This window comes from Aliivibrio logei (assembly GCF_001691055.1).
GTDB lineage: Bacteria > Pseudomonadota > Gammaproteobacteria > Enterobacterales > Vibrionaceae > Aliivibrio > Aliivibrio salmonicida.
Map to the genome: position 1 here is coordinate 65726 of NZ_MAJU01000024.1, position 57671 is coordinate 123396.

52 protein-coding genes and 1 pseudogene (1 of these 53 cut by a window edge) are annotated in these 57671 nt (G+C 39.0%); 27 read left to right on the forward strand and 26 right to left on the reverse strand.

Annotated features, from left to right (window positions below; translation table 11 throughout):
• Nucleotides 1-1217, forward strand: the 3' portion of a protein-coding gene (locus A6E04_RS15960; RefSeq protein ID WP_065611860.1) for a YjbH domain-containing protein. The gene continues 991 nt to the left of window position 1, outside the view; 1217 of the gene's 2208 nt are visible here — the last part of the coding sequence; its start codon lies beyond the left edge, outside the window; its stop codon occupies nt 1215-1217.
• A 103-nt stretch (nt 1218-1320) separates the two neighbouring features.
• On the opposite strand, the gene A6E04_RS15965 is transcribed toward A6E04_RS15960, so the two are convergent.
• The 3 genes from A6E04_RS15965 to A6E04_RS15975 all read right to left on the reverse strand — a co-directional run bounded on the left by A6E04_RS15965 (nt 1321) and on the right by A6E04_RS15975 (nt 4636).
• Complete coding sequence (locus A6E04_RS15965) at nt 1321-2451, reverse strand: LPS O-antigen chain length determinant protein WzzB (RefSeq protein WP_065611861.1); 1131 nt, start codon at nt 2449-2451, stop codon at nt 1321-1323.
• 72 nt (nt 2452-2523) lie between these two features.
• Nucleotides 2524-3171, reverse strand: a complete 648-nt coding sequence (locus tag A6E04_RS15970) for a TetR/AcrR family transcriptional regulator (protein ID WP_065611862.1) — start codon at nt 3169-3171, stop codon at nt 2524-2526.
• A gap of 79 nt (nt 3172-3250) precedes the next feature.
• The gene (locus A6E04_RS15975; RefSeq protein WP_065611863.1) at nt 3251-4636 is read right to left on the reverse strand and encodes an MBL fold metallo-hydrolase RNA specificity domain-containing protein; all 1386 of its coding nucleotides are present in this window, start codon (nt 4634-4636) and stop codon (nt 3251-3253) included.
• Between the two features lie 523 nt (nt 4637-5159).
• On the opposite strand from A6E04_RS15975, the gene rfaD reads away from it, so the two are divergent.
• The 7 genes from rfaD to A6E04_RS16010 all read left to right on the forward strand — a co-directional run bounded on the left by rfaD (nt 5160) and on the right by A6E04_RS16010 (nt 12833).
• Nucleotides 5160-6101 carry an ADP-glyceromanno-heptose 6-epimerase gene (gene rfaD, locus A6E04_RS15980; protein WP_065611864.1) on the forward strand — a complete coding sequence of 314 codons (942 nt, stop codon included), beginning with the start codon at nt 5160-5162 and terminating at the stop codon, nt 6099-6101.
• A gap of 127 nt (nt 6102-6228) precedes the next feature.
• The gene (gene waaF / locus A6E04_RS15985; protein ID WP_065611865.1) at nt 6229-7257 is read left to right on the forward strand and encodes a lipopolysaccharide heptosyltransferase II; all 1029 of its coding nucleotides are present in this window, start codon (nt 6229-6231) and stop codon (nt 7255-7257) included.
• A gap of 10 nt (nt 7258-7267) precedes the next feature.
• Nucleotides 7268-8215, forward strand: coding sequence for a stealth family protein (locus A6E04_RS21410; RefSeq protein ID WP_065611866.1), 948 nt, complete (start codon nt 7268-7270; stop codon nt 8213-8215).
• A 47-nt stretch (nt 8216-8262) separates the two neighbouring features.
• The gene (locus A6E04_RS15995; RefSeq protein ID WP_175365440.1) at nt 8263-9384 is read left to right on the forward strand and encodes an O-antigen ligase family protein; all 1122 of its coding nucleotides are present in this window, start codon (nt 8263-8265) and stop codon (nt 9382-9384) included.
• Nucleotides 9381-10547 (forward strand): glycosyltransferase, encoded by a 1167-nt coding sequence (locus A6E04_RS16000; protein ID WP_065611868.1) that lies wholly within the window; start codon nt 9381-9383, stop codon nt 10545-10547. The genes A6E04_RS15995 and A6E04_RS16000 overlap by 4 nt, the downstream gene beginning before the upstream one ends.
• 3 nt (nt 10548-10550) lie before the next feature.
• Nucleotides 10551-11825, forward strand: a complete 1275-nt coding sequence (gene waaA / locus A6E04_RS16005; RefSeq protein ID WP_065611869.1) for a lipid IV(A) 3-deoxy-D-manno-octulosonic acid transferase — start codon at nt 10551-10553, stop codon at nt 11823-11825.
• On the forward strand, nt 11826-12833 hold the full coding sequence (locus A6E04_RS16010) for a capsular polysaccharide synthesis protein (RefSeq protein WP_065611870.1): 1008 nt from the start codon (nt 11826-11828) through the stop codon (nt 12831-12833). It abuts the gene before it with no gap.
• Here A6E04_RS16010 and A6E04_RS21585 read toward each other — a convergent pair.
• From A6E04_RS21585 to A6E04_RS16030, 4 genes are all read right to left on the reverse strand, one after another.
• The gene (locus A6E04_RS21585) at nt 12830-13534 is read right to left on the reverse strand and encodes a CatB-related O-acetyltransferase (RefSeq protein ID WP_065611871.1); all 705 of its coding nucleotides are present in this window, start codon (nt 13532-13534) and stop codon (nt 12830-12832) included. The two genes, A6E04_RS16010 and A6E04_RS21585, sit on opposite strands and share 4 nt — an antisense overlap.
• Before the next feature lie 19 nt (nt 13535-13553).
• The gene (locus A6E04_RS16020; RefSeq protein ID WP_017021746.1) at nt 13554-15404 is read right to left on the reverse strand and encodes a DUF3413 domain-containing protein; all 1851 of its coding nucleotides are present in this window, start codon (nt 15402-15404) and stop codon (nt 13554-13556) included.
• A 94-nt stretch (nt 15405-15498) separates the two neighbouring features.
• Nucleotides 15499-16455, reverse strand: a complete 957-nt coding sequence (locus A6E04_RS16025; protein ID WP_217491216.1) for a capsular polysaccharide synthesis protein — start codon at nt 16453-16455, stop codon at nt 15499-15501.
• 144 nt (nt 16456-16599) lie between these two features.
• Nucleotides 16600-17283, reverse strand: coding sequence for a 3-deoxy-D-manno-octulosonic acid kinase (locus A6E04_RS16030; RefSeq protein WP_065611872.1), 684 nt, complete (start codon nt 17281-17283; stop codon nt 16600-16602).
• Nucleotides 17284-17636: 353 nt separating this feature from the next.
• On the opposite strand from A6E04_RS16030, the gene A6E04_RS16035 reads away from it, so the two are divergent.
• The 4 genes from A6E04_RS16035 to coaD are packed head-to-tail and all read left to right on the forward strand — an operon-like array spanning nt 17637 to nt 21038.
• A complete protein-coding gene (locus A6E04_RS16035) occupies nt 17637-18680 on the forward strand; it encodes a glycosyltransferase family 9 protein (RefSeq protein ID WP_026025433.1) in 1044 nt (347 codons plus the stop codon).
• A gap of 35 nt (nt 18681-18715) precedes the next feature.
• Nucleotides 18716-19498, forward strand: coding sequence for a glycosyltransferase family 2 protein (locus tag A6E04_RS16040; RefSeq protein WP_017021750.1), 783 nt, complete (start codon nt 18716-18718; stop codon nt 19496-19498).
• 5 nt (nt 19499-19503) lie between these two features.
• A complete protein-coding gene (locus A6E04_RS16045) occupies nt 19504-20556 on the forward strand; it encodes a glycosyltransferase family 4 protein (RefSeq protein ID WP_065611873.1) in 1053 nt (350 codons plus the stop codon).
• Nucleotides 20553-21038: a pantetheine-phosphate adenylyltransferase gene (coaD, locus tag A6E04_RS16050; protein ID WP_065611874.1), complete on the forward strand. Its 486-nt coding sequence runs from the start codon at nt 20553-20555 to the stop codon at nt 21036-21038. The genes A6E04_RS16045 and coaD overlap by 4 nt, the downstream gene beginning before the upstream one ends.
• Nucleotides 21039-21117: 79 nt before the next feature.
• Here coaD and A6E04_RS16055 read toward each other — a convergent pair whose 3' ends face one another.
• The 6 genes from A6E04_RS16055 to radC form a co-directional block, all read right to left on the reverse strand.
• Entirely contained in the window at nt 21118-23097 is a 1980-nt protein-coding gene (locus A6E04_RS16055; RefSeq protein ID WP_065611875.1) for an LTA synthase family protein, read from the reverse strand.
• 31 nt (nt 23098-23128) lie between these two features.
• Nucleotides 23129-23953, reverse strand: a complete 825-nt coding sequence (mutM, locus tag A6E04_RS16060; protein WP_065611876.1) for a bifunctional DNA-formamidopyrimidine glycosylase/DNA-(apurinic or apyrimidinic site) lyase — start codon at nt 23951-23953, stop codon at nt 23129-23131.
• An 8-nt stretch (nt 23954-23961) separates the two neighbouring features.
• Nucleotides 23962-24423 carry a hypothetical protein gene (locus A6E04_RS16065; protein ID WP_065611877.1) on the reverse strand — a complete coding sequence of 154 codons (462 nt, stop codon included), beginning with the start codon at nt 24421-24423 and terminating at the stop codon, nt 23962-23964.
• Between the two features lie 246 nt (nt 24424-24669).
• A complete protein-coding gene (gene rpmG / locus A6E04_RS16070) occupies nt 24670-24837 on the reverse strand; it encodes a 50S ribosomal protein L33 (protein ID WP_012549068.1) in 168 nt (55 codons plus the stop codon).
• 13 nt (nt 24838-24850) lie between these two features.
• Nucleotides 24851-25087: a 50S ribosomal protein L28 gene (rpmB, locus tag A6E04_RS16075; protein WP_012549069.1), complete on the reverse strand. Its 237-nt coding sequence runs from the start codon at nt 25085-25087 to the stop codon at nt 24851-24853.
• A gap of 184 nt (nt 25088-25271) precedes the next feature.
• On the reverse strand, nt 25272-25946 hold the full coding sequence (gene radC / locus A6E04_RS16080; protein WP_017021756.1) for a RadC family protein: 675 nt from the start codon (nt 25944-25946) through the stop codon (nt 25272-25274).
• 229 nt (nt 25947-26175) lie between these two features.
• Between radC and coaBC the strand changes: the two genes are divergently transcribed.
• The 5 genes from coaBC (at nt 26176) to A6E04_RS16105 (ending at nt 32014) form a co-directional block, all read left to right on the forward strand.
• Nucleotides 26176-27396: a bifunctional phosphopantothenoylcysteine decarboxylase/phosphopantothenate--cysteine ligase CoaBC gene (gene coaBC / locus A6E04_RS16085; RefSeq protein WP_065611878.1), complete on the forward strand. Its 1221-nt coding sequence runs from the start codon at nt 26176-26178 to the stop codon at nt 27394-27396.
• A 78-nt stretch (nt 27397-27474) separates the two neighbouring features.
• The gene (gene slmA, locus A6E04_RS16090; protein ID WP_017021758.1) at nt 27475-28065 is read left to right on the forward strand and encodes a nucleoid occlusion factor SlmA; all 591 of its coding nucleotides are present in this window, start codon (nt 27475-27477) and stop codon (nt 28063-28065) included.
• Between the two features lie 25 nt (nt 28066-28090).
• Nucleotides 28091-29029, forward strand: coding sequence for an LpxL/LpxP family Kdo(2)-lipid IV(A) lauroyl/palmitoleoyl acyltransferase (gene lpxL / locus A6E04_RS16095; RefSeq protein WP_065611879.1), 939 nt, complete (start codon nt 28091-28093; stop codon nt 29027-29029).
• 17 nt (nt 29030-29046) lie between these two features.
• Nucleotides 29047-29514, forward strand: coding sequence for a transcription elongation factor GreB (greB, locus tag A6E04_RS16100; RefSeq protein WP_017021760.1), 468 nt, complete (start codon nt 29047-29049; stop codon nt 29512-29514).
• A gap of 145 nt (nt 29515-29659) precedes the next feature.
• Nucleotides 29660-32014: a Tex family protein gene (locus A6E04_RS16105; RefSeq protein WP_065611880.1), complete on the forward strand. Its 2355-nt coding sequence runs from the start codon at nt 29660-29662 to the stop codon at nt 32012-32014.
• 239 nt (nt 32015-32253) lie between these two features.
• Here A6E04_RS16105 and A6E04_RS16110 read toward each other — a convergent pair whose 3' ends face one another.
• Both A6E04_RS16110 and bioH read right to left on the reverse strand, forming a co-directional pair.
• Nucleotides 32254-32733 (reverse strand): hypothetical protein, encoded by a 480-nt coding sequence (locus A6E04_RS16110; protein ID WP_017021762.1) that lies wholly within the window; start codon nt 32731-32733, stop codon nt 32254-32256.
• Between the two features lie 16 nt (nt 32734-32749).
• Nucleotides 32750-33517: a pimeloyl-ACP methyl ester esterase BioH gene (gene bioH / locus A6E04_RS16115; RefSeq protein ID WP_065611881.1), complete on the reverse strand. Its 768-nt coding sequence runs from the start codon at nt 33515-33517 to the stop codon at nt 32750-32752.
• 67 nt (nt 33518-33584) lie between these two features.
• Here bioH and A6E04_RS16120 point away from each other — a divergent pair, with 67 nt between their 5' ends.
• Nucleotides 33585-34277 (forward strand): ComF family protein, encoded by a 693-nt coding sequence (locus A6E04_RS16120; RefSeq protein ID WP_065611882.1) that lies wholly within the window; start codon nt 33585-33587, stop codon nt 34275-34277.
• 253 nt (nt 34278-34530) lie between these two features.
• Nucleotides 34531-35922, forward strand: a complete 1392-nt coding sequence (locus tag A6E04_RS16125; protein WP_065611883.1) for a uracil-xanthine permease family protein — start codon at nt 34531-34533, stop codon at nt 35920-35922.
• Nucleotides 35923-36699: 777 nt separating this feature from the next.
• On the opposite strand, the gene envZ is transcribed toward A6E04_RS16125, so the two are convergent.
• Nucleotides 36700-38007, reverse strand: a complete 1308-nt coding sequence (gene envZ / locus A6E04_RS16130; RefSeq protein WP_083199058.1) for a two-component system sensor histidine kinase EnvZ — start codon at nt 38005-38007, stop codon at nt 36700-36702.
• Nucleotides 38008-38144: 137 nt separating this feature from the next.
• A complete protein-coding gene (gene ompR, locus A6E04_RS16135) occupies nt 38145-38864 on the reverse strand; it encodes an osmolarity response regulator transcription factor OmpR (protein ID WP_017022156.1) in 720 nt (239 codons plus the stop codon).
• Between the two features lie 211 nt (nt 38865-39075).
• Here ompR and A6E04_RS16140 point away from each other — a divergent pair, with 211 nt between their 5' ends.
• Nucleotides 39076-39813 carry a ParA family protein gene (locus A6E04_RS16140; protein ID WP_065611885.1) on the forward strand — a complete coding sequence of 246 codons (738 nt, stop codon included), beginning with the start codon at nt 39076-39078 and terminating at the stop codon, nt 39811-39813.
• A gap of 29 nt (nt 39814-39842) precedes the next feature.
• Here A6E04_RS16140 and pyrE read toward each other — a convergent pair whose 3' ends face one another.
• Nucleotides 39843-40484 carry an orotate phosphoribosyltransferase gene (gene pyrE, locus A6E04_RS16145; protein WP_017022158.1) on the reverse strand — a complete coding sequence of 214 codons (642 nt, stop codon included), beginning with the start codon at nt 40482-40484 and terminating at the stop codon, nt 39843-39845.
• 427 nt (nt 40485-40911) lie between these two features.
• Complete coding sequence (gene rph, locus A6E04_RS16150) at nt 40912-41628, reverse strand: ribonuclease PH (protein ID WP_017022159.1); 717 nt, start codon at nt 41626-41628, stop codon at nt 40912-40914.
• 171 nt (nt 41629-41799) lie between these two features.
• On the opposite strand from rph, the gene A6E04_RS16155 reads away from it, so the two are divergent.
• A complete protein-coding gene (locus tag A6E04_RS16155) occupies nt 41800-42663 on the forward strand; it encodes a YicC/YloC family endoribonuclease (protein WP_065611886.1) in 864 nt (287 codons plus the stop codon).
• 80 nt (nt 42664-42743) lie between these two features.
• On the opposite strand, the pseudogene A6E04_RS16160 reads toward A6E04_RS16155, so the two are convergent.
• A pseudogene (locus A6E04_RS16160) lies at nt 42744-43016 on the reverse strand (EamA family transporter); the annotation flags it as partial.
• Between the two features lie 240 nt (nt 43017-43256).
• Between A6E04_RS16160 and A6E04_RS16165 the strand changes: the two are divergent.
• Entirely contained in the window at nt 43257-43979 is a 723-nt protein-coding gene (locus A6E04_RS16165) for a hypothetical protein (protein WP_065611888.1), read from the forward strand.
• 27 nt (nt 43980-44006) lie between these two features.
• Here A6E04_RS16165 and A6E04_RS16170 read toward each other — a convergent pair whose 3' ends face one another.
• Nucleotides 44007-45185 (reverse strand): PP_RS20740 family protein, encoded by a 1179-nt coding sequence (locus A6E04_RS16170; protein ID WP_065611889.1) that lies wholly within the window; start codon nt 45183-45185, stop codon nt 44007-44009.
• 3 nt (nt 45186-45188) lie between these two features.
• Nucleotides 45189-47699: an ATP-binding protein gene (locus tag A6E04_RS16175; protein ID WP_244886288.1), complete on the reverse strand. Its 2511-nt coding sequence runs from the start codon at nt 47697-47699 to the stop codon at nt 45189-45191.
• Nucleotides 47700-48108: 409 nt separating this feature from the next.
• Here A6E04_RS16175 and A6E04_RS16180 point away from each other — a divergent pair, with 409 nt between their 5' ends.
• Nucleotides 48109-49686, forward strand: a complete 1578-nt coding sequence (locus tag A6E04_RS16180; protein WP_065611890.1) for a DNA cytosine methyltransferase — start codon at nt 48109-48111, stop codon at nt 49684-49686.
• Between the two features lie 76 nt (nt 49687-49762).
• On the opposite strand, the gene A6E04_RS16185 is transcribed toward A6E04_RS16180, so the two are convergent.
• On the reverse strand, nt 49763-50188 hold the full coding sequence (locus A6E04_RS16185) for a phosphate-starvation-inducible protein PsiE (protein WP_065611891.1): 426 nt from the start codon (nt 50186-50188) through the stop codon (nt 49763-49765).
• A gap of 241 nt (nt 50189-50429) precedes the next feature.
• On the opposite strand from A6E04_RS16185, the gene gmk reads away from it, so the two are divergent.
• The 4 genes from gmk to trmH all read left to right on the forward strand — a co-directional run bounded on the left by gmk (nt 50430) and on the right by trmH (nt 54566).
• Nucleotides 50430-51053, forward strand: coding sequence for a guanylate kinase (gmk, locus tag A6E04_RS16190; protein WP_065611892.1), 624 nt, complete (start codon nt 50430-50432; stop codon nt 51051-51053).
• 113 nt (nt 51054-51166) lie between these two features.
• Complete coding sequence (rpoZ, locus tag A6E04_RS16195) at nt 51167-51439, forward strand: DNA-directed RNA polymerase subunit omega (RefSeq protein WP_017022162.1); 273 nt, start codon at nt 51167-51169, stop codon at nt 51437-51439.
• 66 nt (nt 51440-51505) lie between these two features.
• On the forward strand, nt 51506-53635 hold the full coding sequence (gene spoT, locus A6E04_RS16200) for a bifunctional GTP diphosphokinase/guanosine-3',5'-bis pyrophosphate 3'-pyrophosphohydrolase (protein WP_017022163.1): 2130 nt from the start codon (nt 51506-51508) through the stop codon (nt 53633-53635).
• A 244-nt stretch (nt 53636-53879) separates the two neighbouring features.
• Nucleotides 53880-54566, forward strand: a complete 687-nt coding sequence (trmH, locus tag A6E04_RS16205; RefSeq protein WP_065611893.1) for a tRNA (guanosine(18)-2'-O)-methyltransferase TrmH — start codon at nt 53880-53882, stop codon at nt 54564-54566.
• A 491-nt stretch (nt 54567-55057) separates the two neighbouring features.
• On the opposite strand, the gene A6E04_RS16210 is transcribed toward trmH, so the two are convergent.
• The 3 genes from A6E04_RS16210 to A6E04_RS16220 form a co-directional block, all read right to left on the reverse strand.
• Complete coding sequence (locus A6E04_RS16210; RefSeq protein WP_017022165.1) at nt 55058-55957, reverse strand: bifunctional GNAT family N-acetyltransferase/hotdog fold thioesterase; 900 nt, start codon at nt 55955-55957, stop codon at nt 55058-55060.
• Between the two features lie 269 nt (nt 55958-56226).
• A complete protein-coding gene (dtd, locus tag A6E04_RS16215) occupies nt 56227-56661 on the reverse strand; it encodes a D-aminoacyl-tRNA deacylase (protein ID WP_065611894.1) in 435 nt (144 codons plus the stop codon).
• The gene (locus A6E04_RS16220; protein ID WP_065611943.1) at nt 56633-57583 is read right to left on the reverse strand and encodes a virulence factor BrkB family protein; all 951 of its coding nucleotides are present in this window, start codon (nt 57581-57583) and stop codon (nt 56633-56635) included. Before A6E04_RS16220 ends, dtd begins: the two co-directional genes overlap by 29 nt.
• Nucleotides 57584-57671: the final 88 nt, after the last annotated feature.

The following is a 57671-nucleotide window of genomic DNA, read 5'->3' on the forward strand; positions in this document are numbered from 1 at the left end:
GCTATGAAGAGAGTCAAATTTACGCAGACGATGATTCGGTCACCGTTATTGCGACACAAACAAAATACCGCGACACCAATGAAGCCCATGAGCGTGCGGCCACTATTTTAGCCAATAACGTTCCCACAACAATTTCAACCTATCGCATTATTGAAGCTAACCAATCGATGCCATTGTCTGAAACAACCATTGATGCGGCACAATATAAAAAAGTGGTCAATAATACGTACTTTCATGCGGATATTACGGATGCAACTCACGTTGATGACGTCACTTATTTGGCATCAGAAGACGAGCTAAAAAGTGATAATCTTGAGCGTTGGGATTATTCTATTTCTCCTACCCTAGCGCAATCTATTGGGAATGCCGAAGATTTTTATTTATATGCTCTTGGTGTCAATACTGATGCATCAATATGGCTAACAGATAATATTCAATTTTCTGGTGGATTGTATTTTAACTTAATCGACAACTACGATAAGTTTAATTACATTACTCCCCCTGATGGCACCGGTAATTCGGTTGCTCGAGTTCGAACCCTGTTTAGAGCGTATGTGCATGACAACCCTGTGCGTTTAAATACGTTGCAATTAACTTGGTTTGAAGAGTACGGTTCCGGATTATACAGCCAAGCGTATGCTGGTTATTTAGAAAGTATGTTTGGTGGCATTGGCTCAGAAGTAATGTACCGCCCATTAAACAGTTATTGGGCTATAGGTGTTGATGCTACGTACATTAAACAGCGTTCACCAGACAGTTGGTTTGGGTTTTACGAACAAGATTTCCAATCTGGTGGTACTGATGGCAATGATTACTATGTCATATCCAGCGGTATGACCGGATTTGTGACAGGCTATTACACCCCTCAATGGTCGTTCTTGAAAAACACATTACTTAAAGTCGGTGTGGGCCAATTCTTAGCGGGCGATAAGGGGACGCGAATTGATTTTTCTAAACAGTTTGATTCGGGTGTTATCGCAGGCGCTTACGCAAGTTTTACCGATTTATCAGCAGAAGAGTTTGGCGAAGGTAGCTACACCAAAGGGTTTTATCTCTCGATACCTTTTGACATCATGACGGTGAAACCAAGTAAAAACCGAGCTGGCTTTAATTGGCAACCACTCACTCGTGATGGCGGGCAGATGTTGAATAAACAGCATGAATTGTATGAATTGACGGATGAAAGATCCCCTTGGTTTACTCGAAAGGGATTATAAAACGAAAATTTATTAATAAGTAATCAGACTAGAATTAATAAAAAAGCGAGCCGATTTAGTCATCATGCTCGCTTTTTCAATAAACTATATAGGATGGGGATTTTTACGACTCTAGTTCATCTTCTTTTCTGAATGCGAATCTAACCAATACAATAGCAACACCGAGCATTCCCCCCAATAACGTTCCTAATACCGCGATTAATGCACGTTTTGGTTTATCTCGGGTAAAAGGTTGCTCCACATTTTCTAAATAACGAAAGGTTTGAAATTGAATATTTCGGTCAATTTTCATCGATTTTAACATATCAAGTTTTGCATCAATCTGTTGTAATCTTGGTTCAATCACACTTAAATTCGTTACTGATTTAAGGGCTTTAATCTTTGCACTTAACGCCTGAGAACCCAAACCAATCGCAAATAACTCATTATTTCCCATATTTTGAATCGGTTTATTCACTTGTGCTGCTTTCGCAATCTCTAATCCATACTGTGAACGCTCAATCTCAACCGTTAAACGATTTTTTGCCTGTGTTTCTAGGATTGTTTTTTGTTGACGTAATTCGTTTCGCTTACCATTAACAATCGCTTGAAGGTTATTTAACGCATCATTAAACACAACCGCTTTTACTGAAGTAATGTATTCATTGAGTAACGTATAACTGCTTTCTTTCGTGGTTGCCTGTAAGCTAATACTGTATGGAGACACATCTGATTTTTGATCAATAACAACCGCACTTATCTTTTGGAACCATTCTGAATATAATTGTCGCGTTGCTTCCTTCTTATCTGTATCTGTATCTGTATCAAGTTGTGCTTTAAACGATTGAAACTCCTCACTACCATCTAAAAATTTCTTTTTGTTATTCGACGAATTATAGGCACTAATAAAGTTATGAAATAATATTTCATTGTCTACTAATGAATCTAATTCTTCGCTTACCAATACAGTTCCATCCTCTTGATAGATATCAAAAATGGGTTGATACTGCTTTACTTGCTCTTGATATTCAGCAAAATCATGGACTTGAGGGATCATCACCTTTGCTTTAGATGACCACCATTCTTGAGCCGTTAACGCATAAAGCACCGCACCAATAGCAAATATCAATGTACATACTACAATCGTGATCTTACCTTTCCAAAGTGCAATAAAAAGTTCTTTAAGATCAATCTCATCGTTTTGAAATGATGGAGATTGAGGGTAATGAGGTACTTGTGTTGATGGGTTATTCATTTATATTCCTAAAAAATAATAATACTTTTGTTACTTATTCTTACTTTTAAATGAGTTAATCAAACAGAGAATCTACTTCATTCGCTCTTTATAATGCTTTTCTAATTCTAAAATCTGTTGACGACCTAGTTCTGTTGCAATCGGTCTAACCACATTCAGCATTTGAATCATACCTTGATAAATAACCGTTTCTGTAATTTTTACGTCAGATGACATCACCGTCTGATAATTAATCCAACAAGATGACACTAAGTGTAATGTTTTGGTCAATGCGGCAAGTTCATCATCATCTAAATCAATTAACTGAGCATGACGAAAGTTATTCATTATGCCAATCAGGTTATCGTTCAAATCTTGTTGAGCTTGAAGGTATTTTAGCTGCAAACTTTGATCTCTGCCTAATATATCCGGTAAATTCGCATAAAAGAATCGATAACTCCACATCAACACAAAAATAGAATCTAAATAGTTGAGCATAACTTGCAGACTCGGTGTCTGTGATTGCTCATCTAAATGAATCGGTTGAAAACGAGTTTTTAACTCTTGCGCGTAATTATTAAAAATAGAATGGATGATCTCTTCTTTATTGCGGAAATGATAATATAAATTACCTGGGCTGATTTCGAGGTGCGCCGCAATATGGTTCGTCGTCACATTACGTTCACCATCTTGATTAAAGAGTTCTAAGGCACCATAAATAATTCGGTCTTTTGTTTTCATGACTTTTCAGCGCCTTTTGAGGTTGACATCAATACTGTTACTTACTGAAGTATAGCGGAAATATTGACGACGCTGAACTCTAATCCTGCATAATCTTGAGCTTTCTCTCTAATTCATCACGTGCGTCTTTCTCTCCATGAACGATATGAATCTCCTTTCTCCCTTCTTTTATTCCCTCGACGAATCGAATCAAATCGACTTGATCTGCATGGGCGGAATACCCTGACATGGTATGAATCTGTGCATTTATCTCAATCTCCTTGTTGTCTATCCATACCGCTTTATGTTTATTTTGAATATCTCGACCTAACGTTCCATGCGCTTGGTAACCAGCCAGAATAATATCGGTTCTTTTATCTGGGAGTAAGGCTTCTAAGTAATTCATCACCCGTCCGCCATTACACATTCCACTGGCAGCGACAATAATGCACGGTTCTGCCGTTGTTTTTAATCGATTCACCAAGCCCATGTGTTCTTTATGACTATCGATGGTAATGCATTGTTCAAAATTTAAGGGATGTCGTTGATTAACGATTTTGTTTTTCGCCTCTCTACTCCACAATTTTTTGAACCGTCGATATTGTTTGGTGACTTTATTCGCGAGAGGAGAATCGAGGATGACAGGGATTTTAGTGTCGATTTTTTGATGGTGAATTAAGTGTTCAATATCAAACAATAACTCTTGAGTTCTTCCCACAGAAAAAGCAGGAATAATAATCGCCCCACCATCTTCGAGTGATCGTTCTATAATTTCTTGTAATCTCGATGCTCTGGTTTCTACACTGTCATGCCTTTTATTACCATAAGTACTTTCTATCACTAAGATATCTGCGCGTTTCGGAGGAATAGGATCGGGCAATAATGGGGTATTTGAAGGGCCTAAATCTCCTGAAAATACGATAATCTCATTATTCGGTAATTTAATCTCAACATAAGCAGAACCAAGAATGTGACCTGCGGGTTGGAAGCGTACATAAAGAGAAGAGCAAGAACTTAGTGGGATTCGATGCCATTGGTTGTATGGGATGGGTTTTATTTGTTTTCTTATTAAGCCTAACACTCTTTCTCTTTGGCCTTTGTTTAATCCAAGTTGCAGTTTTAAGCCATCATCTAACATTAATGGAACCAGCTCTGCGGTTGCAGGGGTGCAATAAATTGGTTGTTTAAATCCTTTGGCCAGTAACCAAGGTAATCGACCAATATGATCAATGTGGGTGTGAGTAAGAATTAATGCTTTTAGGTGTGATATTGAGAACTCTATATCTAACTTTCTTTCGTTACCGTTTTTATCTTTCGCGTCTTTTCCTTGAAATAATCCGCAGTCGATTAATATGCCGTGGTTGTTGCTGTTGTTATTAATACTGAGTTCGTGGCAAGAGCCTGTGACGCCTAATTTTCCGCCATGATGTTTTAATTTCACGTCTAGGTTTATGGTTTGCGTGGAGTTTTTTTGGGGTTTTGGCATTGGCAGTCCTTTTGGGTTTTAGATCTTAGGATTCAAGTAGCTTGGCTTTCTGGTTTCAGGGATGATCGTTGTAATAAAAGCGATAAAGAATGTTCTCCCCCTTTAACGCCGTATGTATGAAAGTGATTAAATCAATACAAGGGGGAGTTAGAGGGGGTTATAGCTTTTATTTCTAAATATTCCATCAACAATAGAAGAAAAAAATAACATTCAATTAAAGAGCGAAAGCAATTGCGAGTATATTCAAAGTTATTCATTAACAACCCCTCCTAACCTCTCCTTCTATCAACATCACCAATCCCAATAATTTATCTATCAAGGGGAGGAACGATTCTTTGCTACTATAACTTCAGTGATCATCTCTTAACCCTACAAGGGAGCCTGCAATCGTTCTGAATTCCGCTCTTTCCGCTTTACCCTGAAACCTGAAAGCGAAGCGACCTGAAAACCCTTCTCCCACGTAGCGCCTGATTTTGTTCTCTGCTACAATTCAACCAATTATATTAAATCTAGTGGTATCAAAATGATCATTGTAACTGGCGGCGCTGGCATGATTGGCAGCAATATTGTTAAATCATTAAATGACAAGGGCTTCAACGATATTCTAGTGGTTGATAACCTAAAAGATGGTAAAAAATTCAAGAACCTAGTTGATCTTGATATCACGGATTACATGGATAAAGAAGATTTCATTACCCAAATTATGGCGGGTGATGATTTTGGCTCTATTGATGCGATTTTCCACGAAGGCGCTTGCTCTGCAACGACGGAATGGGATGGTAAATACATCATGATGAACAACTATGAGTACTCTAAAGAAGTGCTTCATTTTTGTATCGAACGTGAGATCCCATTCTTGTACGCTTCTTCTGCTGCTACCTACGGCGATACCGATACCTTCATTGAAGAACGTGAGTACGAAGGCGCATTAAACGTCTACGGTTATTCAAAACAACAATTTGATAATTACGTTCGTCGCTTATGGACAGATGCTGAAGCGCATGGTGAAACCGTGTCTCAAATTACGGGTTTCCGCTACTTCAATGTGTATGGTCCTCGCGAACAACATAAAGGCTCAATGGCTTCTGTTGCTTTCCATTTAAACAACCAAATGAATGCTGGCGATAACCCTAAATTGTTTGAAGGCAGTGACCAATTTAAACGTGACTTTGTTTACGTCGGTGATGTTGCCGCAGTGAACCTTTGGTTCTTAGAAAATGGCGTATCTGGTATTTATAACTGTGGTACTGGCCGAGCTGAACCTTTCCAAGCGGTGGCGGATGCGGTGATCAAGCATCACAACAAAGGTGCTGTAGAAAGCATACCTTTTCCTGACCATTTAAAAGGCGCTTATCAAGAATTCACCCAAGCCGATTTAACAAAATTGCGCGCTGCCGGTTGTGATGTTGAATTTAAGTCAGTCGCCGATGGCGTTGCTGAATATATGGCAATTATTAATAAATAACACAGATTTCAGATTATGTGACTTGCTGAATTAAGAGCGATTTGTGAACCGCTATTTTTCACTATATACATCTCTACATTCTTTTAATAGCTTGTGACTAATCTGAACTTTTAATCATTGGTATGACATGAAGATTTTAATTATTGGCCCTTCTTGGGTTGGTGATATGGTGATGTCTCAATCACTGTATATCACGTTAAAGCAGCAACACCCTGAAGCGATTATTGATGTTATGGCTCCAGCTTGGTGTAAGCCAATCCTAGAGCGTATGCCAGAAGTGAATCAAGCAATCGAGATGCCTCTAGGTCATGGCGATATTGATTTACTTGGCCGTCGCCGGATCGGCAAAAAGCTCAAAGCCAATAATTATACTCACGCTTATATTTGTCCTAATTCCGCTAAATCGGCCTTAATTCCTTGGTTTGCTGACATACCTACACGCGTAGGTTGGAAAGGCGAAATGCGTTATGGCTTATTAAACGATTTACGTCCGAATAAAAAATCATTTCAATACATGGTTGAGCGTTATGTTGCCTTAGCACACCCAAAATCTGAAATGATTAACTCTGAATCACTTGGGGGGTTAGATAACTTACCTCATCCTAAGCTTTCCATTGATGCAGATGTTCAACAAACGACATTGAACAAGTTTTCTTTATCCGTAACAAAACCAGTACTTGGTTTGTGCCCTGGTGCTGAATTTGGTCCAGCGAAACAATGGCCAGTTGAGCATTATGCCGCTGTTGCTAATGAAATGATTAATCAAGGTTATCAAGTTTGGTTATTTGGCTCAGCAAAAGATAAAGAGACGACAGAAAACATTAAATCGTTAGTCGATAGTAATAACCAGCATTGTGTTTTTAACCTTGCCGGAGAGACAAGTTTAATTGAAGCCGTCGATTTATTAGCGGCATGTAAAACTGTCGTTAGTAACGATTCTGGATTAATGCACGTTGCTGCCGCTGTAGGTTGTCATGTTGTCGGTGTATATGGCTCAACCTCTCCGAAATACACGCCGCCTTTGGCTAAAAAAGTCGATATTGTAAGTACTGACATTGAGTGCCGACCTTGCTTTAAGCGTGAGTGTCCATTGGGGCATTTAAAGTGCCTAAAAGAACTCCAACCAAGAAATGTCATCGCTAAAATTGGATTATAGAAGTATATTTATGACAATTAATAAAGTAGATATTGTTTATACTTGGGTCGATGGAACTGACCCAGTTTGGCAAGAAAAAAAACAATTTCATTTAAATTCGGAAGAAGGGTATCAGCAATGTCAAAATAATCAAATAGGTGATAAACGATATCTTCATCATAATGAATTGAAATATTCTCTCCGCTCACTATGCCAATTTGCAGAATGGGTTAATCACATTTATATCATCACTGATAATCAAAGTCCTGCATGGTTGAAAGAATCTAACAAGCTGACGATCATTGATCATAAAGATATAATTCCAGAACAATTATTACCAACATTCAATTCAAGTGTGATTGAAAGCTATTTACATAAAATACCAAATTTATCTGAACATTTCATTTATTTTAATGACGATATGATGCTAGGTAAAGAAACATCTATATCGGATTTTTTCAAAAAAGATATGCCGAAGCTATTTACATCGTCAATATTTCAATCTAGAAAAAAAATCAAAGAAAATGCGACTTATAATATGCTCGCAATAAAAAATAGTCGTAATAAAATAAAAGAACTCACCGGAAGTTGCGTAAATTATGGATTACGACACGGAATTAGAGCAATAAAAAAATCCAGATTAGAAATGGTATTTAATTTATATTCTAAAGATGTAGAAAACTGGTCAAAAGAAAAATTTAGATTAACTCCTTTTTCATTATTATATCTTTATTCATTTCATGACATTGTAAAAAAAGAAATGATTACTTGTTATCAAAAAAACTTAAAATCTTCAAATTCTATGAATTTATTCCCCACATTTTGCTATATAAATAATGACAACATTTTGTATTTTTCATCAAATTTTGAAAAATTATCTCCACTTGTATTTTGCATCAACGAAACTAATATTCCACTTGAAAAGTTACCTTTATTTACTACAGGGAAACTCTCTCATAAAAGCGAATTTGAACTATGAGAATTTACATTCATAACTTTTTTGTATTTATTTCTATTCTATGGATTATGGCTGGGTTATGGCTATTACCTGATGGTCTGAAATTATTATCTGGAATTTCTATTGTTTTTCTATTATTCACCTTATTGACAAATAAAACCACTATATTGCTCAACCGAATCAAACAAAATAAAATAATAATTTTATCATTATTCTTCACTTTAATTGTAATTATTACTAAAGAGCTTTATGGTGGGATATATGGAAGCTTTATGCGATCCTGTATTATATTTTCAGTTTTATTTATTTGCATCTATTCCCAAAACACAACTAAACGTTCCCTATATATCCCTATATTATTAGGCATTCTCTTAAACAGTAGTTACCTTATCTACACAACTATTATTAAAGATATTTATCGCCCAGTAGAAATCATGAACCCAAATTTATACGCCCCTTTATTTGGTATTTTCCTGATCCTATCCTTTAATTTTGTTGATTTTAAAAAGCCAACTCTCCTCTCTGTTGTTAGTTTAATTTCATCTCTACTATTAACCTTTAGTGTTGTAGTTATGCAATCAAGAGGCGTTCTTGCTGCATCACTATTTGCATTACTTGCTCTATCATTCAATACTATTTTAATAAACAAATCAAAATTAAAAACAATTGGAATTTTGCTCTCAATTGTATTTATTTCAATTTACTTTAATCAAGAAAAAATAGATATCCTTTATAAAAAAAGCATGACCGAATACGGTCGTATATCAAATGGGGATTTAAACTCATCTGTTGGGTTACGTATTCAAATGTTAACCGTTGGTATGTCAATGATAAAAGAAGCCCCTTTATTTGGTCATGGCAAAGATTACAAAGAAATAAAAACTAAAACAGTAGAAAAAAAATCGCTGAATAAAGTAATAAATACATTCAGCACATTACATAATGTTTACATCGATTCTTGGGCAAAATTAGGCATATTAGGCTTTTTAATGACAATATTACTCACGTTACTTCCTTATTTATTACTAAAAGGCAGTAGTTATTGGGTGCTCGGCCTCTCCTTATCTAGCTTTACCTTTATAATTTCGATGGTAGATACAGTATTGTTAGGTGGTTCATTCCTATTAGCTATAATTACGATCTGCCTCATTCTAAAATACCAACCTTTAAACAAGGAGAATCTAATATGAAAATTGCGGTGATTGTTAATTGTTTAAAAATGGGTGGCATGGAACGCGTCGCGGTAAATTTAGCAGATGCATGTCATGAAGCTGGACATGATACCGATTTGATCTATCTAAAAAATAGAAAAAAAGAAATTGAACCGCGAAATAATGATATCTCGGTACGACTTTTTAATCTTAAGAAGGCGGTTCTCTTTAGCGGTATAGGCGTTATTTGGTTCATCATCTGCCAATTTTTAAATGTTATTTTCAGAAAAACCTTTCCAATTTGGTTTGCGTATGCAGAGGCTATTGTCTTTAAAAAACAGCTAAAAAATCTAGAAAAAGAAAATGGTAAATTTGATTTAATCATTTTTAGAGGCCAAGGGACATTTGAGCACATCTGGCCAATACAAGATAAACGATTTGTTTATGTTTGTGAAAATGTTCAAAATAAATACATGTATGGCAAATTATCTCAATGGGTTTTAACTCAATTATTCAAAGATAGAAATGTAGTTTGTGTATCTAATGGCGCATTAGATAGCTTTAATGACATGATTTCTACCCATAGCATTACGACAAACAAAGCAATTACATTAAATAATCCAAATGATTTTAATAAGATCAAAACAGATGCGATGAGAAATAACATAATTTTACATCCAAAACCTTATGTTCTTGGATTAGGCCGTCTTGTCCCACAGAAGAACTTTACATTGCTTATTAAAGCCTATCACTATGCAATTACGAAATATCACATAGAACAAGACTTGATTATTGTTGGTGCCGGTAAAGACTTAAATAATATTAAAACGATTGTAAAAGAGTTACATCTTACAGATCGAGTTCATTTTAAAGGTCAGCAAAACAACCCATTCCCTTGGTACCAACAGGCCGATTTATTTGTATTAAGCTCAAAGTTTGAAGGTCTTGGTATGGTTTTAATTGAAGCGCTTGCTTGCAACACCAAAGTGGTATCAACAGACAGTAAAGGTGGGGTTCGTCAAATTATGAATGATCAATTAGAACCCTTCTTAGCAAAAGAAACACCGGAGGCACTTGGTGACAAAATTAACTACGCACTACAATATCAGTGGGACGATAGCTTTTCTCACTTTGTTCAATGCACATTAAGTAAATTCGATGGCGAAATCATCGTTAACCAATATATCGAAGAGTTTATTTAGTCTATGATTCGCTTTTTTTATACCTTAATTCTAAGTATCTTTTCCCCCTTTCTTCTCTACTCTCTGTATAAGAAGAAAGAAGGGAAACCACCTTTTGGGGGACGTTGGAAGGAACACTTCGGATTCACTCCCAAATTAAATACAATAAAACAACCGATATGGATTCATGCTGTCTCTGTCGGTGAAGTAATTGCGGCGCTCCCAATAATAAAAGCCCTAAAAAAACAAAACCCAACACAAGCAATTCTTGTTACGACAACGACAAGTACTGGGGCTGAACAAATAGAAAAACTCGGTGAATTAGTAGAACATCGATATATGCCGATCGATTTTTCTTTTGCTATCCGTAACTTCTTAAAGGTAACTAATCCTAAAAAAATGCTGATCATGGAAACCGAACTTTGGCCAAATACACTTTATACCGTAGCTAAACATGATATTCCGATCTCGGTATTAAACGCCCGTTTATCCCAAAAATCTTATCTAGGGTACAAAAAAATTCAGCCCATTTTTAATTTATTAGCAAAAAACTTAACCCATATTTGTTGCCAATATCAAGATGACGCAAATCGTTTTATCGCCCTTGGTATTCAGGAAGAGAAAGTTCACATCACGGGTTCTGTTAAATTTGACATTGAAATCACAGATAACATTATTACATTAGGAAAAAACCTTCGCGAACAACTTGGTACTGAACGTCCTATATGGATAGCAGCAAGCACTCATAAAGGCGAAGATGAACAAGTCTTAATCGCGCATAAAAAGCTGCTAGAATCCATCCCTGATGTGTTGTTAATACTAGTCCCTCGCCATCCTGAACGTTTTAATTCTGTTTTTGAATTATGCTGCGTAGAGAATATGACAGTAACAAAAAGAACGTCAAAAAAATGCATAACAGATGATGTTCAAATTTACCTTGCCGATACTATGGGAGAAATGCTTACTTTAATTGGAGCCTCTGATGTTTGCTTTATGGGGGGGAGTCTAATAGGAAATAAAGTTGGTGGGCATAATATAATAGAACCAATTGCACTAAATATACCTACCATAATAGGACCTAGCTATTATAATTTTCAAGAAATAATAGATAAGTTACTACAACAATCAGGTTGCATTGTATCCAACAATAATGAACTATGCTCAAATCTATTAACTTTATTAACAAATACGAAGAGTGCAAACAAGTTATCTTATAATGCTTATCAGTTTTTAAAAAAACAACAAGGCTCTATTAATAAATCAATTACCATTATATCTTCAGTTAATAAGGTTTCATAAATGTTAGACCACATAATTAAATCTCGCTTATTTGAAAAAGATTTTTTCTGGTTACGACAAAAAATTCCATTTTTAAGTCGTCGTTATAATGAATATTATAATATTAATATATTGACTCATTCAAACGCTCTTTCACACTCAAAACAAATAGAACTAAACGTAGCACAAAATGCATTGCGCTCTTTAGAGTCAGCTTGCCGTGAGCAAAAAAACGCTAAAGCCTCAATGCCCAAAAAGCTTTGGTTATATTGGAATTCATCACTAGAATCAGCACCAGAAGTAGTCAAAATAAGTATTGAATCATGGACAAAACTAAATCCTGATTATGAAATAATTTTACTAAATGATGATAATTTAAAAAAGGTGTTAGGATTTGATTTTAATGCAGTATTTAAACTATCAACCGTGAATCTAGGTTTTGCTATGAAAGCCGACATCTTACGATTATATCTTCTCTCTACTTATGGTGGCGTTTGGGCAGACACTACCACATTTTGTTTACAACCATTAAGTACTTGGCTTGATAAAGAAACGGAAACAAATTCTTTTTTTGCATTTCGCCATAAAACAAATCAAACTCGGCCATTAGAAGCTTGGTTTATTGCCGCGCACAAAGCATCCAAAATAACCAAGCATACTCTAGCGCTATTTATTGAACATTTATTCAAAAGCAGACAACACAGCTTATTCATTTCAAATAGCATAAAAAAAATAGGTTTAAAAGATTCTGAAAATACACGTTTTTTTAAAGATTCGGTGAATACAGCAGAGACTAAAGGGTTTATGCCTTATTTTTCTATATGTTATTTTTTTAACGAAGCTTTAAATCAACCAGAAACGATGAATAATTGGGTTAATTTACTCAAAACGACCAATAATGATGTTGTTAATTATGAGCCTTTAGAAGAATTCAAAAATGCTTATGTCGCAAAATTAACATATAAAAAAGGTTATCAGGAAAGCCACACATTCAAAGAACGAGTAGCTTATATAAAAACCTTGTTCTAAATATTTCCTGACTTAATCGATTGAAGAAAATGCTTTGGGTCATTCATTAATGGGATGGCCTTTTTTATTTTTTCATCATCCCAAGTCCACCATTTAGATTCCAACATCCCATCAATGATATTACTCTCAAACCGATATCTGATGACTTTAGCAGGAACCCCTACAACTACAGCATAAGGGGGAACACTTTTACTTACGACTGCACCTGCACCAATAATAGCTCCGTCACCAATAGTGATCCCTGGGAGTAATGTTACATTCGCACCAATCCATACATCATTACCAATCGTAATTTTTTGGTCTAGAATTTCTTGGTTTTTACTCACACAACCATATTCTTTGTTAAATAGAAATGGATGTGATGACACTAAATCTATAGGGTGATTACCACCGACAACGGTTATATTTATTGCAAATGAGCAATAGGCACCTATTGATTCTATTAAGCTGTCATCTTTCCAAAACTGTTGATATCGATAACTATACATTCCAACTTTGAAGCCAAAAAAACGTTGACTTATGTAGCGTTCACCTTCGGTAAACCGACCATAAGGCAGTGTATACGCTGTTTTTTTCAGGTAAAAATAAATTAATTCTTTAATTAGATCAAATTGCATTTTCTTTTGTTTTTTTCTAATCAAATAAGGTCCAATCCAATCAATAAGCCTTATTTGTAACTTGGTTAATTTATAATTATCCATATATACCTCTTATAACAGCCTACTTATTGAACCGACTAATCTGCTCCAGAGCTTCTTGAAGATGTTGATAATTCAACTCTCCATTTTTCACTGGTCTATTACTTTTATCTAACAACTGATATTGACCTGTTGAGCCAACTTCTAAAATTGATTCTTTTTCTATAATGGCATAGCCGCTGTAATTAGACGACATAATCCAACTGCGATCGACATGCTTTCCAAGTAAATCCTCACCGACGGAATAATCTTTAATATCATTCGTCACACCTAAATAATTCTTCATCAAGGTAGGTACGACATCTTCATGACTGGTTAATTCATCCGCTGTCCAATCTATCGTTTTTTGACTTACTTTAGGCGCAATAATCACAAAAGGGACATTCACTTGAGCATTAGTAAAGTTACTGTTATGCCCCCAGAAATTCATTCGATTATCATTCATCTCTTGCCCGTGATCGCCCGTAATAATCACAATGGTATTATCTAGATCACCCGTTTCTTTTAATTTATCTAATACCTTTTTAGCCATACTATCAACAAAGTGAACACTGGTTTTATAACGATTAAAAAACAAGCTTGGATCACTGTCGTTATTCAGTTCTAAATAATTAATATTATTTAGCATTGGTTCATAGCGATGTGGATAATTTTTAGGAAAATCATAACCATGTGGTGCATCATAAAATAAGAATGAAAAAGCAGGCTTAGACGTATCTCGCTTGCTGTACCACTCTAACCAATCGTTGGTTAAATAGGTATCTCGCTCTGATGGAGAGCTCCCTTCAGATTCGATACGCAGATTAGGAATGTTTTTAAATACCGTTTGATTAAATTCAGGCTTCTCAAGTTGAGCGGCAGTGAATATCCCCATCTCATAATTTAATTCTTGCAAGCGATCAACTAACACCGGAGATCTTTGGTTAGCTAAGAACCCATGCCAATAGGTCCCTGGAATACCATAAAATAAGCCAAAAATACCCGTACGAGTCGCATTCCCTGTAGAGATATGATTATCAAACACAACACCATTTTTTGCATATTCCCACATGTTTGGAGTATTTTCAGCATTAAAGGTATCGGCACGCCATGAGTCTACCGCTAAAATCATAATATTAATGGGTTTATCTACGGCTTCTTTCTGCAATGGCGTTAATGGATAATTTAAATCACTCTTCTTGTTCATTTTCATTGAATTTTGACGTGCAATTGCCTCTTCATCCACCCAACCGTATTTTTTCATCATACTGGTTGATGTTGCAGGATAAAACACGGGTAAATAACGTTTTACTGTTGTCACCGGTTGATATGCATTCGCTGCTGCCCAAATATGAATACCATGAGTAGCTAATAAAGCAAAAAAGGTAATAATGGCAAACTTACGTCCAAGTTTGTATTGAGTGATTACCGCTGGTTTTTCTAACCATACAATCAATACATATTGAGCGGCAATAAGTGCTATCACACCACCAACCACAGTCAACCAGGTAACTAATGGAAAACTAACTACCTGTCCAGATAATACTAATTCTAATACCACAGCGTTAATATGGAATCGATACTGAGCAAACACTAATGTATCAATAAATAGTATCGCGATACCTAATGAGGCAATTAAAGCCTGGGTACCGTTCCGCAATTTTGCATTCTTAATAAAAATAGCAGGTAGCGCCACTAAACCAATAACACAGGCTAGTAATACCATTTGACTAAATGTACCCGACAGGAGAAAACTCAGGCCTAAAAGATCGGTTGGGATCTCAGGCAAAAAAGCAAAATAACGAGAGGCAATAGCCATGGCTACAAGGCTATTGATTAATATAAACCAACCATGGCTATGCAGTTTTTGTTTTAGAGTAGGTGACATCAGCATAATAAACTCGCTAAAGATCTTAAAAATAAGAACATAAATAATAAACTAGACAACATAAATAATAAAAGAGCACACAGAATGTGTAATAAAAATATTAAGCATTCAATTTGTTAAGTAAGAAATCACGACGGCTTTTGTATACATCACTAGAAAGATAACTATTAATATACGTTTGTTTTGAAACAAGCGCATGCTGATAGACCTCAAATGTATCATTCGTTAAAGCATACCGATTCTGAGATGCGTTTCTATCACAACTGTTTAAATATTCATTTAACTCTATTGGATTAATGCTTTCCATTGAACTATAAATAGAATAACCAGTTGAAAAATATGGCATAAACCCTAGAAGCTCAGCGCGTTCCATTGTTTTTACATCTTGAGGGGCATTATAATCTATAAATACTTTGTTCAATAAAGACACTTTTCCAGAAATAAATAACGTGTATTCACGCTCAGCAAATATATAAGAGACAAGCTGAATAAGTGTATTATTTATTACTGATGCGCTTCTTGGAGATGCGATAAACCATACCTCGACAGGGCGACTAGGATTATTTTTATGTTTAAATGTGAGTAAATTACAGCATTTATTTGCAGTGTCTAACCATTTTGATAATGGCTTTAAACAAAATGTGGTTGCATCTGCCCAAATCCCACCATATTTTGATAAAAGATATAACCGAATTAGATCCGCTTTTATGGCAGGTAGGCAATGCACACTAGAAAGCTGAAAAATTGCATTAAAATCGAAACCAAGTAATTCTTTTAAGGACTCATCTGTTAATAATTTTACTTCATAATCAGGATTCATTTTCTGCCATGATTTCACACTCAATTTAACAACTTCGGGGGCATTATCAAATCCGCTATCCCAAAACATCCAAATTATTTTAGGTATCTCGGTTAAATTCGATTTAGATTCCGTTGGGCTAAGCAGCACATCTAATGCTATTTTAGCCTCCTCCATTAACTCGTTCTTTTTCTCTTCATTATGGAAACTATGAGTGACATTAATGCCTAAAACATGATTATACAATTTATTTAACAAGGTGCTTCTTTGCCTATAAGACGCAAATCGACGGTCTAAAGATTTAATTTGTTTGGACAGTTTCATATTAAATATACTCAGCTTATGTTCCGTTAATTATTTTTTCTCAAATTCTATCAAATCACTAACTTGATATCTAATTATCTAAAGATGCAGCCACTCTTTTTCATTCCAATGAATATTTCTTTTATTCACTTCTTTTACAAATGAACGTTTCAACCTATCCCAGTTCCCTTGCTTCCAATCGCTGCCATCTTGTTGATAGCATTTATCAAAATCAATAATCCAAACGTTATCTTTATTATCAATCAATATGTTATGAATATTTAAATCAGTATGATTGACTTGCGCTGCGTGCATCTTACGAATTTCATTACCAATCTTTTGATAGATTTCTTTTGATAATGGTTTTTCTTGTAAAATCGCCACAAGATCTTGTGCATTTGGTATTTTTTGACTCAATAAATCCGCTTGATAGCAAAACGTTCTTTTTATTGAACGAGCCGCTATGGGCGCTGGTACATTAACCCCCGCCTTTATCAGGGTATTCAATAATTGAAACTCTTGGTAACTGCGTGTTTTTTCCCAACCAGTAAAAATGTAATGATCTTTAATAATTTTGCCAAACAAGCCTCCACGGCGATAATGGCGCAATGCCGCATCGATGTTATCAAGCGCGACAAACCATGTGGTACCTCGCCCTTGGGCTGAACCTATGATTTTATTTTTCTGTTGCCAATATTCGGGATCACAGCATAGTTCTGGTGAGTCACTAAGAGTTGAGTCGTCATACCAAATGGTTTGTTTTTTTGTTTGGATTTTTTTCACACAAAGACTCCAATATCAAATAATTAGAGACTATACACTGTGCTAACTAGACCGCTTCACTTCTAAAAACTATAAGAGCAAAAGCTAAGTATTCTTATAATTTCTAATCATTCACTAGCAACCCCTCCCAGCCTCCCCTTATATCAACATTTATAGCCAAGTGGTTATGTCGATAAAGGGGAGGAGCTAAAAGCAGCTCCTCTTAACTCTGCAAGTACAGCGATCTGAATCCTGCTCTTATAGTCTCTAGTTAGTACGGCGTATAGTTTCTAGTCTCTTTCTCACTCAGTCATTTTACATTTATGACTGTTAATAGCATAATTCTACCTCATTCTTCTTGGGTTAACATCTCTATGGCTTTATTCACTTCTGCCCCTAGCTCCCTTTGTATTTTGCGTTTATCTGCAATTGGCGATGTTTGTCATGCCATTGCCGCAGTACAAGCAATTCAAAAAGAATGGCCAAGCACCAAAATTACTTGGATAGTAGGAAAAGTCGAATCCCAATTAATCTATGATTTACCGAATATTACCGTGATCCCTTTTGATAAAAAATTGGGATTTAAAGGTATGAAAACGATTTGGTCTCAATTAAAAAACCAACATTTTGATGCCTTAATACATATGCAATTAGCGCTACGTGCTAGCGTATTAACGATGGGCATTAAAGCCAAATATAAAGTGGGTTTTAATCGCAAACGCGCGAAAGAAGGCCAATGGCTGTTCACAAATAGAAAAATCAGAGATACGGCGTCTGCTCATGTATTAGATAGTTTCTACTCTTTTATTGAATATCTGGGTGTACCAAAAAGTAAACCGACATGGGATATTCCCTTATCGGACGATGATTTTTCGTTTGTAGCTTCACATATTCCGACAGAAAAACCGTATGTGGTTATATCCCCTGCCGCAAGTAAAGATGAACGTAATTGGGTCACTGAGCGTTATGCTCAATTGGCAGATTGGTTAAATGAACATGACTACCAAGTCGTACTATGTGGGTCACCCAGTGAACGTGAAAAACGACTTGGTGAAAACATTGAATCTTTAGCTCAATTACCTATTATTAATTTAATTGGTAAAAGCTCACTAAAACAATTAACGGCAGTGTTAAATAAGGCGCGAGTTGTCATTGCTCCTGATTCTGGGCCTGCTCATATTGCGACAACGCAAAATACGCCCGTAATTGGATTATATGGACACAGTAACCCTAAACGAACGGGGCCTTATAATAGCTTGCCTTATGTCGTGAGCGTGTATGAACAACACGTAATAACACAACATAATAAACCCATTAATGAGTTAAAATGGAGCACGCGCGTCAAGGGCGAGCATGTAATGCAAGATATTAGTCTTGATATGGTAAAAGCTCCATTAAAAACCTTACTCCACTTATAATAATTAAATCACACTACAATACACAAGGCGCACCTATGATCACTGGCATTGTTATTACCTTAAATGAATCTAAAAATATTGTTGAATGCATTACATCACTACAAAAAGTGTGCTCAGAAATAATTATTGTTGATTCAAATAGCACCGATAACACCGTTGAGCTTGCTGAGCAACTTGGTGCTAAAGTTATCACTCAGAGCTACCTTGGTGATGGCATACAAAAGAATGTAGGGCTCGATTATGCCACTAATAACTGGGTATTAAGTCTCGATGCTGATGAACGCTTAACCGATGAAATGGAAAGTGCAATTAACGCATTAGATTTAACATCAACCCCCCATGATGCATTTGCTTTTCGTCGTCGTAATTACATTGGTAGCCGCTGGGTTAAACAATGTGGTTGGTACCCCGACTTCTGTATTCGCCTTTATGATCGTACAAAAACACGCTTTGCTGATGTGAAACAACACGCGTCAGTTCAAGCCAAAAACCCAGATCGCATTAATGCCGACATCATTCATTACTCTTTTGAGAATTTAGGTCAGCTGTTTGCAAAACCAGGCCGTAACTTCAGTGGCCGTGCTGCAAAGATCATGTATAAAAAAGGAAAACGAGCGAATAGTTTTTCTCCTTTTACTCATGGCTTAAACGCATTTATTCGTAAGTATATTTTTCAACGAGGTTTTTTAGGCGGTGTTGATGGTATGACCGTTGCGTTAAGTTCTGCGATTAATAGCTACTTAAAATACGCAAAATTACTTGAATACCAACGCGATCCTAAAGTGCTTGAAAACGAAGATTTCAATAAGGTTTGGTAACAACTATGCATATTTGTCATGTGAATTTAGCCTCAGGCTTTAGTGGCGGTGAGCGCCAAACCTTACAGTTGATCACTCGCCAACTAAAAGAGGGTTATCAACTTACTGTTGTTGCTAACCCTAAAAGCCCTTTTGTTGATGAAATCAAAAAGCTAAATTGTCGCTTGGTACTCACAAGTCACTTTTTAAAACAGCATAAAAAATCAATTACGGCTGATTGTGATGTTATTCATGTCCATGAAGGCCGAGCTATTTATTGGGCACTGATTCAATCAAAACGCTTTAATGTGCCTTACATTGTGACTCGAAGAATTGATAACCCGCTTAAAAATAAATGGTTATCAACCTTTGCTTATTCCAATGCAACTGCGCTTGTTGGTTTAAGCAATGAAATCGTCGATAAGATTAAAGAGCATCACCCAGAGAAAACCATTTATAAGATCCCTAGCTCACCTGTCAGCTACTCTGTAATACAAGACAATGTGGATATTATTTGGCGACAATTCTCTAATCAATTTTTGGTTATTCAGGCGGGTAATCTGTTGCACCATAAAGGCCATGAAACCACATTAGCGGCGGCAAAACTGTTGCAAGAAATGGATAGCACAGTGCATATCGCTTTGCTTGGTGATGGTCCTGAACGAGAAAAACTAGAAACGATAGCAAAAGAAAGCGGACTTAATAATGTCACCTTCTTAGGCAGACAAAACCGCATGGGAGATTGGTTTTCTGCTGCGGATTTATTAATCCATCCGTCTTATAGTGAAGGATTAGGATCTGTTATTTTAGAAGCAATGGGCGCTAAACTTCCAGTTATTGGTAGTGATGCTGGTGGAATACCCGATATTATTGATGATCGCGATTCTGGTTTATTAGTCAAAGCAAAAGACGCACAAGCACTTGCTAACGCTATCTATGAAGTCGCGACGGATAAACCGTTACGTAATAAATTAATTAACGGTGGCCAAGAAAAATTAGCGTTATTTGATATCAAATACACAACGTCGCTTTACCGTGATGTTTATCAAACCATTATTGATGGAAGAAAAACGTCATGACGACTCGTGTAATTTACCCAGGTACGTTTGATCCCATCACAAATGGCCATTTTGATATTATTAAACGTTCCGCGGCTATGTTTGATGAAATCATTGTCGCGGTGGCGGCTAGCCCGAGTAAAAAAACCTTATTTACTCTTGAAGAACGAGTTGCATTAGTTCAAGACTCGGTTCAGTCTTTAGCCAATGTTTCTGTAGAAGGCTTTTCAGGGTTACTGGTCGATTTTGCAAAAATAAAACAAGCGAACTTATTAGTTCGTGGCCTACGAACGACAATGGACTTTGAGTATGAATTCGGTCTAACGAATATGTATCGTAAGTTTATGCCAGAACTGGAAAGTGTCTTTTTAACGCCTTCAGGAGAGTATGCATTTTTATCGTCAACGATAGTAAGAGAAGTGGCACTGCATGGAGGAAGTGTAGAAAGCTTTGTTCCTAGTACGGTTCATAAGGCATTAAAAAATAAAATACGTCTTAAATAAACCGCTCTTTAAGAAAATGCTTCAAATAAATAAGGCCACCTCTTTTCTATAAAGTGGGTGGCCTTAGTCTATTCTTGTTTTAGTTTGCGCCTTTTACTTGCCCATTAATATATAACGTCTGTAATTTATGGTATTCAGGCCCTATATACCTCTTATCATTAGCAATAAATTGATGCCCAACCTCTAGACCTGATCCCCAAGGGTATAGCTTTTCAGGGTATGCGTTTAAATAAATCCCTTTATCGGTATACGTCATTTCCGAGTGATAACCAAATCGTGGTGTTGAATCTGCACTCAATAAATTAGCGCCACCTAAACTGTAATAATCCGCGTCTGATAAGCTAAAAGCGTATAACGTCGGAAAAATATCCTTATGAGAACCAACACGGTTTTTGTTGTATTGATGCGACACTTGTTCTTGTATTTGACTAGGAACATAAAGATAAAATGGCACCGAGTTAGTCACTGCAAGATCGTTAGGGTATTTCATAGTAAACCCTCTCAACTTGTGATCACCCGTTGCGGCGATCAAGGTTGAATTGCCTAATGAAGACGCTTTTATATCGGCAACAAACTCACCCAGTGCATTATTCGCATATTGGTACGTTTCATACAATCGGGTAGCTTGCTCTTCACCCGCTCGCATTCTATTAAGCAGACGGTCGCTGACTTTTAATGGTTTCACATCATAATTCGTCGGCACTTCATACGGAGTGTGATTCGTAATCGTAAGAATGTAGATCATCACGGGTTGCTTCGCTTCTTTTAATACCTTTTCCGCTAATTTAAAAGAATACTCATCAGATAAGCCCCACTCCCCTTTAAAATCTCCAGCTTCTGGAAAGGCTTTTAATATGGCATTTTCATCCAGAATTTGATCAAACCCTTGAGCCGGTAAATAATTCGCCACATTGCGCCACATGCCATTTGTTGCCGTGATAAAGATGGTTTTATATCCCGCCTCTTTGTAAGGTCTGGCTGCCGCTGCCGCAACGTGTACTTTTTGAGCTGAAGAGTGACTAATGGTCGGTACGTTACTTTGACCTAGCATATTCACTAATGAATTAATGGTCGCGGTTGTTTCTGCTAAAAATCGAGTAAAAACAAAATCAGATTCAAAAGCAGGTCGTAACGCCCCTAAAAGATCATTCTCAGGATAATCATCTTCAACGAGCACGTTCATACCCATGCCTTCCATTAAAGCGATAACGACATGAGGTTTATTCTTTTCTAAATACGCATTATTTGCTGTTTTAAATCGGCCTTCAGAATTGCCAACCACTTTAGTAAATTGGTTTTCTAATTCTGATTTACTAACGGAATGAAATTTATTTTGTTTTTTATAATCCGTCTTCGCCCATTCCAATGCCACCAGTGCATTAGGCGTCACTGCATTTAAAACTGCATAATCAGAAACTTGAGCGTGATAACGTTTTAGTGGATGCGAGCCTAATGTTCCTCGAGCAAACACAAATACAATGAGGATCATTACGATAACCGATACCGCAGTTATGCCTTTATGCTCTGGCTTCCACGAGTATGCTTTCATTTTACGTATCGCTAAACGTACAACGCCGGTGCATAAGCACGCAATAATCACGCTACTAATAAAAGAGTATAAAATAGGATAATCAGCCCACGCATTGGCTAATACCGCTTTCGTGTCATCATCAGCCAAACCGAAGATAAACACATCAATGTAGTTACCATAAGTAAGATAATAGTAATAATTACCGATTGAAAACCCTGTGACTAAAAAGAAAATAACCCCAGAATACCAAGGGAATACTTTTATCAATATTCGATAGCATTTTGGAAAAGCGGCGGTGATTAAGCCAATAAGCAATAATGGCGCAAACCCAATAACCGCGACTTTTAAATCAAAGCGAGAACCAATAAACATCGCCTGCCAAAGATCTTTTCCTCGGTTAGCCAGCTCTGCACTATCGACAATATTAAATAAAAATAATGATCGACCGACAAGTAATATCGCGGCAGTTATAAATACAGATAGCCAAATTAATCGGCTGAGTTGCTTATAATTTTTTTGAAAGTTCATCCGTGTCTCATTTTAATTTATATTTTAGTAATTATTTATTCTCATTTAACGCTTGGCATTTATCACACCAAAAGCTGTTTCTTTGTCCTATTTTCTCTTCTTGAATAAGAGAATGACAAACAAGACATTCTTTTCCGGCTCTTCCATACACATTCAGCTCTTGTGCAAAGTAGCCCGGTTTCCCATCAACTTGATTAAAGTCTTTTAACGTGGTTCCGCCTTGTTCTATCGCTTTTGTCAGTACTTTTTTTATCTCATTAACCAATACAAATAATTGATCATGAGTTAATTGTCCTGTTGGTGTTTTAGGGTTAATCTTCGAGCTAAACAATGCCTCACTCGCGTAAATATTCCCGACGCCAACCACGATGGCGTTGTTCATAATAAATTGTTTTACGACGACTTTTTTATTCTTTGCTTTATCCGCTAGATACTCACAATTAAACTCATCCGTCAGAGGCTCTGGGCCTAATTTCGCAAGTACTTGATGCTGCACTCCAACGTCTGAGTACAACCACGCACCGAATTTTCTAGGATCGTTATAGCGAAGAATCGTTCCATTATCTAAAACAAGATCAACATGGTCATGCTTTGCAACGGGGATCGAAGTATCTAACACTCGTAAACTGCCCGACATGCCTAAGTGAATAATTGCACTGCCTGCTGGGGTGTCGATAAATAGATACTTAGCTCGACGACGAATAGATTGAATACGTTGCCCAACAAGACGCTGTAGCTCTTGTGGTATTGGCCATCGAAGTTTTTCCGTTCTAACGGTAATCGCTTTAATGGTTTGGCCTTGAAGGTGTGGGGTAATTCCAAGACGACTGGTTTCTACTTCAGGTAATTCAGGCATGAGGGTCCTTATTGCTTAAATAAATACGATTTCTCTGCACTTACTGCGATCCATTCACCTTGCCAATTTTGCATCATCCAAAAATTAGGCGCTTGATAAACCGTAATGCGCTGTGGCTCTTCTTCTTTTTCAAACCAAACTTCAACAGAACTTGGCGCAGGTAACTTAGTTTTAAGGACTTTCACTGACTCTGCATCTAAAACCGTTCCCTCGACACTCGACCAGTTATTTATGTACTGGCTATCTTGTTCTGATTCCTCTGCCTTCAGATCAAAATTAGAGAAGTGCATCGTTTGAATAGAATCACTGCTATCGAATAGAGACTGCACCCCTGAGGTTATTTCACTAACGACAGGCTCTGGCTCAAGAAGATACGTTTTAATCAACTGAGGTGCCTGTAGGACGCCAATAAAGACCACTACAGATATCATCAGTATATTATTATATTTACGACGTGATGGCCTTTTCATTTTTAGTCCTTTTTAAGATCCTGCGCTAGGGTTCATTCCGAGAACGAGCGACCCTTCAGATAAGTGCGCTAAAACTATACGACAAATGTCATTAACTAAAGATTATAAAATACACGTAGCCACTTTAGATAGTTAAGACAACAATAAGGGAAAGCGTGATCGATTACTCTCTGTTTTTAATCCAAAAAAAAACCCAGCAACAAGGCTGGGTTTTCAATATAGTCAAAGTTGCAATCAGTAATCGAATTACTTGATTTTAGCTTCTTTGTAAAGAACGTGCTGACGTACAACAGGATCAAACTTTTTGATCTCCATTTTGCCAGGCATGTTACGCTTGTTCTTATCAGTTGTGTAGAAGTGACCAGTGTTAGCAGTTGATACTAACTTGATTTTCTCACGTGCGCCTTTAGCCATTTTCTAGATCCTCTTAAACGTTCTCGCCACGAGCACGCATTTCAGAAAGAACGACATCGATGCCTTTCTTATCAATGATACGCATACCTTTAGCGGTAAGACGAAGTTTAACGAAGCGTTTTTCGCTTTCTACCCAGAAACGATGAGTTTGTAGGTTCGGCAGAAAACGACGCTTGGTGGCATTTTTTGCGTGTGAGCGGTTGTTACCAACTGCAGGACGCTTACCAGTTACTTGGCATACTCGGGACATTTCTGTCTTCTCCAAATCGTTTCAGCTTGATATCACCTTGGTGGCAAAAAACCACAATGGAAATTCCAAATCAAGGCTATCAAAGGTCGCGCATTATACTAACTGAATGCGCATTGCTCAAGACCCTAAGGGGTCATTTTTGCAGTTTTTTGTGTTTTTTTTACTCAATCGCTTAAAAAAACACTCAAATCCATCCTCTTTCGGCAAAAGAGACAATTTCTCCATCACCGATCACGAAGTGATCAAGGACTCGGATGTCGACCAATTCGACTGCATCTGAAATACGTTTTGTAATTCTTCTGTCAGCTTGACTTGGCTCTGCAACACCAGATGGGTGATTATGCGCTAAAATGATGGCGGCTGCATTATAATCTATCGATCTTTTTACAACTTCTCTTGGATAAACCGCAGCGGAGTCAATCGTCCCTTCGAACAATACCTCGCCTTTTAGTACTCGATGCTGATTATCAAGGAATAAAACGTAGAATGCTTCTCGATGACGATCACGCAATATTCGCGTTAAATAGCGTTTAGTATGCTCAGGACTGGTCAAGGCATCTTCCTTCTCTATCTTCTCTAATAAATACCGCTCCGTCATTTCGACAACGGCTTGTAACTGTGCAAATTTTGCAGACCCCAATCCTTTATGACTGCAAAATTGACGTTGATTTGCACTTAATAACTTGCGTAGTGATCCAAATTCTTTAAGTAACGAATCTGCCAGCTCTATCGCATTCATTCCTTTAATTCCCGTACGCAGAAAAATCGCGAGTAACTCTGCGTCGGTTAATGACTTTGGGCCAAGCGCAAGCAGTTTCTCTCTCGGTCGAGATTCCTCCGGTAAATTCATTAATGACATCGTGTTTCCTTAAACGTTAACGTGTCGATGAAATGACTCTACGGGGCTTAATGGTGAATTGCTGTGCAACAAACCATCCCTTCGGCTTATCTCAAACCTTGATTGCAATTATGTTTTTCGTCATTTACTTGTTTCCTCGCAAGAATTGCGAATTGAAGTGCATCCCTCTGAAAAAAAATTATGATATGGTTAGCCCTGTTATTTTTCAGTGGTTCACTAAAGGTATTTCATGGCATCTCTTACAGGAAAACGCATCCTTCTTGGTATTAGTGGTGGTATTGCCGCTTATAAATGTGCAGAACTGACTCGTCGACTTATTGAACGAGGTGCAGACGTTCGCGTAGTAATGACAACAGCAGCAAAAGAATTCATTACCCCTCTTACTATGCAAGCGGTTTCAGGCCACCCTGTTGCTGACAGTTTATTAGACCCTGCTGCGGAAGCTTCAATGGGTCACATTGAGTTGGCTAAATGGGCTGATATCGTACTGATAGCTCCTGCAACGGCCGATTTAATTGCGCGCATGGCAGCAGGCATGGGAAATGATTTACTGTCAACATTGGTGCTTGCAACGGACTCTCCTATTGCCGTCTCTCCTGCCATGAACCAACAAATGTATGCCAACCTAGCCACTCAAGAGAACATTGCGACACTCACTCGTCGTGGAATGAACATTTGGGGTCCTGCCGCAGGTCAACAAGCCTGTGGTGATGTAGGAATGGGCAGAATGCTTGAGCCGATGGACTTAGTGCATCGTTGTGAGGCTTTCTTTCTATTGACTGCTAGTGAACCAAAACGACTTGAAGGAACCTCGGTATTAATTACCGCGGGTCCAACACGTGAAGCGATTGACCCTGTCCGTTATATCTCGAATCACAGCTCTGGAAAAATGGGGTACGCCATTGCAGACGCAGCGGCTCAGTTGGGTGCAAAAGTTACCTTAGTGAGTGGCCCTGTAAGTTTAAACGCACCATCACATGTGGACCGAATTTCGATTGATAGCGCAGAGCAAATGCACCTTGCGGTGATGGAACACGCACAATCTCACGATATTTTTATTGCTTGTGCGGCTGTAGCCGATTTCAGACCAAGCCACATCGCAGAACAAAAACTAAAGAAAACATCTGATGAAGATGGCATGACAATCACCATGATTAAAAATCCAGATATCGTCGCTTCTGTCGCCGCTTTAACTGAACAACGCCCATTCACCGTTGGATTTGCAGCCGAAACTCAAGAGGTAGAAAAATACGCTCGTGCTAAATTAGAGCGTAAAAATCTTGATATGATTTGTGCTAATGATGTTTCAATTCAAGGCCAAGGCTTTAATAGTGACGACAATGCACTTCACCTATACTGGAAAGATGGCAATAAAGCCCTCCCTTTAACGGCCAAATCTGAATTAGGTAAGGCGATTATGCTCGAAATCGCAATAAGGCTAAAAAAATAGGAACGAGATTCAAAAATTACACCTAAAATACCCTATTAATAATCGTTTCATAAAATAATGAAAAACAAAGGAACAACAATGACGACAGCTAGAAAATCCAATCGTCGTGATGAAATATTACAAGCATTAGCTCAAATGCTGGAATCAAACGAAGGCGCGTCTCGCATAACGACAGCCAAATTAGCAAAGCAGGTGGGCGTATCCGAAGCCGCCTTATATCGCCACTTTCCAAGTAAAGCAAAAATGTTTGAGGGCTTAATCGAGTTTATTGAAGACTCTTTATTTTCTCGTATTAATCGAATTCTTGAAGAAGAGAAAGATACCCTTAAACGCATTGAGCTATTATTAAAGCTTCTCTTGGCATTTGCTGAACGTAATCCCGGTTTAACTCGAATCATGACTGGCCATGCCCTTATGTTTGAAAATGAGCGCTTACGTGAGCGAATTAATCAATTATTCGAACGTATAGAACTGCAATTTAAACAAATACTTAGAGAACGCATGCTGCGTGAAGGAAAATCGTTTCCTGTTGATGAAGCCATTTTAGCCGCGCAGTTGATTGGTCAAGTTGAAGGCAGTTTCTGTCGTTTTGTTCGCTCTGATTTTAAATATCAGCCTACTGAAAATTTCAATGAATATTGGGCGCTACTCAGTGCACAGATTCAATAATTCATTTAGATAAAACAGGTTCACGATGTCAAAGTATCAAGCTCCTACATTTTCTCGCGCTCTGCTACACCCTAAATATTGGGGGGTATGGCTTGGCTTTGGACTGTTATTCGCGTTAGTTACCCTTCTTCCCTACAAAGCGACTTATCATCTTGGTCGTGGGTTAGGTTTCTTAGGTATGAAGGTATCAAAGTCACGCACTCATATTGCTCGTCGTAACTTAGAACTCAGCTTTCCTGAAATGAAATCTTATGAACGTGAAACGATTATTATGGAAAATTTCAAGAATTCAGGATTAGCTATATTTGAAACAGCAATGGCATGGGTATGGCCTGATTGGCGCGTTAAAAAACACTTTAGCTTTGAAAATGTAGAGCACTTCCAAGAACTTAAAGATCAAAAAAGAGGCGTGTTAATCATTATTGTACATGCCCTAAACCTTGAGCTAACTTGTCGAGCAATGGCGCTACACCACACAGGATATGGTGTCTACCGACCTCATAACAACGATACCTACAACTTCATCCAATACTGGGGACGAACCAATAACGGCAATAGCGTTGTCGATCGTAAAGACGTAAAAGGAATGCTTCGCTTATTACGTACTGGTGAGCGTGTTTGCTACTTACCTGATCATGACTACAACCGTAATAAATCCGTTTTTGTTCCGTTCTTTGCGGTTCCAGATGCTTGTACAACCATGGGATCTGATATTTTAATTAACGCAGGTAAATGTGCCGTCGTGACCGTTTCTGGCTTTAGAACGTACAACAATTACCATTTTAAAGTCGATAATGACATCAGTACTGAGTTTCCTAAAAAAGATCCAATAGGATCGGCAACTCGAATGAACCAAGCGGTAGAAATGCTTATTCTTCGCTGTATTCCTCAATGGATGTGGTTACATAAACGCTTTAAAACCATGGAAGACCCAGCGATTAAAAAAGGCATTCGCTACGATTAATCGCGTCAGGATAGACAATGAAAACAAATCTTATTACCCGTGAAGGCTTCAATAAGCTTCAAGATGAATTAACCTTTCTTTGGAAAGAAGAGCGCCCAGAAGTCACCATAAAAGTGACTTGGGCGGCAAGTCTTGGTGATCGCAGTGAAAATGCCGATTACCAATACAATAAAAAACGCCTTCGTGAAATCGACCGCCGTGTACGTTATTTACGTAAACGCTTAGAGCAAGTTAACGTGGTTGATTACTCCCCTCAACAAGACGGTAAAATCTTCTTTGGTGCCTATGTAGAGATAGAGAATGAACACGGTGATACTCTCTCTTTTCGCATTGTGGGTCCTGATGAAATTTTCGGCCGCCACGACTACATTTCTATCGACTCTCCAATGGCGCGAGCACTCATCAAAAAAGAAGTGGATGACGAAACGATTGTAAAAACGCCAGAGGGTGACAAAGAATGGACCGTAAATTCGATTAGATATTGAAGAGCAGGACGCTTCGCTTAAGGATTTAGGAAGCGGAGGACAAAAGCAGCACTTTTACGCTTTTCTCTCTTTCTGAAGCCTGAGCCTTGAAACCTGAAATCTCACTTTACTCTTGAAAATTTTTTAACAAATAAAAGAATCTATAATGATAATTAATATAATTGCTCAAGAACTTAATGTTCGCCCTCAACAAGTTGCCGCTGCTGTTAAATTGATTGATGAAGGCAGTACGATTCCATTTATCGCGCGTTACCGTAAAGAAGTCACCGAAGGCTTGGATGATACGCAACTTCGTACGCTTGATACTCGTTTAAGCTACTTACGTGAACTCGATGATCGTCGTCAATCCATTCTAAAATCGATTAAAGAACAAGATAAATTAACACCTGAATTAGAACGTGAAATTTTAGGCGCTGACAGTAAAACTCGTCTTGAAGATTTGTATTTACCCTTCAAACGTAAGCGTCGTACGAAAGGTCAAATTGCGATTGAAGCAGGCATTGAGCCCCTTGCTGATTTACTGTGGTCACAACCAAACACCACCCCTGACGATGCCGCTCAATCGTACATTGATGTCGATAATGGCTTTGCTGACACTAAAGCGGTATTAGATGGTGCTCGCGCAATCCTAATGGAACGCATGGCCGAAGACGCCAATCTCCTTGAGAAAGTTCGCGGTTACTTAATTAGCAACGCAGAACTGTCGTCTAAAATGGTTGATGGCCAAGAACACACAGGCGAGAAGTTTAAAGACTACTTTGATCATCATGAGCAATTAACTAAAGTCCCTTCTCACCGTGCACTTGCAATGCTACGTGGTCGCAACGAGGGCTTCTTACAGTTAGCCATTGATGCGGATCCAAAACAAGAAGAAGGCGTTCGCGGTTCTTACTGTGAAATCATTATTGCCAATCACTACGGCATTACCTTAGGTTCTCAACCTGCCGATGCATGGCGTAAACAAGTGATTAGCTGGGCGTGGCGCATTAAAATTTTAATGCACATGGAAACCGAGTTGATGGGTGCACTGAAAGAACGTTCAGAAACCGAAGCAATCACGGTGTTTGCAACCAACCTAAAAGATTTATTAATGGCGGCACCTGCTGGCCTTAAAACAACCCTTGGTCTTGATCCCGGTTTACGTACAGGTACCAAAGTAGCCGTGGTTGATGCAACAGGCAAAGTATTAGCGACTGACACCATTTATCAAAACCAACCTCATAATAAAACGGCACAATCAGCACAAATTATTGAAACCTTAATCAAACGCCACAATGTCGATTTGATTGCGATTGGTAATGGTACAGGCTCACGTGAGACCGATGCGTTTGTGGGTGACTTACTGAAAAAATCAGGCTTATCCGCCACTAAAATCATTGTGAGTGAAGCAGGAGCTTCTGTGTATTCCGCCTCAGAATTGGCCGCAAAAGAATTTCCAGATTTAGATGTGTCGATTCGTGGTGCCGTTTCTATTGCTCGTCGCTTACAAGATCCTCTCGCCGAATTAGTGAAAATCGATCCGAAAGCCATTGGTGTGGGTCAATATCAACACGACGTAAGTCAAAGCCAACTTGCCAAAAAACTGGACGCGGTGATCGAAGACTGTGTGAATGCCGTCGGCGTTGATGTGAATACGGCTTCAGCCGCTTTACTGACTCGCGTCGCTGGATTGTCCACCACCATCGCTCAAAACATTGTTGACTATCGTGATGAGAATGGCCGCTTTGAGAATCGTACGACATTGAAAAAAGTCGCACGTTTAGGGCCAAAAGCCTTTGAGCAATGTGCCGGCTTCTTACGAGTGATGAACGGTAAAAACCCACTGGATGCTTCCGCCGTTCACCCTGAGACCTACTCTGTCGTGAAACTTATTGCAGAGAGAAATGGGAAAGCAATTGATGCCATCATTGGCAATAGCGAGTTTTTACGCTCTGTGGCTGCCAATGATTACATTAGTACTGATTTCGGTTTACCGACCGTGACTGACATCATTTCAGAGCTAGATAAACCGGGTCGAGATCCTCGTCCAGAGTTTAAAACCGCCACCTTTGCCGACGGTGTTAATACGGTTTCAGATCTAGAGCTTGGTATGATTTTAGAAGGGGTTGTTTCTAACGTCGCAAACTTCGGTGCTTTTGTGGATATTGGTGTTCACCAAGATGGCTTAGTGCATATTTCAGCGTTAAGCGATGGCTTTATTTCAGATCCACGTGAAGTAGTTAAAGCCGGTGATATCGTAAAAGTAAAAGTCATGGAGATTGATGTACAGCGTAAACGTATTGCACTAACAATGCGTTTGAATGACCAACCGGGGGAAGATAATCGCCCTCAACGTCAATCAGCCAAACCACAACAACGCAATGAACGCAATGAACGCAATGAACGCTCACAAGCACCAAGACCCGTTTCTTCTGCAAGACAATCTCATTCAAAGAATGACGGTGGTAATGCTGCAATGGGTGGCGCGTTTGCTGCCGCGTTTGCAAAGGCGAAGAAGTAAGAGCAAAAATTCAAGGGAGGTTGGGAGGGGATCAAGAACTAACAGCGTATTATCAAGGTAGATTTGTATTCAATTCTACCTGTATCGCACTACCCCCTCCCTAACCCTCCGCTTATTAAAGGGAGGGAACCGTATTATGAACACTGTAATCACAGCGATCACCCCTGATACCTGAATCCTTCGCTTTTGCTCTTATAGAAGCGAAGCATTCTAGTTAGCGCAGCGTATAGTCTCTAGCCTTAAAGTACCGCCAATATATCCGACGGATTATTCGGAACCACCGCTTTATCATAATGGAAACTGATCACACTTCGACGGCGAACCATTTTTCCCATTTCAGCCAGTCTTTCTAATAATTCTTTCGGTAGGCTAAAGCGCATTGTATAACCCGTACCTTCGCCTTGCGCATAGGTATCCAAAGACAACAACCGAGCCAACTTTGCTAGATCATCATCAATATCATATAACGTTCCGATGTGTGGTTTGGGTGCTTCTTTTTCTTCTGTCACATCATAACCGGGGTGATCGGAGGGTTCCCACGAATCACGCTTGTATTGTTTATCATCGCCTTTAATTGCTTTTTCTGATGTCGCTTTACTCATTTTTGTTGTTGGTGCCACTGGCATCTTCGCACGATTTTCCCGAGCAACTTGTTCTGTCGGCAAGTTAACAGAAGGTGCAATAAGCGGCACGCTGACACTGTTAGGAGAAAAAATCATAAAGAATTTCCTTAATCTAGCAATTCAAAAAACACGTTAATTCAGCGATAAATTCATCGCTATGAGAAATAAATGGCGCATGAGAAGCCTGTTCAAAAATCACTTTCTTGGAATTAGGCAGCAATTCATCCACATCATGAGCGACCTTAACAGGAACCAACCCATCCAATCGACCATACATACGACAAACCGGCATTGATAATTCAGACAAGACTTCTCTTAAGTCTGTATCGGCCAAAATAGTTAAACCTGTAGCTAAAGCCGCTTGATTTGGCGTCGGCCTAGAAAAAACAGCGCTCTTCACTTGTTTTACGTCTTGCCTTGCATTCGGGCTTCCCATCGCCTGTAAAGCCATAAAACGCTCAACCGTTAAGGTAAAGTCGTCTTTTAATTGTTCGGTAAATTGGGTTAATACCGCGGGTTTAATTCCGCGCCATCCTTTCTCAGCAGCAAAACAAGGGGAACTGGCTACCGTGATGAGTTTTGTGACACGAGCAGGGGCAATTAACGCCGCTTTAGTCGCAATCAACCCTCCTAAAGACCAACCTAGCCATGCTGCTTTCTCCGGGGCTTGCGCTAAAACTTGCTCGACCATCGTATTAAAATCAGCACTGCCCAAATCAGCACTGTGCCCATAGCCAGATAAGTCCACCGTATGCACGCAGTAATGATCACTTAATTGCTCGATGATAGGTTGCCATACTGCCCCATTCATTCCCCACCCGTGAATGAGAACCAGATCGGAACCTTTGCCTTCCGTTTGCCAATAAAGAGAAGTTGTCATCTACACTGCCTATCCAAGAGAATTAATTAAGAGAAAATAAGTGTTCATTAAGTTGCTACGTAGGTCAATGCAAAAGTTAGGACCACATCATTGTGATTATTGCCGTCTTGCTATGCCACCTTCGGAGACAATCTGGTGTTCTTATTGTCTTGCTCTCATCAAATCCCTTCCTCGTTGCCAACGTTGTGGATTACAAACAGAGCATGAAGCAGAGCAATGCGGTGAATGCTTAACGGATCCACCACTGTGGGATCGATTATTCTGTATTGGAAATTACACTGATCCATTAAAAGAATACGTTAACGGTTTAAAATATGGACAGAAGTTCTGGTATGCTCATGATCTTACGTCATTGCTCGTCCCGAGGATTTCGACTCCTGCTCCTTTATTGTTACCCGTTCCTTTGCATTGGAAACGTCGATGGTGGCGATCGTACAATCAAAGTGCCATGCTCGCTTGGGCATTAGAAAAACAACTTAACGCACGACCAAATAGCACTAACGTTCGCTGTGATATACACACCCTTCAACGCATTAAAGCCACTCAACCTCAGCAAGGGTTATCTCGCGTTGAACGTCAAAAAAATCTGATTGCGGCTTTCCATATCATCAAACCCATCAAAGAAAAACACGTGGCCATTATTGATGATGTGGTTACAACCGGAGCCACCATTAATTTACTCTGTATCGAGTTACGTAAAGCCGGCGTTGAGCACATTGATGTTTATACTCTTTGTCGAACGGGTAAGCGTTTTGAGTAAAACCGCCTCTCATTTGACGCCTTCTTTCGCTATCAAACTGGCCCTCTTTTAAAATTCATAGCAAACGATTGCTTTCTGCTTAATTATCCGTAAAATACCGTCCAAATTGATCGAGTACGTTATTCATGACTCCTCAATAACACCCCAATAGAGATAGGTTCTGATTAACAGCAATCACAGATTGATGCCTTCTCACTTCATGCTCCCAGTCAGCGAACCATGAAGACACGTTACACCATTAGGAATATCGGCCATGACCGTTCAAAACAGCACCACAAAACCATCTGAGCTTATTTATCAGTTAGATGATCGTCCACCACTACCGCAAACCTTATTTGCTGCACTTCAGCATTTATTGGCTATGTTTGTTGCGATCATTACCCCTTCTCTGATCATCTGTCAGACACTTGGTGTCTCTGCTGCAGAAACAAATACGATTATTAGTATGTCTCTGTTCGCTTCTGGTATTTCTTCTTTTATCCAAATTAGAACCTTTGGTCCAATTGGATCGGGGCTTCTTTCTGTTCAGGGCACAAGCTTTAACTTTTTAGGTCCCATCATTGGTTCAGGTCTTGCTCTTAAGGCTGGTGGCGCAGATGTCCCAACCATGATGGCCGCAATTTTTGGTACCATCCTAGTGGCATCAACCGCTGAGATTTTCTTATCTCGTGTATTGCAGTTTGCTCAAAAGATCATTACCCCGCTTGTCTCTGGCATTGTGGTTACCTTAATTGGTCTTACGCTTATCCAAGTTGGTCTTGTTTCTATGGGTGGCGGTTATGCAGCAATGGGCGACGGGTCATTTGGTAGCTTAGATAAACTGGCACTGGCAGGCACCGTTCTGCTTATTATTGTCATTCTAAACCGTTCAACCAATCCTTATCTTCGTATGGCCTCTATCGTCATCGCGATGGGTGTCGGTACACTTGCCGCATGGGCAATGGGAATGCTAAACACCACAATGTCTCATGATGCTGAGTTAATAGCTCTGCCTATCCCAATGCAATATGGGTTGAGTTTTGATTGGTCTTTGTTTATCCCGCTGGTGTTGATTTTCTTAATCACCGCATTAGAAGCGATTGGTGATATCACGGCAACATCAGAAGTATCAGGTCAGCCAGTGAAAGGGCCAATTTACTTAAAACGCATTAAAGGTGGCGTGTTAGCGGATGGTATTAACTCGGCAATCGCTGCCGCGTTCAACAGCTTCCCGAATTCGACGTTCAGCCAAAACAACGGCGTTATCTTATTAACTGGCGTAGCAAGTCGCTATGTGGGTTATTTCATTGCGGGCATGTTGGTGATTTTAGGCCTATTCCCAGGCGTAGCAAGCATGGTTCAAATCATTCCTGAACCGGTTCTTGGCGGCGCAACGATTGTTATGTTCGGTACGATTGCCGCTGCCGGTGTGCGTATTATTTCTCGTGTTGACTTAGATCGCCGCGCAATTTTAATCATGGCAATGTCGTTTTCTATGGGGCTTGGCTTGGCACAAAAACCTGAGATTCTTCAATTCATGCCAGAGATGATTAAAAACATTTTCTCTTCGGGTGTAACCGCTGGTGGGGTAACGGCGATTCTTCTTAATATTATTCTTCCAAGTAGTGAAGTGTTTGAAGAAGAGAAAGAAGAAGCTAAGATCTAAGGGCAGAGGCGAGTACGCTTCGCTCGAGGGACGAGTAAAAACAAAAAAGACCGCAGATGATTATCGTCTGCGGTTTTTTTTATGTTTGGGTGGTGCAGAGTTCAGATCGCTTCGCTGGCAGAATTCTGAGATAGGAGTTGTAATTACAACGGTAAAGAATGGTTCTCCCCCTTTATCGCTATGGCTATGAAAGCGACATAGTTAATACAAGGGGGAGTTAGAGGGGGTTGGTTATGTTGTATTTACACTACGATAAATTCAAATTCATCATTTACAACCCCTCCTAGCCTCCCCTTATATTAACAATTACTATCAAGTCACATTAACGAACAAGGGGAGGAATTGTATTGTGCACGCTGCAAGCAAAGCGATCTAAATTCTAGCTCTTCCGCTTTTGCTCTCATAGGAGCAAAGCGGTATAGTTAGCGCTAGCGCATAGTGTCTAGTTTCAAATCTCGAGCACTATTATTACAGCGACAAAGAATGGTTCTCCCCCTTTATAGCTATGGCTATGAAAGCGACATAGTTAATACAAGGGGGAGTTAGAGGGGGTTGGTTATGTTGTATTTACACTACGATAAATTCAAATTCATCATTTACAACCCCTCCTAGCCTCCCCTTATATTAATAATTACTACCAAGTCACGTTAACGAATAAGGGAGGAACTGTATTGTGCACGCTGCAAGCAAAGCGATCTAAATTCTAGCTCTTCTGCTTTTGCTCTTCCTCGCCCATCGAGCGAAAGCGTCCTCTTATCTCGTCCCTACTCTTCTCTTTTATTTCCTCAGCGGAAACACTACCTGAACCTTCAAACCGCCTTCACTTCGGTTAGATAGACTCACCTCACCTTGGTGTTGGGCAACAATCCGCTTCACGATAGCCAAACCTAATCCTGTCCCCTCACTGCCCCGCGCGGTATCACCCCGAGTAAAAGGTTCAAATACCGACTCCAACTGAGAGGGGTCAATACCGGGGCCATTATCTTCAATGATTACCCACGCTGTTTTATGGTCTGCCGAAATGCGCGTCGATACCTCAATCCAATCTCCCCCATAACGAATCGCATTAACAATCAAATTCGTGATAACTCGTTTCACAGCAATGCCATTACCATGCAATGCTTTAGGAATATCCACTAGATTCGTTTCAATTTCACGCTCGTACCCACCTTCCGCAATGATCACCTCATTAATGATGGTATTGATATCCACATCAATGAAATCTTGTTTCGCGATAGGTTTAAGGTAATCCATAAATTGACCGATGATCTCATTACACTCTTCCGTGTCTTTAATCATACTTTCAGCTAAATAGCTGTCTGCGGGTGACATCATTTCTGTCGCCAAACGAATACGAGTCAATGGTGTACGAATATCATGACTGACACCCGCCATCAATAATGCTCGGTCTTGCTCTAACTGTTGGATCCCTTTTGCCATTTGATTAAAGGCGCGAGTAACGGCTTGGATTTCAGAAGCCCCTCTTTCTGGTAGTGGCTCTGGGATCTCACCTTTCCCCACTTTTCTAGCGGCGGTTTGTAACGCCATCAAAGGCCGGTTCTGAATTTTAATAAATGCCCACCCTCCAAGAATAACCAAAAGAGCAATGAATAAACTGTTTCTAAAGAGCGGAACAAAATCGTCTTCTTGCAATTCAGATAAAGGAATACGCATATAAAACTGCGGCATTGCATCACTCTTCATCCATAGAACATAACTGTCAGCGCCTAAGATCAAACGCACCTCTGTTGGTGAATTTAATTCTTGAGTCATCTCCTCACTTAAAAATTCGATTGGACTCGCGTGATAATATTCGACCATTTCAGGATCATCTTCGGTGTGCATACTCACGCCTAATTGCTCTAACAATTGACGACGTAGTGGTTGCCCTAAGTGAACACTGTTTCCATTTTTCAAAACGACATCTTCTGACAGCATCAAGCGAACTTCATAAGCCAAAATACGGTTAAATTGCTGCAAACTAGGCAATAACGCATAGTTAAATACAGCAAGATAAGAAAATATTTGGCTTGCCGTAAGAAGAGAGGCAAGTAATAGAAGTGTTCTGGCGAAGGTGCTTTTCATGGGCATTCTCAGAAGAAGTAAATAAAATGGACGCAAAGTATAGAGGATTTAGACACAGAGGGATAAAACAAAGCGTGATGATAGAGATAAGTTCTCCCCTGACTATCTCAGGAAAGAACTTATTTTAATGGTTTATATTACGAAGATGCGCCATCAGGGACAAATACATACCCTAAGCCCCATACCGTTTGAATATAACGAGGACGACTTGGATCTTCTTCAATCATACGACGAAGGCGAGAAATCTGAACATCAATCGAACGTTCCATTGCCGAATACTCACGGCCACGCGCCATGTTCATCAACTTATCACGCGACATTGGCTCACGCATGTTCGTCACCAACGATTTTAATACCGCAAACTCACCAGAAGTCAGTGGCATCGGTTCTTCATTGCGGAACATTTCACGCGTGCCTAAATTTAGACGGAAGTCGCCAAACTCAACCACTTTATCTTCTGCACTTGGTGCACCAGGGGCTTCTGTTACTTGACGACGTAATACCGCACGAATACGAGCCAGCAGTTCACGTGGGTTGAATGGTTTTGGTAGATAATCATCCGCCCCAACTTCTAAGCCAACAATACGATCGATCTCGTCGCCTTTCGCCGTTAGCATTAAAATAGGCAGCAGATTATTGTTACTGCGTAAACGACGGCAAATAGAAAGGCCATCTTCACCGGGTAACATTAAATCCAATACCATTAAGTGAAACGTTTCACGAGCCAACAAACGATCCATTTGCTCACTGTTTGCTACGCTGCGTACTTGAAAGCCCTGCTCAGATAAATAACGCTCTAATAAAGAACGAAGACGGGCATCATCATCAACAACTAAAATCTTATGGTTTTCTTGCATGGGCTTAACCTCAATATATAACTTATTTCAGTTTACGCGTTACTTTTACAAAAAGTACGCTTTAATCGATAAAAATGAAAAGTAAAATTGTTACGTTTTATGTAACAGCGTCAAATTTTACGTATAGAATGAAGTATTACAGATTATTTACATGGCATATTAGTTACTTAGTTATAAGCAATGATAAGTCCGCCAAGTTAGCGAGTTAAGTATGTTAGTTGGATATAAACGAGCACAGTGTAAAAAAGTCCTTGTTATCAACCGTAAAGGGGGGGCAGGTAAATCAACCTTTGCTATTGCAATGGCGTCTTTTTATGCGCATCAAAACGTAAAAACTGAAATTATCGATCTAGACCCTCAAGGAACCAGTCACTTTTGGGGCAATAAAAGCGAAGGGGTTAGAACCACCAAGTTTTTACCTTCATCCAATCTGCCCTTTTCTTTAGCCCTACGATTAGAAGCAGACACAAAGATCACGGTGATTGATTCTCCGTCTAATTTTAGTCAGTTTGAAATGGAAAAGTATATCTCGATGGTAGACAAAATTATTTTTCCAATTCAACCTTCACCGATTGATGTGCATTCCATGCTGGGCTTTATTAAAGATCTTATCAAGTCACCAACGTTTAAAAATAAGAAGGTAGAATTGGCGTTTGTGATCACTCGCTGCAAGGAAAATAAGCAAGGGACAGAGTTTGTTCACAAGGTACTACAACACATGAAATACCCATTACTTGGGGTCATGTCTGAAGACAAAGCCTATCAGGATATGTTTTCGGAAAAGAGCAGCTTTTTGATTAACCACCCTGAGTTAGATCAAACGCTGTGGCAAAAAATGTCGCAATGGTTAGATGTCGATATGACGCCAGTAACCACTGAACCAAAAACAAAAAAAGTGGCAGAGCCGAAGCCAACCACTTATCGTTCTTTACTTAAGAGACGCTACTAACAACTTGTCTATGCATTAAGTATTTGGTATTAAATACCAAACTCTGCACGATACGCTTTCACTGCGTCTAATTGCTCAACATTACAGCCTTTTTCTTCTAAGAAAGAAATTAGGTCTGTTAGGCTTACGATTGAGATGATAGAGCAACCAAAGTCACGCTCTACTTCTTGAATCGCAGATAATTCGCCTTTGCCTTTTTCTTGGCGGTCAATCGCAACAAGAACACCCGCAAGATCAGCCCCATTCGCTTGGATAATTTCCATTGATTCTCGAATTGCTGTACCTGCCGTGATCACGTCATCAACAAGCATGATGCGACCTTCAAGTGCGCTACCGACTAAGTTGCCACCTTCGCCGTGATCTTTCGCTTCTTTACGGTTAAAGCAATATGGTTTATCTGTATCGTGGTGATCAGCCAATGCTACCGCTGTCGTTGTTGCAATTGGAATGCCTTTGTATGCAGGACCAAATAACACATCGTAATCAATACCTGAATCAACCAATGCCGCCGCATAAAAACGACCTAAACGCGCTAAATCACGACCGGTATTGAACAAGCCAGCGTTAAAGAAATATGGGCTTTTACGGCCAGACTTTAAAGTAAACTCACCAAACTTTAATACTTCTTTCTCAAGGGCAAATTCAATAAACTCACGCTGGTATGCTTTCATCTTCATTCTCTCTTTTTTGGTTAATAATTATAACTTATAAATCAGTAAAGTCGGTCTCAGGTAACTACGCTGCAGGATTCAGAGGCGATCGTCTTTATCACAGTGGCAAAGAATCGTTCTCCCCCTTTATCACTATTACCATGAGATCGACATAGTTAATACAAGGGGGAGTTAGAGGGGGTTGGTTATGCTGTTTTTACGTTATTCAGATAAACCGAATCTCATCATTTACAACCCCTCCTAGCCTCCCCTTATTATTGGTATTGAAAACCAAGTCACATTTGTGAACAAGGGGAGGAACAGTATTGTGAACACTGTAATAAAGACAATCGCCCCTGAACTCTGCAAGAGAGCTTACGACCGATCTGAATCCTGCTCTTAAAATACATAAAAAAATAGCCCCTGAATCAGGAGCCATCACAATCGATTATTCGGCCAACGCCGCTTTCTGCTGCTCAATGATATCATTGATGCCCTGTTGCGCCAGAGCCAGCATGTCTAACAATTCCTGATGAGAGAACGGCGCTTCTTCTGCCGTGCCCTGCACTTCAATCATCTTACCGTCTTCCATCATTACGACGTTCATGTCGGTGTCTGCGGCAGAGTCTTCTAAATACTCAAGGTCACAAATCGCTTCGCCTTTATAGATACCAACAGAAACAGCAGCAACGTGCCCTTTCATTGGGTTCTTTTTCAGCTTGCCTGATGCGATCATATGATTGATTGCGTCAGCTAATGCCACACTTGCACCAGTAATAGACGCGGTACGTGTACCGCCATCCGCTTGGATAACATCACAATCGACGGTGATCATTTGCTCACCAAGAGCTTCAAGGTCAACCGCGGCACGTAGGCTACGAGCGATCAGACGTTGGATCTCCATCGTACGGCCGCCTTGTTTACCACTTGCTGCTTCACGACGGTTACGTGTGTGTGTTGCACGAGGTAGCATGCCGTACTCAGCCGTTACCCAACCTTTACCTTTGCCTTTTAACCAGCGAGGAACATTTTCTTCAACACTTGCAGTACAAATTACTTTTGTATTACCAAATTCAACTAATACAGACCCTTCTGCGTGTGCAGTAAAGTGACGAGTAATCGTAATTGGACGGACTTGCTGAGCTGTTCTTCCGCTAGGACGCATGGCAGATACCTTGGTTATGACAAATTGTCGGCGATTATACCCAAGTACAAGAATAAAGCATAGCGTCTGTTTCTTTGATAAGCGCCACTTACTTCCGAAAGCGCTTATCTGCTATAGTATGCCCAATATTTTATTCATCATCCTTCCTATTGATGATTTGAGGACGCTTACATGATCTACAGTATGACAGCTTACGCACGCCGCGAAGTAAAAGGCGATTGGGGAACTGCTGTGTGGGAAATCCGCTCAGTAAACCAACGTTATTTAGAAACTTACTTCCGTATGCCTGAACAATTTCGCAGTTTAGAGCCGGTATTACGTGAGCGTTTTCGTAAACGCCTTGCTCGCGGTAAAGTGGAATGTCACTTACGCTTTGAAGCAAACAATGCCGCAAGCAGCGAATTAAAAATCAACGAAGACCTTGCTCGCCAAGTAATTAAAGCGGCACAGTGGGTAAAAACTGAGTCAGGCGAAGGCGGTATTAACCCTTTCCAAGTACTTCAATGGCAAGGTGTCATGGAAGCCCCTGAACAAGATTTCGATTCAATCAACAAAGAACTGTTGGTTGAATTTGAATTAGCAGTGAATGATTTCGTTGAAGCACGCGCAAGCGAAGGCGAAAACATGAAAGCGCTGATCGTTCAGCGTTTAGATGCAATCACAGAAGAAGCGGCAAAAGTTCGCGCACGTATGCCTGAAATTTTAGAGTGGCAACGTACTCGTCTTCTGACTAAATTTGAAGATGCGAAAATTGAATTAGATTCTGGCCGTGTTGAACAAGAACTGATTCTTCTTGCTCAAAAATCTGACGTCGCTGAAGAACTAGATCGTTTGGATTCACACGTAAAAGAAACAACAAATGTGATGAAGAAAGGCGGTGCTTGTGGCCGTAAACTTGATTTCATGATGCAAGAATTTAACCGTGAAGCAAATACGCTCGCGTCTAAATCTATCAGCACCGATGTAACGGCATCTGGCGTTGAGCTTAAAGTACTTATCGAACAAATGCGTGAGCAAATTCAGAATATTGAGTAATTCGGTTTGAATTCGTTACTAAAAGCCCGGAACTGAACAGGGCTTTTTTATTGGCATCAATAACGCATTCGTTCTTTTATTTACCCTCTATTTTCTCTCTCAGCCATACCAAATGAAAAGAGCTTAGTCCAAAAAGACACTTCAAGCTTAGTAACTAAAATTCCACAAAGTAATGGCAGCAACAATAAAACAGAGGTTGTTGATATGCTATTTCCCGCAAACCAAACCGAAAGACTCAAAGCAATAAGTGGAAAAAATAAGAAACAAATAGATGCGGTAAATGGCGAAGATACCTGACCAAGCTTAAAGTAGGCAACAATCCCGCCAACACTTGCAAAAATACCTAAATACAAGAGTGAAGATAACGACATACGATTCAATTCACAATAAGTATTACGTTTTTTTTACACAATCCTTACAGCGAAAAAACACCCTTCTATTTCAGCTACTTCCTAGTAAAACGCCCCAATAACTAATAGCTAGAGGGGCGTTTGTTGTTACAAACAAAAAATAATGCTTAAACTATTCATCATAATGCTTATTTTCGTTCGCTTCATACGGCCAGTAATGATGCCCAACACGGTTCAATAATTTTGCCGTGTCAAAAATGGGTAAAGCAAGTAGTTGTAAATCTGCGAGATAAACGCTCACAAGAAGCGCTAAAAGTACTTAGTAAACATAACTGTGTACACTGGGCCGATACTAACGAAGAAGCTATTCTGGAGCTAGTAGGAGATTGGGTGCTGTATAAAAAGAGTCATCCTGAAAAACAATTCTTAGTAATCACTCGTGAGTGGAAAGACGTTAAAGAGCTAAGTAAAGCAATTCGCCAGATCTACATTCGTGAAGGCAAAGTGGGAACGGAAAGTATCAAACTAACGTGTTGCATTGCGGATAAACAGTTTAAATACGAATATTCCGTAGGTGATCGAATTAAATTTTTCCGCAATGAGTATCGACGCTTTCAAGTTTCAAACGGAACTTTAGGCACCATTAAAGAAGTCACGGAATTAAGTGATAGTTATACAAAGCTTTCGATTGAACTTGATGATAAGCGTATCGTGTCATTTAGAGCTTCAGAATACAGCGATCATATAGGTTTAAATATCTGTCATGCTTACGCGTTAACCGTTTTCAGCTCTCAAGATACCACTATAGACGGAAACACATTCACTTTGTATTCTGGCCGAATGGGCCAACGAGAAACTTATGTAGCGCTTAACCGCCATAAGAACGAATCTCATACCTATGTTAATAAAGCCGGAATCAATGAACGAGTGAAAGCTAATTCATTAAAACTAGACATCCGATTTTAGCAATTGGATGCCTAAGTTTACAATGCTCTAATCAAAATTGTAGCCATAATTAGTGGACATAAACTCCTTGTAGTTCGAAGTATCATATCCACAACGACCCAACCATCTAATCATATCATCAGCGTATGAATTAAGAGACTCTTTATCTTGTTCTAAAATATTATCTACATCGATACTATTTGACAGTCTATCTAATGCTGGAGTAGCTATTGTGTCAAAATCTACTTCATTGGCAGCACTTTCATTACCTTCACTTAACCCTAGTAAGTCCGAAGTGAACTCTTCCTCTTTTTCAAAGCTAAAAACAAAAGAGTGCATATCAGATTCTCGAGAAAATAGATCAACGGAATATTTCATACTACTTTTCAAAGCAACCTTGAAATTTCTACCAGTAGCTTCTTTCAATATCCATAGAACCAAGCATATTTGTAAAATCTGGTTCATTAGAGTGTCATCTTCGACACCACCTATATCACCTTCAGTTTCTCTATCTGAGAAGTAGTTATGGACTTCAGAAAAGCATTCTTCTATTTTCTCATTTAACTGCTGAGTTCCCAATGACTCAGTTATTATATCCCTAAACCTACTAACAATTGCTTCTGTTGTACTATCTCTATTTAATCTAGTAGTTAAACAGAATAACCATGGGATACCAATAACTTTCTTCATTTGATGTTGTAGTAAGTTATAGATAGAAACCAAAGTTTCATGAGACATCACATTGTTGCAAAAGTCTAAGTTTATGAAGTGATAATCACCAAAGTTCTTTACTCTAACCCAAGCATCAGAATTGGTTTTTTGTAAGTCTTCAAAACGAAATCTTTCTACAACTGACCTACCTTCAATTCTATCCTTATCTAAAATTTTAGATAACTCACCTTGAGCTTTATTAAAATCAGTAGAACTGTTAATAAAACCATGAAACCCTAATCTCTTGCTACCACTCCTACTACTATTGAGCATTCCTTCATACAAGTAGTTAATATCAAGTAGGTCTCCACCGGGTAAACCAAAATAATTAACAGTGTCAATACTTCTATATTTACTACTACCAAGTAGACGCTTAAATTGTTCAAGCCATTGCTTGTCTCTAATAAACTGCTTTCGAGGCTTATGCCAAGGTTTAAAGTCTTGCGACAAGCTTTGTGATACAGAACCAAAAACTTCATCATCAATCAGGGAGTCATCAGAATCAAATAAGTTCATACATTAACCCTCCAACTTAATAACTTCTATCAAGTCAACGACTAAGCTTTCCTGTCTCTCTACTGTCATATTCTCCAACAGCCCATATGAATCTAATATCTGAAGTATTGCTTCTGATTTGTTCATTATTTGTGTTTGCTTACTTTTATTCCTTCTTATAGGCTCAAAAACTTTATCAATCCGTTCTGAAGAAACAACAAAGCTATCAGCTACAACGAATTTATCATTGTCATTTACTTCTTCCTCCTCATTGTCATTTGAAACAAGCAAATTAGATCTTTCATGTGGATCTTTTTTATTAGAAATATAACTTTTAGAAACTATATCATCTAGAGCTTTAGAGAAGTCGTCCTTATAAGTTTCCTCTATTTCTTTTTTCTTTTCCTTTTTTATTTGCTTATATCTATTTACAACTTGTCTTAATACACTGTGTAGCCATCTCATAACAATTTGATAATGAGGATGAGCAATATTAAAAGACTCACGATCAATATTTAAAGCAGAATCCAAACCTTTACTCACGAAGATTTCAATAGTAAGTTGACTTTTTATAGTGTGTTCTGCCACCTGATGCTTCATAAATGTTTCATCAAACATTATTCCCGACGCATTATTGATTCTAATTAATGAACCATTATGATCTCTTGGGCTAACCTTTGGGCTCCATAAAGCATATGCTTCAAACTCTAAGTTTCCAGCTGAATCTTCTAGAGCCATATCAGACAAATTAGTTTGATATTTTCCCACAAATAGTATTGGCTTCTTCACCATAGCTTTTGATTCAGGCAAATTGGTAAATTTAAGTGGCCTAAATAACTTTACCCCATCAACTATAACATTAAAGTTCGATTTTATTTTTTGAGAAGAAAAGCCAAACTTATCACCTAATCTATCATTTTCAGAAAGTAATTCTGAAGTATCACTTACTTGACCTTTTTTCTTATTACTAATTACATATATATCAGATATATCCTCCTTAGTTAGATCAAATGGGTGTTTTTCTATATAAGGAAGAGGGATCGAAAGACCAAGAGTCCAAAGCATATTTAGATAGTTATCCAAAACTAAATTCAATTTTGGACTTACAGCATTCTTGGTTCTATCCAAAATACCTTCATAAAGTTTTTTAAATTTTTCCTCAGGTAAGGTATCATCTGTCCAAGGTAGTTCTGGGGACCTCGCCATTTCTTGTTGATAGACATCGGTGCCTTCAGAGTCTTTCTCTAGATACCCAACATGGAAATCGGGAAGAATAGCTTTTGAGGAGTCTAGAATATCATCCGACTCCTCATCTTTATCAGTTTCGTTTTCTGTTTGCCCCCAAATATCCACACTACGTAATTGATCTTTTGCACTTATCTTTATATTGTTAAGTATGATATCTGTACCGTGAGCACTAAGGTTATCTGTTTCCTCCTTCCAAATATCAACATTACCGGTCTGAAAGCTTTTACCGCGCTCATCGCCAGATTGTTTCTCTATGTTCTCTTCAGAATAGTTAAATAATGAAACCTTTGCTCTTGAATAAAAATCATCACCTTTCTGCTTAGTAATGATCTCAAAATCCCGAGTCAACTGAGCCACACTGAAAAGGCCAATGCCTATTTTACCTATTAGCTTTCGTTTTTTATTGGGACTTAATGATGAGTCATTATCATCCGTTACTTTTAGCTCTTGACCTTTAGCTGTTCTTTTGGCACTGCCACCAATATGGCGAATCATATTAACCAATGTATCTACTGACATTCCATTGCCATCATCTCTAATGGTCATGGAATTGAATCGAGGGACGTCAGTACTTACATATACATTTTCAGCATCCGCATCATAAGCATTCGAAATGAGCTCCCTTATGGCAGATCCAGGTAATCGATAGATCCCATCTGTAACCCTAGCTAGAACTTTATCATCCGTTTCAAGCTTAGTGGTTTCACGACGACCTTCTTTTATTCTTTGAATAAGCTCTACTTCAAACCTAGATGCTTCATCTATTTCACTACTAACAGTATCTTCAACTTCAGTTTCATTACTTAAGCTTTGAACATCTAGGTATTCATTAGGAGCATATTTAATACGCTCTAGCATTTCATAAAAATCAGAAGATTCCGTTAGGGTAAGCGGACAATTATCCGATAAATTTAAAAGTACAACATTATTATTTTCAGCAAATAATGCAAACACTTGCTCTGAAGATGCAAAATCACGAAACCTTCCAGGCCAAAAACGCTTATCACCTCGAGTATTTGCGCAATATAATGAAACTTTAGTCTCTTCTCTAATGCCATTACTAAAAATTATACATGGAAGCATTACTTTATGTTCAACCCCTTGAGACTGTAAATCATAGTCATGTAATTGCTCATTTTTTAGCAAATCAACTATAGGGGCAGTAGCATCCAAAATACTTTTAGTTAAACCCGTATTCGTCAAAAAAAGAAGTTCATAAGTAGTACCTGACTCATCTAAAACTTTTGTCTTTCCTAGCTCATCTGGTGTAAGTTCTCTTGTATTCATATTTGTATAAGTTCCATTAGTATACCGATTCTTAAATAAAGCAATTACATAACATCAATAAACAATAACTGCAGCAGTTAAAATAAAAATTAAACATTGATATTAGATACTACATAACTAAGTAACGTAGATAGCCAAAACTAGTAACTTCAATTAAGTACATTTCCAGCTTTTAAAGAGTCAGTCAATGATCACTCATCTTATGCTCAGACTCAATAAAGTTCATAGATAATTGAGAGTTAAACTTGCACAAAAAATAACATTAATAATTATAGAATTTTTTATAACGATGCATTATACAATCTAAAAGAAGCCACTATAACTCTAAGCATAAATCATATTCTCCCTGGACTTTTAGCTCAATTTTAAATAACATACTCTTTATAAATTACAATTTCCGAGGTTGTGTGTGAATCATATTGAATTATTTTCTGGTTGTGGAGGTCTTTCTTTAGGCTTAGAACAAAGTGGTTTTAAATTAATGATGGCTAATGAGCTTTCACCAATGGCGGCAGAATCATTTGCATACAATTTCTTTAATGAAAACCTAGAAGAATTAGCCAATAAACAACAAAAAGCGAAACATACTCTTTGGCTAAATAGTAACTACTCAACATTAAAACCACGTCTACGAGAAAATCCATTTACTTTCCCTAGCTATAATTCTGATGGTAATAGTGACATACCAAATAAAACGTCAAATATTAAAGGGAAGTTAGTTGTAGGAAGTATTGTTGAACTAAACAAGTTACTAGATTCTGATGAAGAATTGGTTTCACAACTCCGAACTGCTTTTGGAGCAACCAGAAGTCTTGATTTAGTTTCTGGTGGTCCACCATGTCAAAGCTTTAGTATGGCAGGTTTACGTCAGCGTGACTGTGAAAAGAACACACTTCCGTGGGAATTTGCAAAATTTGTTAAACATACTCAACCTAAAGTAGCAATGCTTGAGAATGTAACTGGAATTTTACACGCATTTAAAGACTCGAAAGGCAATAGCTTTCATGCGTGGTATGAAGTAGCAAAAGTATTTGCTTCAATTGGTTATATTCCTCTTTGCTTACATATCAATGCACGATTAGCAGGAATTGCACAAAATCGTCCTCGATTTATTATGATAGCTGTAAATTTTGAACATTATAAAAATATAGCTCAAAGATTCGAGTTAGGAAGCCCAGATGAAAAACTATTCACACCCTCAGTTGAATTTTATAAATTAGTGCAAAAATTTGGGGAGTCACTACCATTTGGACACCTTGAGTACTTTGATGCTGTCAAGCCAGCTCATCGTAAATTATTCGAAATGTCGTTTTTGTCTAGTTTAGTAAATGGTAAAACTATAACAATCAAAGATGCATTAGATGATTTAAAGCAACATAATCCATCAAAGCCTTCTGAGTTTATAAAAAATCTAAACTCTACATTTAGAATGCTACCAAAGAGAAATACATTATCAAACCATGAGTTCCGTAGAAATGGAGACATTGTTCGTCGTCGCTTTAGGGTATACCAAATACTTCAATCTATTAACGAGCGTTCAGTAACTCAGGCAATTTTTAGTATTTTAAAAGGTAATGATACAAGTTTATCTGATGACATATGGAATATATGCCGTAGCTATAAATATCTTCAAATTAGCGGAGAGTTATCTTCATTCTCTTCTAAACAAGAGTTTATCAAATATCTTCAGGCACACCCTACAAAAAAACAAACACAAAAAGCTTTGGTTGCTAACGCTCCAGCTCCTGCTGCACTATCTATTCCAGATGATGCGTGCCATTACGACGAAAATGAACTGAGAGTACTAACCGTTCGTGAAATAGCAAGAATCCAATCATTCCCTGATGATTTTGTATTCCGTTCGAAAGTCACTACAGGTGGTCAAATGCGCAAATTTGAAGTGCCACAATATACTCAAGTAGGCAATGCCGTACCACCATTACTAGGACTAAAATTAGGTCAATGCTTATCTAAGATTCTAAAATAACAATAATACTCAGTATAAATTAATACCTTAATTCCATTCGCTATTATTTGAATACAAACAAAAAATAGCGTTAACGCTACTCATCATAATGTTTATTCTCATTCACGTCATACGGCCAGTAATGATGTCCAACTCGGATCAATAACGTCGCCGCAGCAAGGATAAAAGCCGCTAACGCTAACCAAACAACCAAGGTTGCATCGATCTCTTTCATTCCCAATGTGATGTAACGTGCAATGGCCATCATAGCGATATAAATAGGATAGCGAACGGGGATTTTTCCGTTCATCACGAATTGTTGCACCATGGCCAACACTTCAAGATAAATAAACATTAAAAGAATATCGGTTAACTGAATTTGCCGTTCAGTAAATACATGAATAAATTCGTTCACCATTGCAAACAAGGTTGCTAGCGTAATAGCAACTAATAATATGGCTTCTAAAATATGAAAGACCTTTAAAAAAGGTTTACTAAACGACTTAGGTAAATGTGAAGGCATAAGGAGTTATCCACCGTTATTGCTATAATAAATATGATAATTAATTGGTTACGCTCTAATGATAGTGCTAAGACAAGTTAACACAAAATTATTATTTCAATTAGCGTATTTATTTCGTTCAAATTAACGGTTGATTGTGCTATTCTTCGCCACCCAATTTTCTATGCTTCGCATTCATCTTTTTTTTACCTTTTAAGTGTTATTTAAAAGAGAAATGCCATAACTCCCAAGAGAATCTATCATGAGTAAAGGTACACTTTATATTGTGTCAGCGCCAAGTGGTGCTGGTAAGTCGAGTTTGATCTCGGCACTGTTAGAAAGCAACCCAACTTATGCTATGAAAGTCTCTGTGTCTCATACTACTCGTGGTATGCGCCCAGGAGAAACAGATGGTGTTCATTACCATTTTATGCAGAAAGAGCATTTTGAAGAGTTAATTGAAAAAAATGAGTTTTTGGAATATGCCGAAGTATTTGGTAATTATTACGGAACTTCTCGCGTTTGGATCGAAGAAACGTTAGATAAAGGCATTGATGTATTTTTGGATATTGATTGGCAAGGTGCTCGTCAAATTCGCATACAAATGCCTTTAGCAAAAAGCCTTTTCATCTTACCACCTTCAAATGGTGAACTTGAGCGTCGACTAAATGTTCGCGGACAAGACAGTGAAGCGGTCATTGCGAAACGAATGAGCGAAGCAAAATCAGAAATTTCTCACTATAATGAATATGATTATGTGATTATTAATGACGATTTTGATACCGCACAAATGGATTTTAAAGCTATTATCCGTGCAGAGCGCTTAAAACAAGATAAACAAACATCAAAATATAAAGGCATGTTGTCAGCTCTTTTAGCCGATTAATCGACCTTTACTTGACTATTTTATCTATCAAGAGTATTCGTATCTAGAAAGTTAGCACTGATACTTGTATAATTTCTCGTCATATAATATTTTTTAACATTTTTGGAGTCCTCATGGCACGTGTAACCGTTCAAGACGCAGTTGAGAAAATCGGCAACCGTTTCGACCTTGTTTTAGTATCATCTCGTCGCGCACGCCAACTACAAACTGGCGGTAAAGATGCGCTAGTGCCTGAAGAGAACGATAAACCAACTGTTATCGCTCTTCGTGAAATCGAAGAAGGCCTGATCACAAAAGATCTACTTGATGCTCGTGAACGTCAAGAGCAACAAGAGCAAGATGCCGCTGAACTAGCAGCAGTAAGCTCAATCACACACAATCGTTAATCGCTATTATTTATCTTTAAGTAGATAAATACGCGTTAATAATAAGCAAACCTGACGGGGCGAAATTTGGATTTATTCGATAGCCTGAAAGATGTTGCCAAAGATTATTTGCCAGAGCCTCACATTGAGGCTCTTCGTCGATCTTATCTGGTAGCAAAAGAGGCCCATGAAGGGCAAACTCGCTCAACGGGCGAACCTTATATCATTCACCCAGTAGCTGTGGCTCGTATCCTTGCAGAAATGCGACTCGATCACAAAACGCTAATGGCTGCATTACTTCATGATGTCATTGAAGACACCGAAGTAAGCAAGGAAGAACTTGCAGAGCAGTTTGGCGATACCGTTGCTGAATTAGTGGATGGCGTTTCTAAGCTGGACAAACTTAAGTTCCGCGATAAAAAAGAAGCGCAGGCTGAAAACTTCCGAAAAATGGTCATGGCGATGGTGCAAGACATCCGCGTTATTTTGATCAAACTTGCTGACCGTACTCACAACATGCGTACGCTCGGTGCTTTACGCCCTGACAAACGTCGTCGTATTGCTCGTGAAACCCTCGAAATATTCTCTCCTTTGGCGCATCGCCTTGGTATCCACAATATCAAAACCGAATTAGAAGAACTTGGTTTTGAAGCGCTTTACCCTAATCGCTATCGCGTATTAAAAGAAGTGGTAAAGTCAGCTCGTGGCAACCGTAAAGAGATGATCCAAAAAATCCACGCAGAAATTGAAGGCCGTATTGCTGAAGCAGGCATTAAAGGTCGTGTGGTTGGTCGTGAGAAGAACTTGTTCGCCATCTATCATAAGATGAAAAATAAAGAACAGCGCTTCCACACGATTATGGATATTTACGCCTTCCGAGTCATCACTGATGATGTTGATACCTGTTATCGCGCATTAGGTCAGGTTCATAGTATTTATAAACCTCGCCCTGGTCGCATTAAAGATTACATCGCAGTCCCTAAAGCCAACGGCTACCAATCTCTTCATACGTCAATGGTTGGTCCGCATGGTGTCCCTGTTGAAGTACAAATTCGTACCGAAGACATGGAACAAATGGCAAATAAAGGGGTTGCTGCACATTGGTCGTACAAAGAGGGTGATAACTCAAGCAGTACGACAGCTCAAATTCGCGCTCAGCGTTGGATGCAAAGCCTACTTGAACTTCAACAAAGCGCAGGTAGCTCATTTGAATTTATTGAAAACGTAAAATCGGATTTATTCCCGAACGAAATTTACGTCTTCACCCCTAAAGGCCGTATTTTTGAACTGCCAGTAGGTGCTACTGCGGTCGATTTCGCTTATGCCGTTCACTCAGATGTTGGTAATAGCTGCGTTGGCTCTCGTGTAAACCGTCAACCTTATCCATTAAGTAAACCGCTGAAAAGTGGCCAAACGGTTGAGATAATTAGTGCTCCAGGTGCGCGTCCAAACGCGGCTTGGTTAAACTATGTGGTGACCTCTAAAGCTCGAACTAAGATCCGCCAAGTGCTTAAAACAATGCGCAAAGAAGACTCTGTTATTTTGGGTCGTCGCCTATTGAATCATGCATTGGGTCATAATTTGTCTTTGGATGATGTTTCTGAAGAAAACATGACGCACGTTTTATCGGATCTTAAATTAGCCACACAAGACGATTTATTAGCGGCCATTGGTTTAGGCGAATTAATGAGTATTGTCGTTGCTCGCCGATTACTTGGTGATGCCGACGAACTGACCGAGCAAAACTCGTCTAACATTGAAACCTCGACAGGTAAAAAATTACCGATTCGCGGTGCTGATGGGATATTGTTGACCTTCGCTAACTGTTGTCGCCCTATTCCTGGTGATCACATCATTGCTCATGTTAGTCCTGGTCGTGGTCTTGTCGTTCATATGGAAGACTGTGCCAATGTTCGTGGTTATCAAAAAGAATTAGATAAATACATGGGCGTTGAATGGGCGGACGAATTTGATCAAGAATTTGCAACCGCTCTAGATATTGATCTGCAAAACCATCAAGGTGCATTGGCTGATTTAACCAATGTTGTCGCGAGTACGGGATCGAATATCCGTGGTATTTCTACCGAAGAAAAAGATGGCCGATTGTATACAGTCACCATTGAATTAACGGCGAAAGATCGCACACATTTAGCGGAAATAATGCGTCGTATTCGAGTAATGCCGCACGCATTGAAAGTTCGTAGACATAAGAACTAGAAGCGAGGGACGAGGTTCGAATACGGACTTCGTCCTTTTAGTAAGAGCTATACGCTGCGCTAACTAGAACGCTTCGCTCTAGAAACTATAAAATCAAAAGCATTGACCGATTTAAGAATGGTCTTCCAATCTAGTAATATAATGCTCTTATAGTCTCTAGTTAGCACCGCGTATAGTTTCTAGTTCCAATTTTACTGCCCTTACTCGTCCCTAGTCCCTCTAACCTATTTCAAGAATTAAACTCATGAACTTAGAACGCTACCAACGAATCACTTCTGTATTAACTTCTCGCCAAATTGATCTGACCCTTTGCTTAGAAGAAGTGCATAAACCTAATAATGTCTCTGCCATTATTCGTACTGCTGATGCTACAGGTGTACATAAAGTTCACGCCGTTTGGCCAACAGAGCAAATGAAAACACTTGCTCATACTTCTGCGGGTGCACGTAATTGGGTTGAAGTTGAAACACATAAGAATATTGATGAGGCGTTTGCGGTATTAAAAGGCCAAGGAATGCAAATATTAGCCACTAACTTGTCTGATACTGCGGTTGATTTTCGTGAAATTGATTACACCAAACCAACGGCCATCATTCTTGGCAGTGAAAAAACGGGCATCAGCAAAAAAGCATTAGCAATGGCCGACCATGACATTATCATCCCTATGGTTGGCATGGTGCAGTCATTAAACGTATCAGTAGCCAGTGCCTTGATTTTATATGAAGCACAGCGTCAGCGTGATTTAGCGGGGATGTATGACCGTGAAGAGAGTGCGTTGCCAGCAGAGTATATTAATAATGTCTTGTTTGAGCGTGGTCACCCTGTACTTGCTCGTGTCGCAAAACGTAAGAAACTTCCTTATCCTCAATTAGATGGCACGGGACAGATTGTTGCAGATGAGGCGTGGTGGGCAGCGATGCAGGCGAAGTAAAAGTAAAAACTTAGGGTTCACGGGGATTGTTGTGATTACAGCATTCACAATACTGTTCCTCCCCCTTTTTCATCAATGTTACTTGGTAGTAATTGTCAATAATAAGGGGAGGTTAGGAGAGGTTATAAATGAAGAAGTTTCGTTTATCTGCATAATAAAAACAACATAACCAACCCCCTCTAACTCCCCCTTGTATTCACTATATCGATCTCATAACAGCAGATATAAAGGGGGAGAACCATTCTATGTCGTTGTAACCGCAGCGATCACAGTACTGTACCCTCCCCTTAATAAGGGGAGGGTTAGGGAGGGGTTATTGTGATACAGGTAGAATTGAATACCAATCTACCTTGATTACACGCTGTTAGTTCTTGACCCCCTCCCGGCCTCCCCCTTACTAAGGGGGAGGAGCTTAAAAGCAAACACCTCTGCTTTTTTCTCTTCCTGAACCCTTAAGGACGAAGTCCCTCCTTAAGCGAAGCGCCCTGCTCTTACTCCCTCATCAACATAAACGTCCCTGAAAACTCCGCCGCAGGCTTATCACCATTACACAAAGCAACCGTTACTTTTACACGCGCTCGTTTACCTGATTTCAAACGATCAAAATCCCCTTGTAAACAATTGAGCGACGTAATGCCCTTTGGGTTTTCTGTGATTGGTTGACGATAACGAATATGACTATCAACAAGCATAATACTGGTGGTATCCAAACCTCGTTCTTTAAGCAACAACCACACAATTCCCCACGCGGTTAACGTGCCCATGGTAAAAATACTGCCTGCAAACATCGTATTATGAGGATTAAGGTTTGCATTTAGTACCGCGCTAACTTCAAAGCGATAACCAGTATATTGTGTAATTTTAATGCCCATTTTATCGCTAATCGGAATTTCTTTATCCCAACGATCTTGCAATTCAGCGCACCAATCAGGCCTACGAATAACGTCTGACAATGGATCAAGCGGTTTTAACATTTGTTGATGACGAATAGGCCCACGCTCATCACTCAGTTCCCCTTGATTTGCAAACCCATTACGCACATAAAACGGAATTGCTTCTTCACGGGCATTACATACCAGACGTTTAGCCCCTTCTTGGCGTGCGTAAGACTCTAGGGCGACCATTATCAATGCACCAATGCCTTTACCGCGACAATGTGGAGAAACCGCCATATAGCGGATTTGGCCATCATTATCAGGAGTAAGGTATAAACGTCCGACTGCCACGGGCTTCCCTCTGCCATCAACAATCATCCGATGCTGACTCATGTCGTCATACGCATCACGCTCAGAGCCTTCAGGTTGACGCCAAGGTTCACGCAGTACTTGCCAACGAAAATGATAGTAGGCTTTTAGTTCGGCCTCTGTGGTTGGGGTGATCAATCGAAACATATAAATCCTTTTATAAAAATTAGAGCAGGGTTCAGATCGGTCGCAAGCTCCCTTGCAGAGTTCAGGGATGATCGTTGTGATTTCAGCGGTCACAATACTGTTCCTCCCCTTAATAAGGGGAGGGTTAGGGAGGGGTTATTGCGATACAGGTAGAATTGAATACCAATCTACCTTGATTATGCGCTGTTAGTTCTTGACCCCATCCCAACCTCCCCCTTATTAAGGGGGAGGAGCTAAAAGCAAACGAATCTAAAACCTAGTCCCTGCTCTTAGACCTGCAACCAAAATGTCACAGGACCATCATTCACTAACGATACTTTCATATCAGCCGCAAAACGGCCTCTTTGCGTAGTTAATTTTTCTTCACATAAATCAGAGAAGTGATCATATAAGCGCTCAGCGTCGATAGGGTTCGCACCTTTAGAAAACCCAGGACGCGTTCCCTTTTTCGTATCAGCAGGTAAAGTAAACTGAGAAACAACCAATACGCTACCATTCACTTGTTGCACATTTAAGTTCATTTTCCCTTCGTCGTCTTCAAAGATACGATAAGTCAGAACTCTTTCCATTAAGCGTTTTGCTTTCGCTTCATCGTCTTCTCTTTCAACACCAAGTAATATTAATAAACCTTGATTAATTTCACCTGTGATCTCGCCATCAACACGTACTGAGGCTTCACTTACTCTTTGGATCAGTGCTATCACTTTCTGTTAATCCTTTTGATTCTGTTAATCCTTTTGATTCTGTTAATGCCGTATTCTCAGCATCAAATACATGCGTATTTATTTTATCTATCAACCACTGATCGGATTCACCCAGACTTGCCGTAATTTCTGCGCCAATTAACACAATGATCCAACACAGATAAATCCACACAAATAGAATCGGTACCGCCGCTAAAGCGCCATAAATAACTTCATAAGATGGAAATTGCGTGATGTATTGTGCGAATCCCACCTTGCTGACTTCAAACAAGCACCCTGCTGACATCGCACCAATAAGCGCATGTCTTACTCGTATTTTTTTATTTGGAACCAGTAAATACAACCCTAAAAATGCTGAGAATGACAAAATAATAGGTAACCACCCCAGTAACGTTCGATAAAAACTGGAGACGATTTCATCATCCATAATTTTTAATGACGTCACATACGATGTCGCCGCTAAGCTAGCCCCAACCAGTAATGGACCTAAGGTTAAAATCATCCAATACAATGAAAATGAATACATTGGACGACGCTTTTTCTTCACTCGCCAAATGTAATTCAAGCTACGGTCAATTGCCGATATCAACATCACAGAGGCAACAAATAAGAACCCAGACCCAACGGCGGTCATCTTGCCCGTATTTGAAATAAATTCTTTCAGACTTCCTTCAACCGCATCACTGGCGGCTGGTACAAAATTCTGAATCACAAACTCTTGCACTGTCTCTCCTGCTCCTGAAAAAATAGGAAACTGAGATAACACAGAAAGTAAGACGGTGACTAAAGGAACCAATGATAACAACGTAATATAGGCCATATAACCGGCACTGACCGTTAATCGATCATGAATAATGCGTTGCTTTAAAAATAAAAAATATGACCAGCTAATCCTTAGCGAATGTTTAAACTTCTCTTCCATAATATCTGACTCTTTAAAATTGCCTTTATTTATCATAACAGATAAAAAAAATCCCTTCGTAGTTGCCTACAAAGGGATTTGATATTTA

Excerpts from the sequence above, each read along its gene's own strand:
- A6E04_RS15965 (WP_065611861.1), bottom strand. The coding sequence starts at position 2,451 with ATGAATAACCCATCAACACAAGTACCTCATTACCCTCAATCTCCATCA.
- A6E04_RS15970 (WP_065611862.1), bottom strand. The coding sequence starts at position 3,171 with ATGAAAACAAAAGACCGAATTATTTATGGTGCCTTAGAACTCTTTAAT.
- A6E04_RS15975 (WP_065611863.1), bottom strand. The coding sequence starts at position 4,636 with ATGCCAAAACCCCAAAAAAACTCCACGCAAACCATAAACCTAGACGTG.
- rfaD (WP_065611864.1), top strand. The coding sequence starts at position 5,160 with ATGATCATTGTAACTGGCGGCGCTGGCATGATTGGCAGCAATATTGTT.
- waaF (WP_065611865.1), top strand. The coding sequence starts at position 6,229 with ATGAAGATTTTAATTATTGGCCCTTCTTGGGTTGGTGATATGGTGATG.
- A6E04_RS21410 (WP_065611866.1), top strand. The coding sequence starts at position 7,268 with ATGACAATTAATAAAGTAGATATTGTTTATACTTGGGTCGATGGAACT.
- A6E04_RS15995 (WP_175365440.1), top strand. The coding sequence starts at position 8,263 with ATGGCTGGGTTATGGCTATTACCTGATGGTCTGAAATTATTATCTGGA.
- A6E04_RS16000 (WP_065611868.1), top strand. The coding sequence starts at position 9,381 with ATGAAAATTGCGGTGATTGTTAATTGTTTAAAAATGGGTGGCATGGAA.
- waaA (WP_065611869.1), top strand. The coding sequence starts at position 10,551 with ATGATTCGCTTTTTTTATACCTTAATTCTAAGTATCTTTTCCCCCTTT.
- A6E04_RS16010 (WP_065611870.1), top strand. The coding sequence starts at position 11,826 with ATGTTAGACCACATAATTAAATCTCGCTTATTTGAAAAAGATTTTTTC.
- A6E04_RS21585 (WP_065611871.1), bottom strand. The coding sequence starts at position 13,534 with ATGGATAATTATAAATTAACCAAGTTACAAATAAGGCTTATTGATTGG.
- A6E04_RS16020 (WP_017021746.1), bottom strand. The coding sequence starts at position 15,404 with ATGCTGATGTCACCTACTCTAAAACAAAAACTGCATAGCCATGGTTGG.
- A6E04_RS16035 (WP_026025433.1), top strand. The coding sequence starts at position 17,637 with ATGGCTTTATTCACTTCTGCCCCTAGCTCCCTTTGTATTTTGCGTTTA.
- A6E04_RS16040 (WP_017021750.1), top strand. The coding sequence starts at position 18,716 with ATGATCACTGGCATTGTTATTACCTTAAATGAATCTAAAAATATTGTT.
- A6E04_RS16045 (WP_065611873.1), top strand. The coding sequence starts at position 19,504 with ATGCATATTTGTCATGTGAATTTAGCCTCAGGCTTTAGTGGCGGTGAG.
- coaD (WP_065611874.1), top strand. The coding sequence starts at position 20,553 with ATGACGACTCGTGTAATTTACCCAGGTACGTTTGATCCCATCACAAAT.
- A6E04_RS16055 (WP_065611875.1), bottom strand. The coding sequence starts at position 23,097 with ATGAACTTTCAAAAAAATTATAAGCAACTCAGCCGATTAATTTGGCTA.
- mutM (WP_065611876.1), bottom strand. The coding sequence starts at position 23,953 with ATGCCTGAATTACCTGAAGTAGAAACCAGTCGTCTTGGAATTACCCCA.
- A6E04_RS16065 (WP_065611877.1), bottom strand. The coding sequence starts at position 24,423 with ATGAAAAGGCCATCACGTCGTAAATATAATAATATACTGATGATATCT.
- rpmG (WP_012549068.1), bottom strand. The coding sequence starts at position 24,837 with ATGGCTAAAGGCGCACGTGAGAAAATCAAGTTAGTATCAACTGCTAAC.
- rpmB (WP_012549069.1), bottom strand. The coding sequence starts at position 25,087 with ATGTCCCGAGTATGCCAAGTAACTGGTAAGCGTCCTGCAGTTGGTAAC.
- radC (WP_017021756.1), bottom strand. The coding sequence starts at position 25,946 with ATGTCATTAATGAATTTACCGGAGGAATCTCGACCGAGAGAGAAACTG.
- coaBC (WP_065611878.1), top strand. The coding sequence starts at position 26,176 with ATGGCATCTCTTACAGGAAAACGCATCCTTCTTGGTATTAGTGGTGGT.
- slmA (WP_017021758.1), top strand. The coding sequence starts at position 27,475 with ATGACGACAGCTAGAAAATCCAATCGTCGTGATGAAATATTACAAGCA.
- lpxL (WP_065611879.1), top strand. The coding sequence starts at position 28,091 with ATGTCAAAGTATCAAGCTCCTACATTTTCTCGCGCTCTGCTACACCCT.
- greB (WP_017021760.1), top strand. The coding sequence starts at position 29,047 with ATGAAAACAAATCTTATTACCCGTGAAGGCTTCAATAAGCTTCAAGAT.
- A6E04_RS16105 (WP_065611880.1), top strand. The coding sequence starts at position 29,660 with ATGATAATTAATATAATTGCTCAAGAACTTAATGTTCGCCCTCAACAA.
- A6E04_RS16110 (WP_017021762.1), bottom strand. The coding sequence starts at position 32,733 with ATGATTTTTTCTCCTAACAGTGTCAGCGTGCCGCTTATTGCACCTTCT.
- bioH (WP_065611881.1), bottom strand. The coding sequence starts at position 33,517 with ATGACAACTTCTCTTTATTGGCAAACGGAAGGCAAAGGTTCCGATCTG.
- A6E04_RS16120 (WP_065611882.1), top strand. The coding sequence starts at position 33,585 with ATGCAAAAGTTAGGACCACATCATTGTGATTATTGCCGTCTTGCTATG.
- A6E04_RS16125 (WP_065611883.1), top strand. The coding sequence starts at position 34,531 with ATGACCGTTCAAAACAGCACCACAAAACCATCTGAGCTTATTTATCAG.
- envZ (WP_083199058.1), bottom strand. The coding sequence starts at position 38,007 with ATGAAAAGCACCTTCGCCAGAACACTTCTATTACTTGCCTCTCTTCTT.
- ompR (WP_017022156.1), bottom strand. The coding sequence starts at position 38,864 with ATGCAAGAAAACCATAAGATTTTAGTTGTTGATGATGATGCCCGTCTT.
- A6E04_RS16140 (WP_065611885.1), top strand. The coding sequence starts at position 39,076 with ATGTTAGTTGGATATAAACGAGCACAGTGTAAAAAAGTCCTTGTTATC.
- pyrE (WP_017022158.1), bottom strand. The coding sequence starts at position 40,484 with ATGAAAGCATACCAGCGTGAGTTTATTGAATTTGCCCTTGAGAAAGAA.
- rph (WP_017022159.1), bottom strand. The coding sequence starts at position 41,628 with ATGCGTCCTAGCGGAAGAACAGCTCAGCAAGTCCGTCCAATTACGATT.
- A6E04_RS16155 (WP_065611886.1), top strand. The coding sequence starts at position 41,800 with ATGATCTACAGTATGACAGCTTACGCACGCCGCGAAGTAAAAGGCGAT.
- A6E04_RS16170 (WP_065611889.1), bottom strand. The coding sequence starts at position 45,185 with ATGAACTTATTTGATTCTGATGACTCCCTGATTGATGATGAAGTTTTT.
- A6E04_RS16175 (WP_244886288.1), bottom strand. The coding sequence starts at position 47,699 with ATGAATACAAGAGAACTTACACCAGATGAGCTAGGAAAGACAAAAGTT.
- A6E04_RS16185 (WP_065611891.1), bottom strand. The coding sequence starts at position 50,188 with ATGCCTTCACATTTACCTAAGTCGTTTAGTAAACCTTTTTTAAAGGTC.
- gmk (WP_065611892.1), top strand. The coding sequence starts at position 50,430 with ATGAGTAAAGGTACACTTTATATTGTGTCAGCGCCAAGTGGTGCTGGT.
- rpoZ (WP_017022162.1), top strand. The coding sequence starts at position 51,167 with ATGGCACGTGTAACCGTTCAAGACGCAGTTGAGAAAATCGGCAACCGT.
- trmH (WP_065611893.1), top strand. The coding sequence starts at position 53,880 with ATGAACTTAGAACGCTACCAACGAATCACTTCTGTATTAACTTCTCGC.
- A6E04_RS16210 (WP_017022165.1), bottom strand. The coding sequence starts at position 55,957 with ATGTTTCGATTGATCACCCCAACCACAGAGGCCGAACTAAAAGCCTAC.
- A6E04_RS16220 (WP_065611943.1), bottom strand. The coding sequence starts at position 57,583 with ATGGAAGAGAAGTTTAAACATTCGCTAAGGATTAGCTGGTCATATTTT.